Here is a 57,671-nt window from a genome sequence, read left to right on the forward strand (position 1 = left end):
TTCTTCTTCTTCTTCTTCTTCTTCTTCTTCTTCTTCTTCTTCTTCTTCTTCTTCTTCTTCTTCTTCTTCTTCTTCTTTTTGTTGAGAATTGAGGGTTTTTTCTACCAACAATCCCACAGTTAAACTTTGTTCGGGAACGTAATGTCGGGCAGCATTTTTGAGACTGTCTTCTAGTCGAAATTGCAAATTGTCGATCGGCACAACTTCCCAAACATAGCGATTCACCAGTTTATCTTCCCAAATCTGGGGATTTGGTTTGCTTTTAGCTTGATTTACCGGACAGCCCAACAATTCTAGGGCTGCTTCGTTGATAGTCACCACTCGCCCCTTCAAATCCGTGGAAATCACTGCATCAGAAAGACTTTGCAGCATATCTTTCTGATACTGCTTTTCCACCATCACGTTCTGAAACAGTTGAGAATTTTGCAACGCCATTCCCGCTTGGGAATTAAACGCTCGCAAAAACTCTTCGTCGGAAGGGGTGAAAGTACCTTGGTTCTTATTAATTAGCTGAGTTACCCCGATCAGCTCACCTTTAGCATTATGCACCGGCATACACAAGACAGTCCGAGTGCGGTATCCCGTTTGCTGGTCTGTAGATGGGTCAAAGCGGGGATCGTCGTAAGCATCTGTAATATTTAGAGGTTGACCAGTCGAAGCCACGTAGCCAGCAATTCCCCTATTCGCAGGAATACGGATTTCCATCATCGTTTTGCCGTCGGCCTTAGCTAATTTTGTCCAGAGTTCGTTGGTTTCCCGATTTAACAAAAATAGCGTGCTGCGATCGGCTTGCATCAAGTCGCGAGCTTGATCCATGACAGAGCGCAAAGTTGTTTCCAAGTCAAGACTTTGACCCAAAGTCGTGGTGGCTCTCAAAAGTGCGGCAACCCCTCGCTGGTTGCGGGCCACGACGTAGAAAGACTGACAGCTTTCGAGAATAATCCCGATCGAATCTGCAAAAGCCTGGAACTGCTGTTCGTCTTCCTCGCTAAAGGAGACTTTGCCAGCTTTATTTAACAGTCTGACCACCGCCACGGGTTCCTGTTGGCTCTTGCTGCTAAAAATTGGCATACACAGCATGGTCTCGATGTGGTAGCCCGGTGGTTCGTCTACTTCGGAATTAAAATACTCGTGCGATCTCGCTTGGGCGACATTGATTGATTTTCCGGTTGTTGCTACGTAGCCTAAAATGCCTGCATCCATAGGCAAGCGTACTTCTACCTCCTCGCCCGTCAGTGGCTCGAGTGTTTTGTGCCATAGTTGATTTTTGTTGGAGTCAACCAAAAAAATTGTTGTCCGGTCTGCTTGCAAAATTTGGCCAATTTTGACAGTGAAGGCATCTAAAAGTTGCTCTAAGAGACTTTCGAGTGCTTCATTGTTAATCAGGTCCATCGCCCGGATAAATTGCTGAAATTCAGCCGTGATAAAGTCCAGCAGGCACACTAATTCAGGAACTGGCAGGCTCTTAACACGGGAGGTCAATGCCCCCATAAAATTGACTTGAGTCAGTGTAGCCAGAACGCTACCAGTATTGGAGAATGTCATGATTAACTGCTTGCTCAGAGGGGTAGACTGACCGCAGGTCGATCGGCGCGAGATTCGGCGGTGCAAACTTTTGAATTTGTTTGCCAGCGCATCGGCACTCGCTTGTCGCTTTGATGAATCGTGAGTTCAAAAGTGGGGCAGGCAACTTCAGTTTGCTTGTGATGTATGCTCGATCGATCTTTTTTCCAACCTCGATGATACTGATGAGGGTTCGTTCATTCAAGCTGAACTTGAGTTCGCAAAACAGAAGACCTGAAAATTAGGTGACAGGCTTTAGTTCGATCGAGAGTGCAATGTGGATTGGACGCCCTGTGCTCGGCCCCAGCGCGCCGTGTGACTGTTTTAGCGCACTCGGCGACCGTATCCAGTCAGGTAAATGGCGCTATGAAAGCAGCGCGCAAGGCATTCCTACAGAGCTACTCATAGTTTAATGGTAAACGCAACAGCAGGATAGCGACGGTAATTTATGCAGCAAAAAAGTTCGATCTGTCTTTGAAAACATCCCTGTTCACTACCAACTGACGATCGAACAGCCAAGCTAAGCTGGCGGTGATGTTTAAAGGTGCTACAGATCCGGACATTTAGGCCGCTGTGGGCACAGACTCGGCAAACACCACTGATTGATAGTAGCGCTGGAGTTGTGCGGCGGCGGCGGCCCAACCCCAGCGTTCGGCTTCTCGGCGAGCGTTATGGCGCAAGGTTTCCCGTTCTTGGGGATTCGCAAACAGACGCTTGGTGGCGGCGAGTGCTCCTTCTTCGTCGGCGGGGTCAAATAAATATCCGTTAACACCGTCGGTGACGATATCGGGAATTCCGCCGCTGCGCGCCGCCACTACAGGCGTTCCCGCAGCCATTGCTTCTAGGAGCACTAAGCCCAGGGTTTCGGTGCGGGAGGGAAAAATGAAGGCGTCAGCCGATGCGTAAGCTGTTGCGAGTTCTTGCCCCTTGAGGTAGCCGACAAAATTGGTGGGTGTACCGGCAAAATATTGTTCGAGGGTTTGCCGATGCGGGCCGTCTCCCACTAAGGCGAGGCGGGCATCGGGAATCGCTGCGAGGACTGGTTTAATGCGTTCGATTTCTTTTTCTGCACCGAGGCGGCCGACGTACAGCAGCAGGGGGCTGTCTGGGTTATTTGCAGAAAGGCGCGATCGCATTTCTCGACTTGCCAATTCCGGGACAAACATTTCAGTATCTACGCCCCGCTGCCACAAATCTACCCGATCGATCCCGTGGCTTCTGAGTTCCTCCACCATTGCTGTAGAAGTACACAAATTCAGTTCTGCTTGGTTGTGGGCACCTTTGAGCAATTCCCACAATAAAGGTTCGAGGACTCCGAAACCGTAGTGGTGCAAATATTTGGGCAAATGCGTGTGATAAGAAGCCAAAATTGGAATGTTCAACTTTTTGCCGTAATATATACCGCCCAATCCCAAAATAGCGGGATTGACAACATGAATAATATCCGGTTTAAACTGCTCTAATTGGCGACCGACAGCCGGAGAAGGAAGTGCCATTTTCAATTCCGGGTACATCGGCAAAGGCAAACCCTCCACACCGTAAACTCGGGCGCCTTTGTATTCTTTAATCCCGTAATCTGGAGAAAATATCAGAACTTGTTCGCCCGATCGCTGCAAGTGATCTACAGTGTGAATCAGGCGCGTCACAATGCCGTCTATTTTCGGCAAAAATGTTTCAGTGAAAAGAGCAATTTTCATAGTAAGTTACTTAGGGAGCCGATAATCCTAGCCTCTGGAAGATGTCGGGGTCGATGACAGGATACACTGCCTCACAAGGAGTCAGTAATTGCGTGCTATCGCCTCCGTTATATTGACGCTGTTGCTGCACGAATTGGGAAAGATCCTCAATTTCAACAATCCATTCTCGCGCGTAACGAGCTAAAATACTGCCGCGCAAACCGAGTTGAATTGCCCGCCGATCCATTTTCGATCCATTTGGGTGATGATCTGGGTCCCATTGCAGCCGTACAGCCGAATTTTTAACAGCTTGTTGCCATTCTTTTTCGCTTCCATACACTGCAGGAACGAAATTAGAATGGACAGCAGATGCTAAAATTTCGTCAAAAGCCGAGCGCTTCAGCCAAATAGCCAGAATTACTTCTTGTCCGGGTTTTGTTCCCCATTCCGAGCGATACATCATCCATAGAAAATTGGGCTTAATCCAACTCATGCGATTCAGACTAAATTCCCCACCGAAATAACCTTGTTCCGCTGCAAAAAGACCGATAGCCGGACGGTAGGCTTGGTACACTACGACCGTATGTTCATCAAATTGTGCCAGAATGTGACGACCTGTTTTCGGCCATTTACTTGCCTGGTTTAAGTAGGGTTCTGTTAGCAGCTTCACCACAACTAATTACTCTCCTGATGTTTCTGGGGGCCAACATACAAACTCCGTGAATTCCCATCGATACAATTATCCCACCTAAAAGCCATCCCCCACTTTCGGCAAAGCAATTAATTCTGTGAATTTCCTGTGCTGTTGAGGCAATTTATATTGCTTTCTAAGTGGCTGATAAGCCTTCGCTAACTCGCCACTAATTTAGATCGCTCGGCGTTACAGCCGCCCATTCCCCTATTAAATAATAAGCCAAAACTGCCCTCGCTGAAAATCCAGGCAGAACCACCAAAAGCAACAGAATGAGAATTCGACTTTTCACGGAATTTCTTCCCTAACAAGCCAGCGGTAAAAACCTGATGCCATTTTTTAATTAACCGCAGAGGACACAGAGGACACAGAGAAAGAGATAAAAAAGATAGATTATCGTAATATACAGCCAAATCCATTCAGAACTTGCGAACCCTTCTCCTCTCTTCCCTTCTTTTCTCTTACTTCGCGCCCTTCGCGCCTTCGCGGTTCGTTAAAAAGCTCTTTCCCCGCAGATAGAGGCCCGAACTTACTTCCAAGAAACCTTCGGCAAAATTTGGTTTTTATCGACACGGTGCTGATATTTTGTAGCAAAATTCAGCAGAGAATCGAGCAGGGAATCTGAGAGATAGTGCGGTTGCAAACCGAGGTCTAGCAAATTGGTGTTTTTGGCATTGAAATAATGTTCTTCTTTCTCAACTCTGGGATTTTCGAGGTGGTTGATTTCTACTTTTAATCCCATTGCCATGCCTGCTTTTTGCACCAAGGAGGCTAAGTCGCCGACGCTGAATTGTTCGGTGAATTGGTTGAAGACGCGGAATTGTCCGGCTTCGGCGGGGTTGGCGATCGCCAATTCCACGCACCGCACGGTATCCCGAATGTCTAAGAAGCTGCGGGTTTGTCCGCCACTGCCATAAACCGTCAAAGGATGACCGATCGCAGCTTGGATGCAAAATCTGTTCAATGCTGTACCGAATACTCCGTCGTAGTCCAAACGGTTGATCAACAGTTCATCCATGCCGGTTTCATCTGTGAGCACGCCGTAGACTACGCCCTGATTTAAGTCGGTGGCTCTTAAACCCCAAATTTTGCAAGCAAAATGGATGTTGTGAGAGTCGTGGACTTTGGAAAGATGATAAAAACTTCCAGGCTGTTTGGGATAGGGTAGTGTATCCTTGCGGCCGTTGTGTTCGATCGTGATGTAGCCTTCTTCAATGTCAATATTCGGCGTGCCGTATTCGCCCATTGTCCCCAATTTCACTAGGTGACAGTCGGGGAAGTCTTCGCGGATGGCGTACAGCAGGTTGAGTGTCCCGACGACGTTATTGACTTGGGTAAGGACTGCGTGTTCGCGATCGATCATTGAGAAAGGTGCCGACCGCTGTTCGCCGAAATGGACGATCGCCTCTGGTGCAAATTTTCTCATGCTTTTGCTGAGAAAATCGTAGTTGGTGATGTCACCGACGAACAAGTCGATCGACTTGCCCGTTAAATCTTGCCATCGCTGGAGTCTTTGCTGAATCGGTGCGATGGGAGTGAGGGTGTCGCTGCACAGTTCCAGATCCCAGTGCCGCCGCACGAAGCTGTCGAGGATGCCAACTTCGTAACCCTTGTTAGAAAGGTAGAGTGCGGTTGCCCAACCGCAATAGCCATCGCCACCAATAACCAGGACTTTCATAAATCAACGGTGAATCTTGCTTGCCAATACTGGGTTAATGTATCAGGTATTGGTGCATTCTGAACCTTTAATCAACCGTGTTCGCCTAGGAAGGAGTCTGTTTTTTTTGATTAAACCTGAATTTCGTCGGCGAAACTGGCCCGGCGGGTGAATTCAAAGGGGCCGGCCTGGGCTCCCCAGACATGGGCGTCGGTTTCTGGGTCACGTCCGCGATCGTGGCTAATAAATTTGTCTTGGTCAATCTCGAATTCGCTGTCTAGATAGGTTTTTTTGCCCTTTCTGACCACCATGCAGCCTTTTCCGGGTTCGACAGACCCTTTGAAGCTGTTGCCCGTCCACTGCGTAATAAAGGTGCAGCCGGGAAGCAGTGTCAGTTGTTCTTTTTTGATTTCTTGCAGCCGTTGCGGGTCGCGGGCAGCGCCGTAGAATTGTTCTTCGTTTTCTATGGCATAATTTTCGATGTCGATTCGATCGCCCACCGGGACTAATTTCAAAACTCGGACTCGGTACGGTACATTCAGTTCAATATCGTAGGCTTGTTCTAGGTACAAGCTGAGCCCATCCAGAACTTCGACGGGCAAAGGTCTCATGCACACGCGGATGTGGGCGAAGAAGGGCGGGTTTTCAAAGGCTTGGGCTTGGTTGCTGAAGTCGGCGGCCATCCAGCGGGCGAGGGTGACGATATCGGTGGAATGAGACATATCGATTTTAGATTTTAGATTTTCGATTTTAGATTGGGGGTCTGGTAAAAGTTATTTTAGGGTATCTAATGCGCGATCGCGCGCTACATCCCGGACTTCTGCGAAGTCGAGGATCTGAGTATTCTGTTTTTTTAGGCGGGCTAACTTAAATTGCAGGGCGATCGGCTATAAATAGTTACAGAAAAGCATCGCCGAATTACCATGAAACTAGAACCTGTTGAATCTAGCATGATCCAATCTGCGGGTTATGACGAGGAAAGCTACACCCTCGAAGTTGTTTTCAATAGTGGCAAAACATATCGATACTTTGAAGTCCCCAAGACTGTCTACTTGGAACTGATGGAATCAGATTCCAAAGGTAGTTATATGCTATCTGACGTTATTGATTGTTTCCCCTACGAACAAGTAAAGAAACGGCGGCGATAAGTACGGCATTAATCAACGTATCCCATTAGCGCGATCGCGCCCTTTTCTTCTACTAGCGCTCGAATTTTTAGTGGAACTCGCCCCATTGGTGCGCCCTCAATCTTCCAAAATCTCGACCAAATCTTCCATTGTCACGTCGAAGGCGCGGGCAATTTTGTAGACAGCAGAAAGATCGACTGTATTCAAAGCATCGCGCTGAACGTAGCTTCTGACAGTGTTGTAATTAACTCCGGATCGATCGGCAACTTGCTTTAGTGTCCAACCCTTTTGCTCAGCTAGTTCTCGAATCCGCAGTCTAACGTATCCCATGTTTTAACTTGACATTGATGCGTATGCAACATATGATACCTATGTACACTGAAAACGATCGCCCTCAGAGCCTGGAAAACTTAAGGGCGATCGCCTTTTCTATCACACCCCACGAACGTGGGGAAGGATTACCCTATGATACCAACATCCAAGCCCAAATTAAACACTCATCCCTGGTGTATCGTCCGGCAATTGCCAAATATGCAGCGATTGGTGGTTGCTCGGTTCCACCGCCGGGGCGATGCGGAGGGATACATACAGATTTTACAGCGGTTGTTGCCGACGGCTGAACACGCGATCGTTTTTGATACGACTGGGGCTGAGAAATTGGCACAAGTGCGATCGACTCAATTAGAACGAATGTTGTAATCCATGAAGAGCGATCGTGTTTTATAGCAAGTGCGATCGCTCTTTCCTTAAATTACTTAGGAGCGCGAATTAAATAATTTACACAAGTTTGTGGGGTGTCCCGCCCGCCATTGCTGGACGGGCGGGACGCCCATCCCACAAGAACCATCACGCATTGTAAGTTATTTAATTCTCATTCCTTAACAACGGATAAGCTACAATATTCCAAGAGTATCTGAGATCTGTTATTCCTATGAAGAGGATTCGATTCGGCGATCGCGCAGGTTTTGGGTAGAAGGTGGTTGGCATCCACCTGCTGAAGATGCTCGTCAATTAGACTAAGCACGATCGTTCAAGCCAAAAGTTTTATGAAATGAATCACTTGCGCGATCGATCTACAGATAAAACTAGAGATTTTTCGCGCAAATACTTCGCCCAAACGATACTTTTACCAGAGGTTTTAAACCTCTGGTAAAAGTATCTAAATGAGCAAATTAGATGAGTTTGACAGCCCGCAGACCAAACATCAGCACTGTCGCCAAGCCGATCATGCCACCAAAAAGCCCGAAATAAGTTATTGCTCCGCTAAGAGTCATTGCCATTTCTCCAAAACAATGAATAAAAAGACATTTGACACTCCCCAGCCTTAATGGGTGGGGATTCTTGGTTCACTGATACACCTTAAAACTCTCTATCCTTTCGGCACTACTTAAACCAAAAACCCGTTCAATAGAACTAAGTTTCGAGTCTAATTTAGAGGAGTCCCAGCGGGCTTATCTCCGCAAGCTTTAGAGGATTGCTCCCCTTGTTTCCGTATGCCCTACGGTACAACTTGAATATCAAGTATTTGATTTTGCTGGTTCACGGGTGATCGTTGGCTACCCTAGCTCTGTTTATCGTGGTTATCGCCATCCACTACGCATTACTACTTCCTATCCTGTCAAGTGGGGACACCCCAGATTTATATTGTCTTGTGATAGCGGTTTTTCAGCCTGTGCTATCTCTAGTATGCCATACTAGAGCGACACTATATCGACATTAATCCGTCGAAGTGACGGGGTTTTCAACCCAATTTTCTGATAATCTAAAATCTAATATCTAAATTAGATAAATATGCAATCCATAATTAAAGTTGACTTGGGGCCACAATCTTACAATGTTTGCGTGCGATCGGGCGGTTTAGACGAACTCGGCAGTCTGATGGGCGATCTAAGCTTGGGCAAAAAAGTGCTGCTGGTGTCGAATCAGTCGATTTTTCGGCAGTACGGCGAAAGAGCAACAGCAGCCCTCGAATCCGCCGGGCTGGAAGTCAGTAGCTGCATTTTACCACCGGGAGAACAGTACAAAACTTTAAATTCGGTGCAGAAAATTTACGGTGCGGCTTTGGAAAACCGTTTAGAACGTTCCTCGACAATGGTGGCTTTGGGCGGCGGGGTGGTTGGCGATATGACGGGTTTTGCGGCCGCGACTTGGCTGCGGGGAATTAATGTCGTGCAGGTTCCGACTTCGCTGCTGGCGATGGTTGATGCTTCTATTGGTGGCAAAACGGGGGTAAATCATCCTTTAGGGAAGAATTTAATCGGGGCTTTTCACCAGCCACGCTTGGTGTTAATTGACCCGGATGTACTCAAAACTCTGCCGGCGAGAGAGTTTCGTTCGGCGATGGCGGAAGTCATCAAGTACGGGGTGATTTGGGATGCTGAACTTTTTGGGAAGTTGGAGAATTGCAAGCGCTTGGATCAAATGCGCTATGTGAAGGCGGATTTGTTGGCAGAAATTTTGAGCAGGTCTTGCCAAGCTAAGGCTGATGTGGTAAGCCAAGACGAGAAGGAATCGGGTTTGCGGGCGATTTTGAATTACGGACACACCATCGGTCATGCTGTGGAAAGTTTGACCAATTACAAGGTGATCAATCACGGGGAAGGAGTGGCTATCGGCATGGCTGCGTCAAGCCGGTTGGCTGTGGAGTTGGGAATGTGGGATGCTGAGTGCGATCGCCGCCAGTCTGCTTTGCTTGAAAAAGCGGGTTTACCTGCCAAATTGCCGGCGGGTGTGGATGTTGAGGAAATTTTGCATACTTTGCAACTCGATAAGAAGGTGCAGGATGGCAAGGTGCGGTTTGTGCTGCCGGTGCGCTTGGGTGAGGCTGCTGTGAGCGATCGGGTGGATGGGGATTTGATTATACAAGTTTTGAAGGAAATGCTTTAGGAAGTCAGTAGTCAGTAGTCAGTAGTCAGTAGTCAGTAGTCAGTAGTCAGTAGTCAGTAGTCAGTAGTCAGTAGTTAGTAGTTAGTAGTTAGTAGTTATTTGTTTGTTCTAATAACCAATAACTAATAACCAATAACCAATGCAGCTTAAGAGCCGCTCGACCGCGAATTAATTTCCTCCAAGATTTTATCTACTCTGTTAGCGGCTTGAGTTCGGCCTTGCTTGATAAATAACTCTTTAGCTTTTGTGAGGCTGGCTACTGCCTCCGCTTGGCTTTCCTTGTCTCCTTGCTGGTACAAACCGACTCCTAAATTGTTTAAAGCATCGGGATATCGATCGTTAATTTTAATGGCTTGTCTCCACTGAACAATTGCCTCTGGCAACTGCCCCTGACTTGCCATCGCCACGCCTAAATCGTTGTGAGCTTTGGCGTGCTGCGGGTTGACTTCAATTGCTTTTTGGAATAGAGCGATCGCATCGCTCATTTTACCTTGCCCCGACAGCATAGTTCCCAACTTGTAATAAGCATCCGCTTCTTTGGGATAGCGAGCGATGAGTTGGCGGTACAAAGCTTCGGCATTGACAGCATTTCCTTGACCGTAAAGGTCGTTGGCAGTTCTCAAACCCACCGTGTAGCCTTTACCTACAACTTGGCACTTCTTCTCGGAGTTGCCTTCCTGCTTGCAAATCCTGAGTTCGTCTCCCTTCATCTCGTAGGACATAACTTCCCGAACAGCAGGGCCTCGGCGCGGTGGTTGCAAGTTCTGCGACTGCAAGTTTTGCGAGAGTTGCAGGGCGATTGTCTCAGCCCCGGCCGGTGGGGCCACTGCGGCATTGCAGATTCCTGCACCCACCAAAATGCTTGGGGCAATCCACCTCAAAGGTTTGAACCAGGGAAACTCTCGATCGTTGTTCATGTCTTTTGTGGAAACGTGTTGTTGATATCCTGGGTTTCACTAGCGCCGTAAGAGTCGGAGCCGATGGGGCCCACCCGATGAAATAGTTAGTTATTAACAGTCGAGATATTTTAGCACTGCAGGGCCGAGTTTGAGTTAAATTAGAGTAGAATTCCGATCGATTCTCAGTCAACCTTAGCAGGAAAATAGAAATGGGGCAGTCTATTCTTACCATGCTCTTTGCGCTCATCCTCGGCTACGCTGTTAACTCAAGCGTCAAAATAGTCAGCGGTGGCGACGAAGCTCTAGTGGAACGCTTGGGTCAATACAAGCGCACCCTCAAGCCAGGATTTCACTTTATCAGTCCCCTGGTCGAAAAAGTCGTCTGCGTGGACACAAGCCGTGAAAGAGTTTTAGACATTAAACCTCAGTCAGCAATCACGGGAGATAATGTGGCTCTCGAAGTCGATGCCGTTGTGTATTGGCGGGTTGTGAATTTACAGAAAGCTTATTATGGAATCGATCAAATTGAAAATGCGATCGCCAACTTAGTGTTAACGACGTTTCGCGCTGAAATTGGTCGATTGCCCATGCAAGACATCTTGGGTTCCCGAGATGACATGAATAAAAAGTTACTCAAGAAGTTGGACGAAGCTACCGAAACTTGGGGTGTCAAAGTAATTCGGGTGGAAATTCAAAGCATTACACCTCCAAAAAGGGTGCAAGAAGCTATGGAATTGGAGCGCGCCACCAAGAGCGAGTGGCAAGCAATGGTCAATAAGGCTATCGGGACTAAGGAGTACATGAGGCTCTTAGTTGAAGCTTTAGACTCCCATCCCAATAGCAAGCAAGTTTTGAATTACTTAGTAACGGAAAAATACTTAGACGCTCAACAAAAATTGGGCGAAAGCGACAATGCCAAAATTCTGTTTATGGATCCGAGAAACATGACAGAAGCCCTCAACGAATTGATGGGTTCTATGCCTGATGTGATGCCTCATTCTGAGGGGGGGGAAATTAAAGTTATTGATACTCACACTTCTCAAGACTGATTCCTGAAGATAGCGTCGGCAACCAGACAAACATCGTACATTTCTCTGACATCGTGAACTCGCAAGATATCTGCCAAATTTGCGATCGCACCTGTACAAGCCGCCGCTGTCCCCCAAACTCTTTGTTTCGCTTCTGGCTGATTCAAAATGTGACCGATGAAGCTTTTTCGCGATACTCCGACTAAAATCGGACAGTTTAAAACACGGAATTTTCGCAACTCTCGCAGAATTTCTAAGTTTTGACTGTAAGTCTTGGCAAAGCCAATACCAGGGTCGATAATTATTTGAGATTTGTCAATCCCCGCAGCAACTGCTGCCGCAATTCGACTCTCGAAAAATTCCCCAATTTCCCCCATTAAATCCCGATAATCTGTCAGTTGTTGCATCGTCTGGGGAGTTCCCCGAATGTGCATCAAAATTATGGACACTTTTAACTTAGCAACGGTTGACAGCATTTCCGAGTCAAAAGTTGCTCCCGAAATATCGTTAATGATATCAGCTCCCGCCTCTACCGCAGCTTTCGCAACCTGCGCTCTGGTAGTATCGACCGAAATAGGAACTGAGCCAAAAATATCGGCTTTTTGTCGCAGTATTTGTACTACAGGTATAACGCGATCGATCTCCTCTCCTAATGATATTTCCACTGCACCAGGCCGAGTAGATTGACCGCCAATATCAATAATATCTACCCCCGATCTTACCATATTTTCCGCTTGTGCTAAAGCAGATTCTATGGTAGTGAAATCTCCGCCGTCGCTAAAACTGTCGGGGGTTACGTTCAAAACGCCCATTAAATAAGTGCGTTTTCCCCACTCGAAAGCTTTATTTCTAATGGTAATTTTTTCGGGGTTATTTGTCATGGCGATCGTGGGATTTGATATCATTTTTGGTTACACCGGAATGATGTTGACTGTTGACGGTTCACTGTTCACGGCGTCAACAGTCAACCGTCAACAGTGAACCGTGAACTCGAATTTACTATTCCGATGCTAACGGATTTGATATGATATCTGACTGAACGCACGGGTAGCCAGAAACCGGGTTTTTCACAACAATATTTCGTTGCAAGCCACAGATTCTGTAAAAAACCCGGTTTCTTTGAGTCTTAATTCGTCCAGCACTGTTCAACCAAAACTTAACCAGCTAAAAACAGTGTTAACTGTCAATTCTAATTCAATTTTATCAATTATGGGCAACCGATCTGCACCTTTGTACAGTTCTACTTTTTGTCCGCAAAATACCGCCAAAATACTCTCTTCTTCTGGATCTAGTAACCACCCCAACTCACTGCCGTTTCGCGAACAGTGGAGCAAGTTACTCAGCACTTTTGTTTGGCTTTGGTTGGGAGAGAGAGTTTCTATCGACCAGTCGGGATTAATGTCAAAGCGGTTAGCAATTCTACCAGACGCCAAAAAAGGAATTCTTTCCCATCGGAATACTGCTACATCTGGCACGATTGATGCCCCGCCAAAAGTGCAGCGCAACTCGGAAAAAGCATTGGCAATTTTCCGAGTTTTCGCTACTTGATTGATAGTCTTGCAGAGTTCACCTTGAAGTACGCTGTGTTCACCTTGAAGCATGGGCTTCTGAATGATTTGTCCCTCAAGAAATTCTGATGCCGGTTCAGTTTCAGGAAGTTTGAGGAACTCGTCTAAGGCGGGTTTCGGTTTAACGATCGCAGTCATAGGTTAATTCTCCCGCTCCAAGAAACACTGAACGGCACATCACAATTGTAGGCGATCGCTGTTTAATTCCCGCTGCCCTTGTTCAACTTACCTATTAGCAATTACCTATTACTGATAATTGACAATTCGATCGAAGCTAGCAGCTTCCAAACTCGCACCGCCTACCAGAACCCCGTCAATCTCAGGCATCGCCATAACTTCATCAATATTCTCCGGTTTGACGGAGCCGCCGTACTGAATTGGCACGTCAGGATTAGTCAATTTACTGCGAATCAAACCAATAACTCGGTTAGCTTCCTTAGCTTCGCAAGTATCGCCAGTGCCTATCGCCCAAATAGGCTCGTAAGCAATGACCAACTTATTTTGGTCAACATCAACCAAATCTTTTGCCAACTGAGAAAAAATGTGAGCTTCTGTTTCGCCTGCATCTCGCTGCTGCTTGGTTTCCCCAACGCACAGAATCGGAATTAAATCGTATTTCTGAGCCGCTTTCAGCCGCAAATTCACCGTTTCGTCAGTTTCCCCAAAATATTGGCGCCGCTCGCTGTGCCCTACGATGACATAACGGACACCAAGTTCACTCAGCATTGGCCCGGAAATTTCCCCAGTAAAAGCTCCCGACTCTTGCCAGTGAACGTTCTGAGCACCGAGTCTGATCCGGCTGCCGTGCAAATTTTTCGAGAGGACAGCCAAGGAAGTGAAGGGAACGCAAAGCACGACTTCCCGTTCCTCTGGGGTTTCCGTCAGGCAGGACATGAATCCTTGAAGAAACTCTAGGGATTCAGTCCTAGTTTTGTACATTTTCCAGTTGCCAGCAATAACTATTTTCCGCACGGGTGACTCAGTAGCTCTGTGAACATCAAAATCAGGCAACTTATAGTTTAAAGCTTTAGGGTACATTTCGAGTCCTTATTGCCCAAACTCGATGCGAGCTTGCTCAACTAAGTCAACGGTGACGACTTCGGTTTCGGCTTCGCGGGCCAACTGCTCGATGCGGACGCGAGCTTGTCCCCGGACAAAGTAGGGAATATTTTTCAGCTTCGCCTTGGCTTCTGGCGTCCATTTTAAATCATCGGAAAATTCGGAATCGGGCATGGCGTTTTGAGCGATCGACTACAAGCCTTCATGGATCTGGCTTTGATGGAAAGCCTGGATGTATTAAATTTACCACGAGTTGCGATCGCCCCACACCTTCTCACTCTGCCTTAAATTTGTTGCCTAAAATCGCCGACGCTTCTTGTAAAAGCTGATTCTGCTCTTCTCGAATTGCCTCCAACCTGGCCAAAATATTAGCAAGTCGTTCCTGAGACTCCAAGCTGTTTGATTCAACTCCCCTCAATTGTAAAGCTGAATTATTTTTGTATTCGGGATTCTGTGAAAATAATGAGTTTACAGCCACTCCACCGAAATTACTTACAGATTTAGAGCCGCCACTCAAAACCCCTGGCATAAATTTTCTAGGGCTTTGCAGAATAAATAACCAGCCTTCTGCAAACAACCTACCTAAAGCCTGTAATAAACCCAATATAATGAATATAAATATCAGCAATATTGCTAAAGATATCAGCGGGTGACTCACCAACCAGAAGACTACAGGGTGAGAATCAATCCAATTTTTAACAGTACCATTGATAGCACTTTGAAGGGCATTAGAATTGGCACCGCTCCTATTTCCCGCCTTGTTAAGGCTATCTACTACTGAAGCCTTAGCCTTTTCTGTAGCTGGATTTACCCGAATTTATATCTCCGAAAAAAAGCGATAACTTTTAAGTAGACTGTGGCTGTTGGTTTAACAAACCCGACGCTGCCTAAAATGTTGTGGCGGAAGCTTAGATGGTGTATAATTTATGACATACTTGCCAAATTTTCACTTTCCATCCCAACCTCAAAATATGCTAGGGTAGAATGTTTCCAGAGCTTAAGATACACCATGACGTATGTATCAATCATTAGAAGACTCAGCCATTTCGACTAACCCATCTATGGAACCGTCCTCTCTAATTCTGATTGTGGATGACGATGCCTTGATTCGTTTGCAACTGCGACTGTATTTACAGAAGGAAAAATACCGAGTGGCCGAAGCTACTGATGGGTTGACAGGGCTAGCAGCTTATGAGGAAGTACATCCAGACCTCATCCTGCTAGATGCAGTGATGCCCACTATGGATGGTTTTGCTTGTTGTCAAAAATTATCTGAAATGCCTGAGAGCGATCGCCCACCTATTTTGATGATTACTAGCTTAGAAGACAAAGAATCTGTCGATCGAGCCTTTGCAGCGGGAGCGGCTGACTATATCACGAAGCCGATTCACTGGGCTGTTCTGCGACAGAGAGTGCGACGGTTGATTAAGCAATTCCACTTGCAACAGCAACAAACCCTACTTTACAACCAGCTAGAGGCCGCCAATCGACAATTAAAATACCTCGCGTCAATTGACGGTTTGACTCAGATTGCCAATCGCCGTCAGTTTGACCAACAGCTAGAGGAGGAGTGGCGACGCATGACGAGGCAGCAAACTCCTTTGTCACTAATTTTGTGTGATATCGATTTCTTCAAGCCTTACAACGATACTTATGGACACCAAGCAGGGGATGTATGTTTACAGCAAGTTGCGACAGCTCTCAATCGCAGTATTAATCGAGCGGGAGATTTAGTAGCACGTTATGGAGGTGAAGAATTTGTAGTGATTTTATCGGACACCGAGCTTGAGGGAGCCGTCCAAATCGTTAAGCAAATGCAGGCCCGCATCCAAGATTTAGCAATAGTTCATAAGACTTCTCCGCATCATTGCATTACGCTCAGTTTCGGTATTACCAGTGTGATTCCTAACCAAGAAAGCTTACCAGAAAATTTAATTACTGCTGCCGATGCAGCACTTTATCAAGCCAAAGACCAAGGTCGGAATACTTTTTGTACCAACATTCATACAGTTAATGAATTCACCCGTTAACTCATAAGGCTAAAAACTATGGTTCTCGTCATTTGGAATGATTCGTTAAGTATTGGTATTCCCGAAATTGACCGCCAGCATAAACAATTGATAGATCAACTCAATACCTTAGTGGATGCCATGTTGTCAAACCGTGGAAAGGAAGAAATAAAAGGTATTGTAGATTTTTTAGACTTGTATGTAGCACAACATTTCGGATTTGAAGAAAATTGTATGCAAAGATACAAATGCGCCGTTGCATCTAACAATGCAGCGGCGCATACCAAATTTATTAAAACACTGAGTGAAGTTAAACAAGAGCTACAAACCAAAGGATCGAGCCTTTCCTTAGCCATTAAGCTTAATGAACAATTGCTAGATTGGTTCGTGAACCATATTAAAAAAGTCGATCGAAAAATCAAGTCCTGCATAAGTAAGCCTTAATTTTAGTTTTAAAGCCTAAATCATCGGTGGTGCGATATTCATGGAAACTGTCAGGTAAATAACAGATCGGCTCTATGGCGCTTTTTTATTGGAATCAGGTCATATTCAACAACTAGCGATTATAAAAGTTTATGGGAGAGGCTAGCTCAGTGCGTAATAAAAGATGGTTAGGTGCGATCGCCCTTCTCACGGGTGCGGGTGTTCTGGGCAACTATTTCAGTTTGTCTCTTTTCTTTGGGGTTGATTTCCTGTTTGGCAGTATTCCCATACTGATTATTACTTACTACTTCGGCTTGGGCTGGGGAGGCTGGGCTGGTCTAATTGCAGGCAGCTATACTTATATCCTTTGGCATCATCCATACGCCACGATTATTTTGGTAATCGAGGCTCTGTTTGTAGGGTTTCTTTGCAAGAAGCGCCAACAGCCAAATATCCTTTTATTCGATGGGATTTACTGGTTCTTAATTGGAATGCCTCTCGTTTGGCTTTTCTACGGTCAAATGATGCACATGGAGGCGAATCAGACCATCCTCGTTATGTGCAAGCAAGCAGTCAACGGCATTTTTAATGCCTTAGTTGCCAGCTTAATTATTTCGTATGCGCCGATTTATCGGTGGATTAGTGCTTCAAAGCATCTCGCCCTTTCTTTACAACAAACTATTTTTCATCTGTTGGTAGCTTTTGTCTTTCTTCCAGGACTGCTCCTATTAGTTTGTGATGGTAGATACTTGGTTGGTCAAATCCAAGCGACGGTGCAAACGGAGTTACAAGCAAACGCAAAAACTATGACGAGTGCAATATCTCGATGGCATCAGCGACATCTCTTAGGTTTGAATACATTAGCTGAAAAATCGCTCAGGCCTGAAGCCGGCACGGCGGCTAATAGAGCGATTCAATCATCCGAGCAGCTACAACAAGATATTAGCCTGATCGAGCAGGTGTTGCCAGATTTCGACAAAATTTATGTAGCCGATTCATCGGGAACAATTTTAGCTACTTCTTCTCATTTAGATCAAACCCGTCTGCGGTCGATCGAACAAAGCACGGAACATAAATCTCTCATTACCCTGGCTCAAGAGCGGTCGAGACCTTGGATGACTTCTATCCAACAAGAGCTATTAATGGACAAACCTCATGTAGGATTGAATGTGCCCCTGCAAGTTCAAGGTCGTTTTCTTGGGCTGATCCACGGTTCATTAGGATTGAGCCAGATCAAAGCTCTCTACATTTTCCAGACAAACAATCAGCAACTACGCATTACATTGCTAGATCAAAACAACCGAGTCATTGCTAGTAATCAATCCGACCAACAGCTTTTGACCAGTGTTCAGGGGTCAAAGGACGGCAGCACTCGCATTTTAGAGGGAACCTTGCAGCAGTGGCTTCCTAGCAATGGCAAGAATCCGATGATCCGTTGGAAAAATTCTCTGTATATACAGGAATTTACCATTAGCCCCGCTCTGGACTGGAAATTACGCTTAGAAATTCCAGCCGCTCCCTATGTAGAAAATTTACAAAATCGCTACAAGGCTGACTTGAGTATTCTACTCCTCGTCACAATGTTGGCATTTTTGTTTGCAACGCTGGTTAGCGAACGACTGGTCCAGCCATTATCCTATTTAGCTCGTGCGACTACTGACTTACCCAACAAGCTTTCAGAAGAAACATTTGAATGGAAACATACCTCTGTTACGGAAATCAATGAGCTTGCCAGAAATTTTAAATGGATGGCGATCGTGCTTAATCAAAAATTTAGGGAGATTAAACAAGTCAACGCTACATTAGAACAGCGAGTTCAAGAACGAACGCATAAATTATCCAGAATCAATCGCTCTCTGAAAGCTGAAATTAAGAGACGTAAACAAGCCGAATCGGAACTAAGAACAAGAGAAGGGGCGATACGAGCTTTATATGAAGTCACTGCTACCCAAAATCTCAATTTTGAGCAGCGCATCCAAGCTTTGATTGAGATGGGATGTCAGAATTTGGGGCTTGAAAGTGGCGTCTTGGGTCGTGTGCAAGATAATCTTTATGAGGTGATCGTTGCGCGATCGCCCGATCGAGTCCTTAAACCGGGTGATGTCTTTGATATTAAGCAAACTTTGTGCTGTGAAGCTTTAGACACAAATGAACCCCTAACCATCCAACATACAGCCACCTCAAAATGGCGTCACCATCCTGCCTATCTTGCCTTTGGCATGGAAGCTTATATTGGAGCACGAGTTTTAGTTGCAGGCAAAGTCTACAGTACCCTCAGCTTTTCTAGTAAATATCCCCGTGCACAGAGGTTTAAATCGGCCCATGTGGAATTACTGAAGCTGATGGCTCAGTGGATTGGTAGTGAAATTGAACGGCATCAGGCAGAAATCGCTCTGCAAGCTAGTGAAGAGCGGTGGGAACTCGCCCTACGTGGTAGTAATGAAGGGGTATGGGATTGGAACGTCAACACCAATGAAGTATTCTTCTCGGCTCGCTGGAAAGAAATGTTGGGCTACGAGGATCATGAAATTCCCCATCACCTGGACGAATGGAGCAAGCGGGTGCATCCCGATGATCTCGGTTGCGTCATGCAAATAATTCAAGATCACTTTGATGGCAAAACTTCCTTTTATATTACAGAACATCGAGTTCTTTGTAAGGATGGGAGCTACAAGTGGATTCTAGCTAGAGGGCAGGCGCTTTCGGATGAAGCGGGCAGAGTTGTCCGTATGACTGGTTCTCAGAGCGATATTACCGAGCGCAAAAACTTAGAGCAGGAAATTCAAGCCAGAGAGCAATTATTGAATGCTTTCTTTAAAGGAGCTTCCCTAGCAGGGGTGGGGCTGTGTATCCACGATCGGCAGTTTCGATTTTTACAAATCAATGAGGCACTAGCTCAAATTAATGGCCACTCTGTGGAGGCTCACTTAGGTAAGACAAGCGATGATATTTTGGGGGAATTTGCTCCTGGTGTAAATGCACTGTTACAACAGGTTTTAACGACAGGAAAACCTTCCATCAACTTGGAAATGAGCACAGCACTATCCAGTCAAACGGGTGTCAAGCGCCACTGGCTCGTTTCTCACTTTCCCATTTTCAAGGATGCAGAGCAGGCTATAGCAGTGGGTTGCATTCTAATTGAAATTAGCGATCGCAAACGAGCCGAAGCGGAACTGCAACAAATGAGTGCGGCCCTAGAAAATGCCGTGGCAGGCATTTCTCGGCTTGACCCTCAAGGACGCTATATCTCTGTCAATGTGACTTATGCTGCCATCTGCGGATATCAGCCCGAGGAACTGCTAGGGATGGAGTGGCCAACAACCGTTCATCCTGAAGATGTTGAGAAGATGGGGGCTGCTTATGAGCAAATGTTGAGAGACGGCAGAGTCGAAGCGGAAGCTAGGGGAATGCGAAAAGATGGCTCCAGCTTCTATAAACAATTGGTGATGGTTTCTGCTTATGACGAGCAAAATGTGTTTGTCGGGCATCACTGCTTCATGAAGGATATTAGCGATCGCAAGCAGGCAGAAGAAGCACTACAACGACAGTTGCAAAAAGCCCTACTGCTGAAGCAAATTACCCAAGAAATTCGTCAAAGCCTCAATGCTCAGCAGATATTTGCAACGGCTGCTATCCAGATTGGGCAAACTTTTGGGGTCAGTCGCTGCTTAATTAGCACATACCAGGACAATCCACTGGCTCAGTTTCCTGTCGTTGCAGAGTATCTAGGAGTGGGATCTGGGCCCAGCGGCGAGCATAACCTTCTGGCGGCGAGTCCTGCTTATACAAAACGGTTGATGGCTCAAGATGAAGCGATCGCCTCCCCGGATGTCTACTGCGATTCATTGCTCACCTGTACACATTCTATTTGTACCCGTCTCAAATTGAGATCGACATTAGCAGTGCGAACCTCTTACCAAGGAGAACCGAATGGTGCCATTTGTTTGCACCAGTGCGATCGTTACCGTCATTGGACTGCAGATCAAGTGGAGTTGCTAGAATCAGTCGCGGCTCAAGTAGGAATTGCCCTAGCTCAAGCCAAGTTACTAGAGCAAGAAACTCAACAACGAGAAGAATTAACTCTGAAAAACTGTGCCCTGGAGCAAACTAGACGGGAAGCAGAAGCTGCGAACCGAGCCAAAAGTGAGTTTCTGGCGATGATGAGCCATGAAATTCGCACTCCCATGAATGCGGTTATTGGCATGACAGGACTACTGCTGGATACAGAACTCAAGGCTCAACAGCGAGACTTTATCGAGACGATTCGCAATAGTGGGGATACCCTCCTGAGTATCATCAACGACATCCTGGACTTCTCCAAAATTGAGTCGGGCAAGCTGGAGCTAGAAATGCATCCCTTGAGCTTGAGAGATTGCATAGAAGGTGCGATCGACCAACTTGCAGTTAAAGCAGATGAGAAGGATATTGAGTTGGGCTACCTCATCCAGCCTCAGACTCCTAAGTGGATTTTGGGTGATGTCACCCGTCTCCGTCAGATTCTAGTTAACTTGCTCAACAATGCGATTAAGTTTACTGAAACTGGGGAAGTTACCATTTCCGTAGAAGCCTCTCTAGTTGATTCGGACAAAAGAATTTCTGAACGAGGGAACTTGTCAGAAAGCTGGTATGAAATCCAGTTTGCCATTCAAGACACAGGCATTGGTATTCCAGCCAACCGGCTCGATCGACTGTTCAAGTCTTTTAGTCAAGTAGATGCTTCGACGACTCGGCAGTATGGAGGGACTGGTTTAGGTTTGGCGATTAGTAAGCGACTTAGTGAAACGATGAACGGCACGATCTGGGTTGAGAGCGGAGGCCACGTCGGAGGAACCCCTTCACCAAAATGGCAAGCCGCTAAGCTTAATCGAGTCACAATGGGTTCCACCTTCTACTTCACGATTGTGGCATCCTCTGTTGCTACTGAGTTAGCGGAACCGATGGAAATGTTACCAGAACTATCTGGCAAGCGTTTATTAATCGTGGATGACCAGCCCACTAACCGACAAATTCTGACGTTGCAAGCAGAGAGTTGGGGGATGCAGAGTCTGGCTGCCCAATCGGCTGCGGAAGCGCTCAACTGGCTTGAGAGTGGAGAAGCGTTTGATCTCGCTATTTTAGATATGCAAATGCCACAAATGGACGGCCTCACACTCGCCTCAGCCATCCACCACCATCCTAAGTGCCACCGTTTACCCCTAGTGCTGCTGACTTCAATGGGCTACCCAGAAGCTAGTTCTTCAGCGCTCTCCACCCACTTTGCGGCTTTTTTAAGCAAACCCATCAAACAATCCCAGCTCTATCAAATACTGATCCATGTGCTACAAGCTCAACCGAAAAAAGTTCAACAACAGGTCCCTATATCTGTCGAGGATGATATGAAACTTGCCGAGAGACTCCCACTGCGAATTCTTTTAGCAGAAGATCATCTGGTAAATCAGAAGGTGGCACTGCTGCTGTTAGAGCGTTTGGGATACCGGGCCGATATTGCTGCCAATGGATTGGAAGTTTTGGAAGCCCTGAATCGCCAGCCTTATGATGTGGTGCTGATGGATGTACAAATGCCAGAGATGGATGGACTTGAAGCCAGCCGTCGTATTTGCCAGGAGTGGCCGGCTCATACTCGTCCCTGGATTATTGCAATGACGGCAAATGCCATGCAGGGCGATCGCCAGGTTTGTCTTGATGCTGGCATGAATGACTATATCAGTAAACCAATTCGACTAGAGGCTCTCAACCAAGCGCTGAGTCAGTGTCCACCCCACCCGGAACCGCAGCAGGCCCAAAAGGAGGAATCCGATAGCAAGAAGCCAGAAATTGATGTGCCAGCGGTTAACCTCACTGAACTGCAAGCCTTCTGTAGCAGCATCGATCAAGATTCAAGCGAGATTTTGAGCTTGCTAGCTAATTGCTACTTGGAGGAAGCCGTAAAGTTGCTAGAAGCTATGAAATTAGCGATCGCCCAAGGGGATACTCAAACCCTAAACCGAGCGGCTCATACCCTCAAAGGCAGTAGTGCGAACCTAAGCGCGGCTCCTCTGGCCCACCTTTGTGCCACGCTAGAAGTTATGAGTACCTCTGGTGAACTAGATCGAGCCTCATCCTTATTTGCTCAAATCGAGAGTGAGTACGATCGTGTCAAGAATACTCTCCAACAAGAACTACAAGCATAGCGAAACTAATGTGTGAAACTCAATTAAAATAATTACTAATGAGTAATGACTAATGACTGCTGTCGGAGCGGAATCTCGATCGCAAACTCAGTACCTTTCCCCAATTCCGAATTGCATTTTAAAACGCCGCCGTGTTTCTCTACCACAATTTGGTAACTAATTGACAGTCCCAATCCAGTACCTTTTCCCACTGCCTTAGTCGTGAAAAAAGGGTCAAATATGCGTTGTCTCATAGATTCCGAAATTCCCGTACCGTTATCAGAAATCCGAATCACCGCGCTAGGAATAGTACCATTAAGTTCACCGACAGCAGTAGAGATTTTAATTTGAGGAGCTACAGATTGACCAGCGAGCAACTTGTGCGATTCCAAAGCATCGATCGCATTCCCGATTACATTCATAAATACTTGATTCAACTGTCCAGCATAACACTCAACTCGAGGCAAGATGCCGTATTCTTTCACTAGCACAATGTTTGCACCGTCCGCATTAGATTTCAGTCTGTGCTGTAAAATTAACAGGGTGCTGTCAATGCCCTCGTGAATATCAACCGCCTTCATTTGACTTTCGTCAAGACGAGAGAAATTCCTTAAAGACAGAACTATTTGACGGATGCGATCGGCTCCCACCTTCATTGACGATAGCAATTTTGGCAAATCTTCTAGCAGAAATTCTAAGTCAATATCTTCACTCAATTTTTCTATTTCAGGACTATAATCGGGATATTGCTGCTGGTAAAGTTCCAGCAAACTCAGTAAGCTAGCAGTATATTCACTAGCGTGATTGAGATTGCCGTAAATAAAATTAACTGGATTGTTAATTTCGTGAGCAATCCCGGCTACCAGTTGCCCCAAACCAGACATTTTTTCAGTTTGAATCAATTGAGCTTGAGTGTGCTGCAAATCTTTTAAACTTTGAGCGATTTGTTCTGCTTGGCGTCTGGTTTGAGCCAGCAAATCGGCTTGTTGGATAGCAACGCCTAATTGATTGGCAATCTGAGCTAAAAAGTTAACTTCTGAACTTTCCCAACAGCGGGGCCCAGAATGTTGATACGCTGTCAGCAAACCCCAAAGTTCTTTTCCTACAAAAATCGGCGCGCTCGCATAAGCCTTCACCTGAAATTGCTCTAAAATACCAAGGTCACACTCCGAATGGCAAACTTGATAAATATCGTCAACGGCTAGAGTTTCATTATTGGCATATCTGCCGCCTCGGTTTGACTGCAAATAAGTATCTTGCCAAACCGTACTGATACCTTTCCCTACCAATTTTATCCAGCCATCTTTCACAAACTCTGCCACATAATGGCCGCTCCAATCAGGATTAAATTGATAGACAGCAATTCTATCAACTTGCATAAACTGACACACTTCTTGGGTTGCAGTCTTAAAAATCGCGTTGATATCGAGAGATTCTCGAATCTTAGCCACCACTTCAAACAGTATCCGCTGTTGCTCGGCGGCCCACTGCAAATCAACTGATTGCTGCCGCGTTTTAGCCAACAAATCTGCTTGTTCTAATCCTACACTCAACTGAATTCCCACTTGCGTAGCAAACTGAATTTCCGAAGTGTTCCAATGGCGCAAACCGCTGCACTGGTGCACGCACAGCAAGCCCCAAAGTTCGCTGCCATTCATCAGCGGCATAATCACCTGAGCTCTAATTTGAAATTGAGCTAAAAGAGCAACATGGCAGTCTGAAAGTCCAGCATTTTCGACATCTTGTAGCACTTGAATCTGTCCCTGACTATATTTTTTGGCATAGTTTTCGCTAAAAAAATTATCGCGAACTTTTACATCCATTGCCGAAGAAAAACCAGGCAAAACATCTTCTGTAATAAATTCGCCTTCATTAAAATTTAAACTAGGATCGAAGCGATAGATGCCAACTCTATCGGCCTTTAATATCCGCCGCAATTCTGTAGTTGTAGTACGAAAAATTGTATCTAAATCGAGAGATTGTCGAACCTTAGCAACTACCTCAAACAGTATTCGCTCCTGCTCTGCTACCTGCTGCAACTCAACTGCTTGCTGCTGAGTTTGAGCGAGCAAATCTGCTTGTTCTAGGGCGATACTGAGCTGAGCCGAAATTTGGGTAGCAAACTTAATTTCGGAAGATTCCCAGTTGCGGGGAGCCGAACATTGGTGTACGCACAGCAACCCCCAAAGGTCGTTGCCTTTCATAATCGGTGCAACTAAAGTAGCTTTGACCTGAAATTGCTCCAAGACTTGCTCATAGCAATCTTCCAGTCCGGCTTGTCTGATGTCAGACATGGCGTGAACTCGCCCTTGAGAGTAGAGATTGGCGTAGTTTTCTCCAAAGCAGCGATCGTGCACTTTGACTGCCATTGCTGACCGAAAATCTGGCAAAACATCTTCGGCCACGAATTCGCCGTCCTTAAATTCTGATGCGGAATCGAAGCGGTAAACCGCAACTCTATCGGCATTTAAAGCCCGCCGCACTTCCTGGGACATCGTGCTAAATATCTTGTTTAAGTCGAGGGATTGCCGCATTTTTGCCACCACTTCAAACAGGACTCGCTGCTGTTGGGTCAACTGCTGTAGTTGAGCTGTACGCTTTTGAACTTGATTTTCTAAATTTGTGTTAAGTTCCTCTATTTGTTGATCGAGTTGGTAGTGGTTAATAGCATTAGAAAAGTGGTTGCCCAAAATTTGGAGCAATTCAATTTCTTCAGCCTTCCATTCGCGAATTTGGGCAGTTTTTGACTCTTTCCACGCTTCAAAAGATATCCGAGATTGGGCGAGCCGCGCGTCGCTATCAAACTGTCTAGCCCAGAGAGTTTCGGTGTCAAATTCTTCTCGAAAAATGGTCAAGTAACCGAATATTTGCTGACGGGTTCTGAGCGGTACGATTAAAATGCTGCGAATTTTGGTCGATCGAAATGCAGGTTGCAGGCTTCTCAAACTGCTAATTTGGTACAAGTCGGGAATTGCCCAAACCTGTTGCTCGCCGGATTTAAAATATTCGTGCCAGACGCTGTATTGCTCAACCTGCGGGTATTTGGCCGAAATTGGCATCTTCGGCCCTGAGCCGCAAGTGTAGACTGTGAGTTCCCGATTCGAGTTATCCGAATAGGGAACTAGATTCGTAACTTTGCTGCTGTCGCAAACGAATGGCGTGGCGAAAATGCACAGCCTGCCGCCGGCTGCATCTAGTGCTGCTACCGATTCTGCCAAAGCTGTTTGGAGTTCCATCGTCGGCGGGGAGTTAAGGGCTGCGGCGACGCGGTTGACGGCAGCTTCCCGTTGGGCTTTCGCCCTTGCTTGGGCGAGGAGGCTTGATTGGGCTATGGCGACGCCGAGCTGATCTGCCACCATCTGAACACCTTGGAGTTCGTTTTCTGCCACACTCCGCGACTCGGAGTGGTGAGATACCAACAACCCCCAGAATTCTTCGCCGTGAAAAATTGGTACTACCAAGCAAGCCTTGACGCCCAGTGCAGTCAAGTATTCAGCGTGGCAGGGGTCAACCGCACGAAAGCGCATTTCGTCGTCGGGCAGCAGTTGGCCGGAAACCGCCTCGCGACGCGGACTTTGGCCTAGCAGCCCGGAATCTATATCGACGATCGATCGCACCTGTAGTTGCGCGAACATTTCGCGGGCGTGAGGGGGAATATCGTCTGCTGGAAAATGCAGCCCCAAGAGGGATGGCAAGCGGTTGCCGTTAATTGATTCGGCAATCACTTCACCGCTACCGTCGCTATGAAATTTGTAGATTTTTACTCTGTCTGTTCCCAAGAACGATTGAACTTCGGCTGCTGTTGCGCTCAGAATTTCGGGTAGTTCTAGAGAGTGGCGAATGCGCTTGGCGATGCGTTCGAGCAAATTTGCTCGATCGAACCTCACCTTGAGATTTTCGATCTTTAATGAGTCCATTATTAATTTTTTGCTTTCCTAGCAATAACAGTAAGCGGCCCAAAAGTTTTGTGCCTGTTAAAAAATTCGGCAAGCACAGCCATTTAATAAAATATAAATATCCTGATGCCCGATCGTCGATTAGTTTTGCACCTGTAGCGATCTGCCCTAAAATTGCAACTTTCCATTGCAACTTTCAATTGTGTGGGATTACAACTTTTGTACTTTAAATATAAACTTTGTACAGCCTGCCTTGCAAGCTCTTTACCCCAACGGATTAAAATTGTCAAGTTTCAAGAGTGGCAGAGTCATTCACCGCCACCGATGAAGGTCGCACCGAAATATCTCAGTCCTGGATGCAAAAGCTGGGGGAGGAACGAGCTTACGGAAAGAAACAGCATGGAATTCAAAAGGTTAACTCAGAAATCGGGTTTCTACCTCTAGGATTGTATCTGCTGCTAGTGGGTTCCGAGAATGGTCGATCGACAATCTGCAGCTTGTTCCAGATATGGAGCAAAAAAAAGCTCCTGCCGTTAAGCAGGAGCCTTTTTTGATTAGACAATCAAATCAGAAATAAATTCGATCGATTAGTCTAAGTCTGGCATAGCCAGCACTGGTTCATTTTCGCGATCGATACCCTTCTCAAAGCCAGCGACAGCCGCGCGAGCGCGACCAGCGTGCCACAAGTGGCCGACCAAGAAGAAGAAACCCATCACAAAGTGGAAACAGGACAGCCAAGAACGAGGAGAAGTGAAGTTAAACGAGTTAACTTCAGTCGCCACACCGCCCACAGAGTTCAAAGAACCCAAAGGAGCGTGAGTCATGTACTCAGCCGCGCGGCGAGCTTGCCAAGGCTGAATGTCATTCTTGATTTTGTTCAAGTCTAAACCGTTAGTACCGCGCAAGGGTTCCAACCAAGGGCCTTGGAAATCCCAGAAACGCATCGTTTCACCGCCGAAAATGATTTCGCCAGTAGGAGAGCGCATCAGGTATTTGCCCAGACCGGTGGGGCCTTGTGCAGAACCGACGTTAGCACCCAAGCGTTGGTCGCGGATCAGGAAGGTCAAAGCTTGCGCTTGAGAAGCTTCCGGGCCCGTCGGGCCGTAGAATTCGCTGGGGTAAGCAGTGTTGTTGAACCAGACAAAGCAGCAAGCGATGAAGCCCATCAGGGACAAAGCGCCCAAGCTGTAAGACAGGTAAGCTTCGCCAGACCAGATTAAGGCGCGGCGAGCCCAGCCGAAAGGCTTGGTCAAAATGTGCCAAACACCGCCAGCGATACAAATCAGGCCCAGCCAGATGTGACCGCCGATGATGTCTTCCATGTTGTTGACGCTGACAATCCAGCCTTCGCCACCAAAAGGAGAGCGCACCAAGTAGCCAAAAATCACAGCCGGATTCAGAGTTGGGTTCGTGATAATACGCACGTCGCCGCCGCCCGGAGCCCAAGTGTCATAGACACCGCCGAAGAACATGGCCTTAGCTACCAACAGCAAGCAACCGCCACCCAACAAAATTAGGTGATAGCCGATGATATTGGTCATCTGGTTCTTATCTTTCCAGTCGTAGCCGAAGAAAGAAGAGTATTCTTCGAGAACTTCCGGGCCGCGAACGGCGTGATAAATGCCGCCCAAACCGAGAACAGCAGATGAAATCAAGTGAAGAACGCCGACTACGAAGAACGGGAAGATATCAGTGACTTCACCGCCGGGGCCTACACCCCAACCCAAAGTAGCGACGTGGGGCATCAAAATTAAGCCCTGTTCGTACATGGGCTTTTCTGGGATAAAGTGAGCGACTTCAAACAAAGTCATTGCACCCGCCCAGAACACGATCAAGCCAGCGTGAGCGACGTGTGCGCCCAGCAGTTTGCCGGAGAGATTGATTAAACGAGCGTTGCCAGACCACCAAGCGAACCCGGAGGATTCTTGGTCGCGACCGCTTGCGTAGGAATTAGAGAGCGTTACCACCCGGTAGAACCTCCAACGATTTTAGATTTTGGATTTTGGGTTTTTTTGTTCCCCAGTAGGACACGGGAGTACCGCACCTGCGCCGGGGAATTGGGATTTGGATTTCAGATTAAGTTAAAAAAATAAAATTAATCTGAAATCCAAATCCTGATTTTTTTAAAGTGCGTTACCGCGAGGCAGAACTTCTTCAGGGAAGATGAAGTTTTCGTGAGGTTGGTCTGTCGGAGCCATCCAAGCACGAATGCCTTCGTTAAGCAGAATGTTCTTAGTGTAGAACGTTTCAAACTCAGGATCTTCTGCAGCGCGTAATTCTTGTGATACGAAGTCATAGGCGCGCAGGTTTAATGCTAAACCGACGATGCCAATGGAGCTCATCCACAAGCCTGTGACAGGTACGAACAGCATGAAGAAGTGCAACCAGCGCTTGTTGGAGAAGGCAATTCCGAAGATTTGCGACCAAAAGCGGTTAGCTGTAACCATCGAGTAGGTTTCTTCTGACTGAGTTGGGTTGAAGGCGCGGAAGGTGTTTGAGCCTTCGCCGTCTTCAAACAAGGTGTTTTCTACGGTTGCACCGTGGATGGCGCACAACAGCGCGCCGCCCAAGATGCCTGCAACGCCCATCATGTGGAAGGGGTTGAGCGTCCAGTTGTGGAAGCCTTGCAGGAATAGCAAAAAGCGGAAAATTGCTGCGACGCCGAAACTGGGGGCGAAGAACCAGCCTGATTGACCCAAGGGGTAAAGCAGGAACACCGAAACAAACACGGCGATGGGGCCGGTGAATGCTAGGGCGTTGTAGGGACGGATGCCGACTAAACGGGCGATTTCAATCTGACGCAGGCAAAAGCCGATCAGTGCGAAGGCGCCGTGGAGGGCGACGAATGTCCACAGTCCACCGAGTTGGAACCAGCGGGTGAAGTCCCACTGTGCTTCGGGGCCCCACAGAAACAGCAGGGAGTGTCCGAGGCTGTTAGCTGGGGTTGATACGGCTACGGTGAGGAAGTTGGCTCCTTCGAGGTAGGAGCTTGCCAAACCGTGGGTGTACCAGGATGTGACGAAGGTGGTGCCTGTTAACCAGCCACCGATGGCTAGGTAGGCGCAGGGGAATAGCAGGATGCCAGACCAGCCTACGAAGACGAAGCGATCGCGTTTGAGCCAGTCGTCGAGGACATCAAAGATGCCTCTTTCGTTCTGGGCGCGTCCGACTGCGATTGTCATTGGGGTAAAATCCTTTTGCTTGTTAAAAGACCAAGGTTTCTAATTAAAGTTAACATAACTATATATTAGAAGTTCATAATTTTTCAACTAGAACAGTAGAGTTCCCCCACTAGAGGCGTAGTCGATGAAAGCGTGGTTGAGAGGAAGGCCATCTTGGTTGACGATGCTCAGCAACAATCCAACTGACCCTTCGTCGCCAAGCGGCGAGGTGGCGGTGGTTGAGGAGTTGATACACAATCCCGATCAGTCGATCGCGATCGCCTCAGCGAAGCGTGACACTCGGTGGGCTAATTGAATTAAGATTTGGCTTTAAGGCTGTTTAATTTTATGACTGCAAAAACAATGACCTCGATCGATCCTGTCCTGCGCTACCCGGTTTTGGGCTCCCGCCGCTTCAGCAATTACTGGTGGGCGACGGTGGTCAGCATTGGAGGGACTGGTTTCCTGCTGTCGGGCATTTCCAGCTACTTGCACGTTAACCTGCTGCCTTTTGCTGACCCGACTCAGCTTGTTTTCATCCCCCAAGGCATTGCGATGGGTTTCTACGGTGTCTGTGGCGTGCTGTTGGCGCTTTACCTGTGGCTGACTATTCTCTGGGATGTCGGTGGCGGTTACAACGAGTTCGATCGACAAACTGGTAACATTCGGATCTTTCGCTGGGGTTTTCCCGGCAAAAACCGCAAAGTTGATTTTAATTGCAAGACATCGGAGGTGCAATCTGTGCGGGTGGACATTAAAGAAGGTCTCAATCCCCGCCGCAGTATTTATCTTAAGCTCAAAGACCGCCGTCAGTTTCCCCTGACTAGAGTCGGACAGCCGATTGCTTTGTCTGAAGTGGAAAATCAAGCGGCCGAATTGGCTCGATTTTTGCAAGTTCCCCTAGAAGGACTATAGGGATTTTCGATTTTCGATTTTCGATTTTCGATTGGTAATGTCTCGTAGGGTGCGCCGGGGCGCGCACCTTACCTACCTGGTCAGTGAAAAACGTCAATCTGCGAGTAAGCCCGTTACCAATTTTTGAATCTGTCAATTAACAATACTTGGGATAGTTTTTGATTGCCAACCGTAGAATAAGGATTTCAAGGCGATTAGGCAAGTTCGCTATCCAAGGAAAATCGCGGGTTCCAGACTACGAACTAAAAACAGTTCGGACTATTGAATTAAAATCTTTAGTTGCAAAGTCCGTAATTGACTCAAAGTGAAAATACAAATGCAAATGCAAATCAAAATTCAGCGGTGGTTGTTCTCACTTTTAATAATTGGCGCGCTGTTTGTTGGGGGATGCGGTAATTCCCCCGTTGCAAACTCGACTCCGACATCGAATCCGGCGTCGGGTGAAAATATTTCTTTGTCTCCGTCTCCGTCTCCTGCTGCTGTAGCGACGAGTTCGCAATTTAGCAATTTGCCACGCTTGGAAGGAAAAGCAACGGTGGTGATGACCGTTAAAGGTGCTCCAATTACGATCGAACTCGACGGCACAAATGCACCAATTACTGCAGGCAATTTTGTGGATTTGGTTCAGAAAGAAGTCTACGACGGGCTGGTATTTCACCGAGTCGTGCGGGAACCTCAGCCTTTTGTAGTTCAGGGCGGCGACCCCCAGGGCAAAGACCCTAAATTCCCTAAAGCGCGACTGGGAACTGGCGGTTTTATTGACCCAAAAACTACTACCGAACGCAGGATTCCTCTGGAAATTAAAGCTAAAGGTGCGGCCAATCCGACTTACAGCGCGACGCTAGAAGAAGCTGGGGTTAAGGAGAAACCCGTGTTGATGCACAGTCGCGGGGCTGTTGCTATGGCTCGATCGCAGAGTCCTGATTCGGCTTCTTCTCAGTTTTACATTACTTTGACCGATGTACCGTTTTTGGACGGTAGCTATGCGGTTTTTGGGTACGTCAAGCAAGGCATGGATGTTGTTGATAAGATTGAAGCGGGCGATCGCATTGATAAGGCTACTGTTACTCAGGGTTTGGAAAATTTTAAGCCTGTTCAGTAGTCAGTAGTCAGTAGTCAGTCGTCATATCAATTCCGGTTGCACAATGGAGATGATTGTTGACGGTTGACTGTTGACTGTTGACTGTTGAGTCGGAGTAGAAAAACTGACTGATTGTTGACGGTTGATGGTTGACTCGATTTTATGATTCCGATGCAACCGGAAACGATATCAGTCGTTGGTCGTTGGTTAGTAGTTAATAATTTGTTCCAATCATAAACAACTAATAACTAATGACTAATGACTAATGACTAAAAAATTGGGAATCTGAGGGCTGATGTGGATGTTGTTATTACGGGAATTGGCCTGGTTTCTGCTTTAGGCCCTCTGGATTGTAGCTGGAAAAGATTGTTGTCTGGGGAATCAGGAATTCGGCAACATCAACCTTTTATAGAACTTGAACGGCGACCTTTGGCTTTAATTGGCACTAAACCGGTCGATTTAATAACTTTAATTCGGCAGGTTTTAGCAGATGCTTTGCAAGATGCTAATTTGACTTTGCCTTTGCCCGATTGCGGGATTGTTATTGGCTCTAGCCGAGGTTTTCAGGCAAATTTGGAACAGTTGGCGAGGGAAGGAAGTTCGGCAACGGATTCTGTAACGGATGTAACGGATGTCAGGAAGAAGGAAGAAGGAAGAAGGAAGAGGGAAGAAGGAAGAGGGGAGAAGGAAGACGAAAGAGAATTCTCAATTACCGATTCCCAATTCCCTATGCCCCATGCCCTATGCCCCATGCCCCATGCCCTATGCCCGATTCCCAATTCTCAATTTGTGAATTTTTTGCCTCACATGGGGGCGATCGCAGCGGCGAGGGCAATTGGCTCGATGGGGCCGGTGCTGGCGCCGATGGCTGCTTGTGCGACGGGCTTACAGTCGATCGCCCGCGCTGTTGATTTAATCCGCACTGGTGAGTGTCAGCGGGCGATCGCAGGTGCTGTGGAAGCGCCTATCACACCGCTTACTCTGGCTGGATTTAGCCGGATGGGTGCTTTGGCAAACAATGGGTGCTATCCCTTTGATGAAAATCGGGAAGGCTTTGTGATCGGTGAAGGCGGGGCTTTATTTGTATTAGAATCGGCCGAGTTGGCAAGGCGTCGTGGTGCTAAAATTTACGGTCGAGTTTCCGGTTTGGGCTTGACAAATGATGCTTGTCATGCTAATGCCCCGGAGCTGGGGGGGGAAAGTGCGATCGCGGCGGTAAATCAATGTTTGAAACGCAGCAATTTAGCGGCGATTGATATAGATTTTATTCATGCTCACGGTACTGCAACTGAGTTAAATGACCGACACGAAGCACTGTTAATTGAGAAGTTATTTCACCCAGGAGTTGCTGTTAGTTCGACTAAGGGGGCGACGGGGCATACTTTGGGAGCTTCGGGAGCTTTGGGCGTGGCTTTTTGTTTGATGAGTATTAAATATCAGATGTTACCGCCTTGCGTGGGAATGAAAAAACCGGGGTTTGAATTAGATTTTGTTCGCTGTGCGCGATCGGCTATTGTCAGAAATGCGGTTTGTTTAAGTTTTGGCTTTGGCGGGCAGAATGCTGCGATCGTTTTATCTGGCGAGCGTTAATTTTTGTAAACTCGGTCGATCGGCATTTAAATTACACGCTCTCTCTACAGTTAAAATCTTCTGAGGTGGCCGGAGAACCCCCGCACATCCAATTTAAATCTCAAAAATACTACAATACTTATGTATTTTAGTCAATTAACTGAGAATTTTGGTGAGATTGCTGGTGCTGCTATGCTAGTCTGGCTCTGCATCCCGACGCTAATCCTTGCGTCAAAGCCTAGGAGGCTAGAAAAGAGAGCCAGATTAAAGCAGTATTGTATTTTATTAACGCACCGATGGCGATCGGCGAAAATAGAAGAAAGAAACTGTTTAAATTAAGTCTCAGGTATTTTCACATGGATCTGGCCTCTCATCGATTTATGTCTTATTTTGAACCAGAGCAAGCTGCTCACCTTTGCCAAATAGCTGTTTTGGAGAGTTTTGCTGAGGAAACGCTGGTTTTTGAAGAAGGAGAAACAGCGGATTTTTTATATCTAGTTTTAGAAGGTAAAGTCGAGTTTAGCAAGCGGATCGAAAATCATAAATATCAAACTGTTGCTGTCGCTAACCCAGACGATTATTTTGGCGAACTCGGAGTTTTAGACGGAGAGCCTCGCAGTGCTAGAGCTGTGGCAGTTGCAGGCTCGACTTTGGCCAAAATAGACCGTGAAGAACTAATAACAACTCTCCAGTTTGCTAAAGGCAGTTCGGTACTGCAAATGTTTAGTTTCATTACTAAAAATTTACGGGATACCACGGATCAATATGTTAGCCAGTTGGTACATAAACAAAAAATGGTATTGGTAGGAGAAATGGTGAGTACAATTATTCACGATTTCAAAAGCCCTTTTACCGGAATTAAACTCTCCAGTGAAGTGCTCAAAGAAATGCACCCGGATGAGGAAACTCAGGAGTGGTGCGAACTTATTCAATTGCAGGTTCAGCGAATGTTGGGGATGGCTGAAGAAGTGTTAGAATTTTCGCGCGGCAATTCTGTATTAAATAAAAAACCAGTTAATCTAATTCAGACGTTGCAGCAGTTTCAAAAGTTGAACCGAGTTTATTTTGAAGCAGCAAAAGTAGATTTGGTAGTACGGGTGACAGAAGTGATAGTGGAAGCGGATGAAAATAAGATTTTGCGCGTTTTACAAAATTTAGTTGGGAATGCTGTTGAGGCTTTTGGCGGACGAGGGGGGCGGGTGGAGATTGCTGCGTGGCAAAGTGAGGATTGGGCAGAAATTAGCATTTACGATAACGGCCCCGGCATTCCACCGGCAATTAAGGAAAAGTTATTTGAACCGTTTGTGACCTATGGTAAACGGACTGGTACTGGGTTGGGAACGGCAATTGTTAAGTCGATGGTTGAGGCTCACAAAGGGCAAATTACTTATGAGTCGGAGGATGGAAAAGGGACAACTTTTTACATCCGCTTGCCGAAAACCGAGGCTTTAGCAGATAATATCTAAGTAGGTAGGAAGATATATACTTAGGACTTTCTCACTAAGCCTCATATCGATTCCGGTTGCACCGGAATAATTGTTGACTGTTGACTGTAGAAGGATGTGTCAAAAAAATGAAAAGTGCGCGAATTATTTGTTGGCAGATTGATTCGACTGTACGCCCGACTTTCGCAGCGCGGATTTGATATCATTCCGGCACAGCAGGAATTGATATCAGAGACTTGGTTGATGAGTAGATATCTTGTTATCAAACAATGTTTTTATAATAAACCGGGTTTAAGAGCGTAAGTCCTAATACTGTGTAGCGACTTGCAGAATAAAGTAGAATTGAATTAACGAAATGCTAAAAATCTGATGCCAGTTACTATTCAAACCTTACCCACAGAAGTTATCAATTTAATTGCCGCCGGCGAAGTGATTGACTCGATCGCCGCTGCGGTACGAGAATTAGTTGAAAATTCTCTGGATGCTGGCGCAACTCGCATCGTTGTTTCTGTCTGGCCCGAACAGTGGCGGGTGCAAGTTGCAGATAATGGTACAGGAATGGATCTGGAAAATTTGCGGCAGGCGGCTTCGCCTCACAGTACGAGCAAAATTACCACAGAAGCAGACCTTTACAAAATTGATACTTTGGGATTTCGTGGGGAAGCTTTGCACAGTTTAGCTCAGTTGGGCTGTTTGGAGGTTTTGAGCCGATCGAATGATTTGGGATTGGGGGATTTTTCGGAAAATCCAGAGTCGGCGTCAAACCCCGCCAAATCATCCTTTAACAAGGGGGGAATTGAAAATGCTCGATCGGGCTGGCGGGTGGTTTACAATAACGCGGGCGTTGCTGTAGAGGTGGAAACAGCGGCGATCGCTCCGGGTACGGTGGTGACTGTTGATAATTTGTTTGGCAATTGGCCTGTGCGCCGCAGTTTTTTGTCGCCGGCACAGCAAATGCGATCGATCCAATTAACCCTTCAGCAAATTGCTATTTGTCACCCGCACGTTAATTGGCAGTTGCGTCAAGGAAATACGCCTTGTTTGCACGTAACTCCTGGTAGCACAGCGGAACAACTTTTACCTCAATTCGTGCGGGGAATTCGCTTGAATGATTTGCAGTATTTAAAAGTAAATTTGCCTTCAGTTCCTGAAAGGAATAAATCGCCAGATTATTTCGCACACACGCAATTGTTTTTGTCAAAAACACAGCCGAGTTACCAATTCCCAATTCCCGATGCCCAATGCCCAATGCCCCATGCCCAATTCCCAATTCCCAATTCCCAGTTTTTAGAATTAGTAATTGGTTTGCCAGATCGCTGTCACCGCAGACGGCCGGATTGGGTGAAAGTTGGGGTAAATCGGCGAGTTGTGCGATCGCCCGAATTAGAGCAAACTATTCTCAGCGCCTTTGCCCGCACTTGTCCGCGCGATCGCTATCCCGTGTGTTTTGTTCACCTGCAAATCTCCCCTTCGGAAATCGACTGGAACCGCCACCCGGCTAAGGTTGAAATTTATCTGCACGATCCGAGTTTTTGGCAAGAACAAGTTAGCGCGGCAATTGCTCGTGCTTTGCACCTGAACGATGAAGTTTTGCCGTCTGCCCCAATTCCCGATCGAGTGGGAAAATTGCTGAAGGCATCGGAACAAAAAACTGCTTACAGTGTCGGGATTTCGGCTATACAGAATGAGGAAGGCGACGAACAGGAAAAAGCTAATAAAATAGGATTGATGGAATTGAGGGCGATCGCTCAAGTTCACAATACTTACATTGTTGCCGAACATTCCAGCGGAATGTGGTTGGTGGAACAACACATCGCTCACGAGCGCGTTTTATACGAGCAATTATGCGTGGATTGGCAGCTAAAATGTCTAGAAAAACCAGTTATTCTCAGTCAATTATCGGCGCTGCAAATTGAGAATTTATCCCGCTTGGGTTTGGAAGTAGAAAGTTTTGGCGAACAGCTATGGGCGGCCCGCGAAGTTCCTGAATTGTTAGCCGATCGAGATGACTGTGCGGATGCGCTGTTTGAACTCAGTAAAGTCGCAGATTTACAAGCGGCTCAAGTTGCGACTGCTTGCCGTAGCGCTATGCGAAACGGTACTCCTTTGAGTCTTTCCCAAATGCAAAATTTGTTGGATGAATGGCAGCAAACTCGTAATCCGCGCACTTGTCCTCACGGCCGCCCCATCTATTTTGCTTTGGAAGAATCGACTCTGGCTCGGATTTTTCGCCGCAGTTGGGTGATTGGTAAAAGTCACGGGATTTGAAAGTTGATTGGACATCCGAGGGCGTTCACCTCAATCTGGCTCGCTCGCCAAAAATATCGTGAAGCTTTATTAAAAATAGGGGCTGATTTAGATAAAACAACTTAGAATATATTAAAATTTAAATAATGCAGTGTTTTTAATATCTTTTGGGCAACAGGCAAGATGCCTGTTCCACAAGAAAAAATGCCTGTCTTACCATAAAAGATTTAATTACACTACAAAAAGCTGCAACAGGCAAGATGCCTGTTCCACAATAAAAAGTATCTATTTTACCATAAAAAAGGTTAATTATACTACAAAAAATGCCGATTTACCCGAATAATCTTTGTTGTGGAACAGGCATCTTGCCTGTTCATGATATTAGTCCAATAAGTACATTAAAAATAAATCAATAATAAATATGGATTTTCCGATCGCCCGACAACTCTTTTATCGAGAAATAAATCAGCCTGATGGCTCGATTGACCTGGCGAAAGCTGCTCTTTATATGGCTTTGGAAGAATACCCCAATTTAGAGCCAGAGGAGTATCTCAACGCTCTCGACACGATCGCCGATGAAGTGCGCGATCGCCTGCCGGCACAGAATTATCCGCTGCGGATTATTCAAACTATTAACGGCTATTTATACGGAGAGTTGCAGTTTGCTGGCAATGATGTTGATTATTACGACCCCCGCAATAGCTTTTTGAATGAAGTGATCGATCGGCGTACTGGCATTCCCATCTCTTTATCTTTGGTTTATTTGGAGGTTGCTAAGCGGATTGATTTTCCGATGGTGGGAATTGGGATGCCAGGACATTTTTTAATTAGACCGGATTTTGAAGATGCTGGTATTTTTGTTGATGCGTTTAACGGCGGCGAAATCTTGTTTCCTGAAGATTGTCAAGCCAGACTTTCTCAAATTTATGGGCAACCTATGGAGTTGCAGCCGACTTTTCTCGCCCCGGTAAGTCGCCGGCATTTGTTGGGGCGAATGCTGGGAAATCTCAAGGCGATTTACTTGCAACAGGGAGATGCTGTGAGGGTACTCTGGGCGATCGAACGGATTTTGCTGCTGTTTCCCGAGGCGCTGGGGGAACGGCGCGATCGCGGAATTCTCTATTATCAACTGGGACGCTTGGTCGAAGCGCGCCACGATTTGGAACTATACCTGAGAAATGCTCCGAATGCTCCTGATGCTGCTAGAATTCGCCAATTGGTCGATCGGCTCGATCGGGATATTTAAATTTGGTATCGATCGCACACTATAGCCATCCTCGCATCATTTGTGAATTTCTTACTCCCTCCCCTTGATAAGGGGAGGGTTGGGGTGGGGTCAATCGATTTGAGATTTGAGATTTGAGATTTTAGATTTTAGAGGCGACCCCACGGATAAATGCGGGGGCTTGAGGATTTTCGATTTTAGATTTTGGATTGATTCCACAGATAAATCACGTGGCGGGTACCACCTTTGAAATTCGTGGTCAAAAATTTACGACTCCTGCAAGGATTGCTATATAAGAGGTGAAAGCGACACTCAATAAACTGCTGCCCGACGACCCAATTTCGCTTTTATACTTTTTGCCAAGGCATCTAAAATTGTCAAACAGCTAGTTATAACATATTCATGGTCAATTAATACCTATCTTTTGATAGGTTAAATTTGCTTGACATGACTGTAAAATCATAGGTCATTTACCGAACTTCCGAGTCCACTTTCCCGACTGATACCCGCACTGATACCCGCACTGATACCCGCACAGACGAGCGATCTAAAAAGTATTTTGACGTAAAGAGGCACAAACTCATGAACTTTCAGTTTCAACAAGGTTATCTCAACGGAATGCAACCGCTGTCAGCCCATTTAACCAAAAGAATGTCAAAGTCTTTATCATTAGGTTTGGCGCTTTTGCTGGGAACAAGTGCAGTATTCCTAAGCAGCGGCAAAGCCTTTGCATTAGATAATGTCACCGTAAAATACGGTGCTGTTGACGTAACATTACCGATGAGCGACTTACAAAGCTTTGCACAAACCGGCAAAGCATCATCTCAACTGCAAAGCGTTCTGAGTCTTGCGAAACAAACTCCCGAGTCGGTGCGCCAAATATTAACGCAAGAAGTCCCTTTAGATTCCCAATTAGTAGCGGGGCTGGCAAATACTTATTTTGGGGAAATTGTTTTCAAACAATTGGGCGAGGTTGCTTATACGCCGGCCACTCGTCTTCAAAGCGCGCCCGCACTGCGCGATGCTTTAGTCGCAGCTTCCAAAGATGGCAAAATATCGCTGATTGAAGTGATGCAAAATTACAGCCCTGCTGCCTTAGAAGTTGACGGGAATCAAGCTATGGCTATTTACCAACGAGTGATTAAAGACTTGCAAAATTTGCAAGCTATGTATCAGAATTCCCCGGCTTTGCAAAATACCGCCGGCCAAGCGGTGAATTCGGCCCGACAAATGATTTGTCAGCCCAGTCCATCGGGAAGTGCGAAATAAATATATAGCCTTTCGAGCGCAAGATGAGGTACTCATGGGCATAGGGCATAGGGCATAGGGCATAGGCCTCCCTGGGCACAGGGCATAGGGCATAGGGCATACCTCACCACGCTTGAGAACCGCTATAGCAATCCTTGCAGGAGTCGTAAATTTTTTACCCCACCCCAACCCTCCCCGAACTCGCGGGGAGGGAGTAAGAAATTCACAAATGATGCGAGGATTGCTATAACTGAAGTTTGAGGGAAGGGGGAATTGGGAATTGGGAATTGGTGCTTTTTTTCCTATTAGCCCTAGCTTTCAGCTATTAGCAATTACTTATGACCCATTACCAATTCTTCGGCTACGCGAGCCAACAAGTTCCCAATTACCCATTATCCATTACCCCTTACCCATTCTTTGAGATAGTTGCTCGGCTACCCGCTTGAGTCGGCGGAGTTGGTCTTTCATATCTTTCTGCGTCCAAGGGGCTGCAAAGCGATTGAAACCAAATCTAATTAAACGATTGGGAATTTGAAATTCAAAGCGGTTAATCAAGAGAGTTCCTTGGATTTGCGGCTGGCATTCCCAACGATCGCATCCTTTGAAAAATCCGTCAAACCCCCAAACAATTAAACCTGGTTGTCGCTCCAACACAACACTCTCTAAAGAGGGTTGCAAAACAGGAATTTTTATGATAAACAAGCTGCGACTTCCTACGGCAGTATCCCATTCCCCCTGGGGATCGCAGCGTAGCAAGGGATTGAGCCACTTGTGCATTAAAGTGCGATCGACTATACATTGCTCCACCAGAGTAGCAGCAGCGCGAATTTCAATGGATTGCTCGAAAACTTGACGAATTGACATGAGAACCTGCAACAAGGAGGGTATTACAAAACTTTGCTTACTTGATAGTCCTTTATTTACTTGTAACGTCAATTCTTCCAGAAATAAAAAGATTGACACACTCATAAATACAGTGTATCATCTTGAATTAAAGTATATATACCGATTATGCAGTTAGTCGAAAGGCACATCATTAAACCAAATCATAGGTTTTATCGAGAAGGCGATCGACTGTGTTGGCTGTGCAAAAATCTTTACAATAGCCCTAACTACATCTACCGGCAAAAGTTTTTGGCCAGCAAACAAACAAACTTTCTGGCTGTTTATCGCGCTCTCAAAACAAGTCCTGACTACAAACCACTGCCCGCAAAGGTAGCACAAAGCACGATCGGCTTAGCGATCAAAGCATGGACGAGCTACTATCTGGGGGTGCGAAACTATCAGGAAGACCCAACTAAATTTAAAGCCGCCCCGAAAATCCCTCAATACAAAGGTTCAAGAGAGCCAAAAAGAGAGGACGGGCGCTATGTAGTTGTATTTAATTGTCAAGCAGTCAGCAAAAAAGCCTTAAAAAAAGGATATGCTCGTCCCTCTGGGACTAATATTTGGTTCCCCTCAAAAGTCACCTCGATTCTGGAAATCCGGATTGTTCCCAAAGTAGGTTGTTATGTTGTCGAGGTGGTCTATGAAAAGTTAGAACAGCCTTTACAAGTTAATCAGACAGTAGCGGCCATAGATTTAGGATTAAACAATCGGGCAACATTAACCTACAATGTTCCTGGGTTAGTACCGACAATCTACGAGGGACGGGGTGTTAAGTCAAGAAACCAATACTGCAATCAAGTTTCATCGGCATTGAAATCATTGCTGCCCGCAGCGCAAAAAAACAGTAAAAAACTTGCCCCATTGTGGCACAAGCCTAACTGTAAAGTGGATTACTACCTCCACACGACGAGTTCCGCAATTATTAAAGAACTCCTTAATCATCAAAGGGGCTTGCTAGCGATAGGCTGGAACCATGATTTTCAAGAGGGGATTAATACTGGTAAGGTTAATAATCAAAATTTTGCCTGTATTCCCCATCGCCGATTCGTGCAAATGTTGCAGTACAAAGGACAACTTGCGGGAATTAAAGTTGTGTTAGTTGAGGAGAGTTACACATCCAAATGTTCAGCTTGGGATTTGGAACCAATTCAACAACATTCCGACTACATTGGCAGTAGGGTAAAAAGAGGATTGTTCAGAACCCAAACTGGACGCTTCATAAATGCCGATGTCAAGGGTTATTTGAATATTGGCACAAAAGCAGTCGGAGATGGGTTGATCCCAAATTCGATAGAGGGTTTTGTAGTTAACCCCGTACATTAAAAGTGTAGAAACATTAAATTTAGGCGATGTCTAGATTTTTTGGAACTATTATTAAAGTTTCGTCTTCTCCTTGTCAAATGTGACGTTAACCTGAGAAAAAAATGAATGAAACTTGGCAAGAAATAACTCAACCGATATCGGGCCCCATAGCGGCTTTGTCCGATCGCCTTTTGGCACAGGCCCAGCCCGCAAATCCGCTGGCACAGGCCGAACGCGGAATTAACAATCTCTTTCAGGGCTCAAACATTGAAAATCTCCTCTGGGCCGTCGGTATCCTGCTAGTTGGCTTGATAGTATCAGCCGTCGTCTCATCTATAGTCGGGGGATTGCTCAAGAAGACTACGATCGACAATCGGCTGGCGGCTTGGATTACCGGCCGCCCGGAAGGATCTCAAACCCCGCAAGTGGAAAAATGGATTTCCACAGCGGTGTTCTGGATCATTTTTATCTTTTTCCTAATTGCCTTTTTCGATCGCCTGAATCTAACGGCTGTCTCGCAACCGCTCAATACTTTTCTCAATCAAATTACCGGCTTCTTGCCGAAGTTAGCCGGCGCGCTAATTTGGTTGGGGATTGCTTGGGTGTTGGCGACAGTCGCCAAAATGGCCGTATCGCGCGTGATGCGGACTTTTAGCGTAGACGAGCGCTTGAATCAGGAGGTGGGCGCAGCGCCCACTGAGCGCCCTTTGCTGCTGAGCGATACTGTGGCGAATGCGCTGTACTGGTTCATTTTTCTGCTGTTTTTGCCGCTGATTCTCGACTCACTGGAAATGCAGCAGGCTCTGCTGCCGGTTAATAATTTACTCAACCAAATTCTGGCGGCAATTCCGAAAATTCTGGAAGCTGTGCTGATTGGGTTTGTGGGCTGGCTGCTGGCTATGGTGGTGCGGCGGATTGTCACGAATCTGTTGGCCGCTGCTGGGGCGGACGGTTTGGGCGCTCGGTTTGGAATTTCGCGGACTTCTGGCGGACAATCGCTGTCGTGGATTGCCGGGACGATCGTCTATGTTTTGATTTTGATTCCAACCGCGATCGCAGCTCTCAACGCTTTGGACATTCAAGCGATTTCGCAGCCTGCAGTCGCGATGCTCAACGACATTTTGGGCGCGGTTCCCAAAATCTTCACCGCAGCCCTGATTCTGGCGCTTGCTTACATTTTGGGGCGCTGGGTAGGCGATTTGGTTACTAATATCCTGACCGGAATTGGCTTTAACAATGTCTTTTCTTGGTTGGGCGTGCAGCCACCGAAACAGTCGCTGAGGCTACCGCCAAGTTCGATCGATCCGGAGGCAACGATTCTTCAGGAACCGGAACTTCCGGCCCGCACACCTTCTGAGTTTGTCGGTATTGTGGTGCAGGTGGGCATCATCCTGTTTGCTGTGGTGGCAGCTACCGACGTGCTGCAAATTCCCGCGCTGACGGCGATTGTTAGCGGTATTGTCCTGGTTGCAGGTCGGGTGCTCGCCGGTTTGGTGGTATTTGCGATCGGCTTGTATTTGGCGAATCTGGCGTTTAGTTTGATTGCCAGTTCTGGAACTCGTCAAGCGCGGCTTTTGGGCCAAGCGGCTCGGATTGCTATTATTGCCTTTGTTTCGGCCTTGGCGCTGCAACAGATGGGCATTGGCAGCGATATTGTGAATTTGGCTTTCGGGCTGCTGCTTGGGGCGATCGCAGTTGGCATTGCTCTAGCTTTTGGTTTGGGCGGGCGCGAGATTGCGGCCGACCAAATTCGCGAATTGTTAGCGTCGTTTAAACAAGATAAGACGCCGCGTTCGTAACTCTATAAAATGGCGTTTGTCAAGTACAAACGCCATTTTTTTATGATTAATTTCATTGTAAGGGTCGCGAACCAATCGCAAAGCCTTTGAATTTGAGGATACAGCTATAGCAATCCTCGCATCATTTGCATAATTATTGTAGGGGCAATCCCACGCCCGGTTGCCCGATAGATAGGGGGTAGGCACTCTTAGCACTACCCGTACAAATTTATCTGAATCATTTAGGATTGCTATAGCGCGTCGCGTGAGAACCCCGGTCTTTCCCGCAGGGTATGAAACGCAGTTGCAGCCTTTAGGCTGCGAGTAATCTGTGTTATAATCTAACAATGCGGAACAAGTAGGCGTATCAACTACGTGTTGAACCATTCCTAGAACGGTGAAATTCCGGGCAGTAAGACACCCTCAGCATTTTTGACCGAAGAACGAGCCCGCCGGGCCCCTGGCTTTAGACACGGGGATAAGTCGGTAGGGGTTTCAACCGCCTTCAGTTTTTGATATAATTCAAACAGCAAGTAAGAATAACCATCTACGCGAAGAATCATCAAGCGTGCGGAGAAATCCCGGCAACGGAGACATCCGCCTTTGATGCGGAATACTTAAAGGGCGAATAATGGCAGGGTGAGGAGCGTACCTATCTGGCTCGTGCGATGGACTCTGAAAGTAAGAAAAACTCTAAAAGTAAGCGCAATTGCAATATCTTTGATACGGGTATTGTTTTGAGCGTCTAGGGGGACTTTTGCCTGTCCCTTCCAAGTTTAGCTTGGAGAATCCCCAGGCTTCAGCCGTGGGGAGTGTCAAATCACCATAATCAGTGGTTTTTATTAGCCCGTTTGGAGCGAGCCTTTGGGAGGGTTGGGTAATTTTTGATTTTAGATTGACCAGCGCAAAAGTTGAGGTAGAGCAACTCAACCATTCTTAGGCCGCTTTTTGACAATTTTTTCAACTTTCAGGTCCATCAAATTAAGGAAAGTATTTATTACGTTCAAATAAATTTAATTCAATCCTCACAAATCACTTTTCTGTAAAACTCCAAACACCATTCCAGTTATCAGGCACACCCTCCCTCATCAATTGCTCAATTCTCTCCAAATAAAGGAGAGCAGTTTTATCAGAAGGATGTACAGCAATCACCTTCTCAAAACTTTCTCTCGCAGCTTCCAGCCGATCTTTATGCCGATATAATTCCAATCCTTCCTCAAAATCCAGTTTTGTTTTCAACTTGAGAAACCTGACATCCTCATGTTCTGCATCCAGCACCTCATAAACCGCGATCGCCTCATTTCGACCCTTCACAATCGCCCGGTCTAAAAAGCGCAATTGGTATTCATCGGCATTAGTTGAATCGTCTAGCGCTTGCTGAGAGATCAGCAGAGAAACGCCGTAAAACTTCGTTAACCCTTCCAACCGTGCCGTTAAATTAACATTGTCAGAAAAAGCATCACCCTGCATCCGGTTCTCTTCGCCTACCATGCCCAGCATCATGTGACCCACATGAATACCAATCCCAATCTTAATAGGTTGCTCACCTGCCTGAAGTCGCCCCTCGTTGAATTGCTCAACGACTCTAAACATAGCAACGCCCGCCGCCAAAGCATCATTGCCTCCATCTGGAAAAACAGCCATCATACCGTCCCCCAGAAACTTGACAATCAAACCATGATTGGTACGAATTTCTGGACTAACTTTCTGCAAATAAGTATTGACAAAAGCAAAATTTTCCTTGGGAGTCATTTTTTCAGACAGCGTAGTAAAGGAGCGAATGTCAGAAAACATCACTGCCATAACTTTGCTGACGTGATCTCCTAATTGCACATCAGTAATACTTTTCTTCCGCAGAAAACGCAGATAATCATGAGGAACAAAGCGACCATAAGCTGTCAGCAGCTCTTCCAAATTTTGATTTGCCCTGGTCAATTCCTTCTCTCGTGCTTTGACAGTATTGACCATGTGAGTAAAGACTCGTGCCAGTTGTCCTAGTTCGTCGCTGCGTTTAGCAACCTCTGTTAATGCGTCGGGTTGAAAGGCATCTCGTTCCACCTCAGAAGCAGCACTTGTCACCTTACCCACCTGCTCAATGTATGCTGCTTGACGCAAAATTTCAGCTTTGAAAAGTCCTTCAGCTTCCTGTCGCTTGAGGAAATTCAAATAGGCATTTGAGTGATAGCGAATGCGAGCGATCAGTTCCATGCGATCTGGCAGTTTCACTAGGTAGTCATTGGCGCCCAGTCCAAAGGCCTTAGCTTTGATAGTAGGGTCTTCTTTACTGGACAGCACAATTAGCGGAATATTACAGGTAAAACTGTCTTTGGATCGTAGAAATCGAACTAACAGCAAGCCATCCATTTGGGGCATAACCAGGTCTTGCAGTATGACAGTTGGCTGGCACTCCTCCGCAATGTCAAAAGCTTGAGTTGGATCGCTACAGTAGTGAAATACGATGTCCGGTTCGGAAGCCAACATTCGACGAATGGCTTCACTAATGATGGGTTGATCGTCAATTAATAAAACTGTTATTTGCTCGTGTATCAAAGTTGTCATAAGTGGTAAAAAGAATAAAGTCGGTATAGAGAGCCAGCTTTTAACTAATCCGTGTTTGACGTTTTATTAGATGTATTTACTTAATTAGCGGTTTAGTATGAGATTTTGGCGGAGGGTAGTGCCGATCGCATCTGGTGATAAAACCTCTACAGCAGCATTCAACTCAACCGCTGCTTTAGGCATTCCATATACCACACAACTGTCCTTATTTTGAGCAATCGTGTGCCAACCTTGAAGCTTCAATACGCTTAATCCCTCCGCCCCATCTCTACCCATTCCTGTTAGCAGAATCGCAGTTCCCTTGCGCGTCCAATGTTGAGCAACACTCTTGAAAAATACGTCAACTGATGGACGATAGGGATAATTGATCGGCTCTTTGGTGTAGCCGAGAGTCAAGTCCGGTTTTAAATACAAATGATCGTTAGTACCTGCCACTAAAATAGTTCCCTTTTCCAATCGATCGCCCGCAACCGCAATTCTTATGGGCAATACTGTTTGTTGTCTCAACCAATCAACCAATCCACTAGAAAACTGATCGTCTATGTGTTGGACGATCGCGATCGCGGCACCAAAACTAGCAGGTAGCTGCGAAAGGATGGTTGCTAATGCTTTCGGGCCACCTGTAGACGATCCAATCGCCACTAACGGGACAGTAGATACAGTAGATGAAAGTCCACTTCGTCGATCCAATTCCAGCGACGAAGTGGACTTTTTTGCTTGTATCTTTGTTGAAGAAGGCTGTTTTAGCAGTTTGCGAATTGTGCCAACTTTAGCGAGTAGCGCGTTTGCTGTATTAGCGGTATCTGTGCCACTCAAAACAGGTGTATCAACTGCATCTAAAGCGCCGTATCCCATCGCTTCATAAACTTTTGCAAGATTTTTATCAGCACTGGCTGTAACAATCAGAATACGGCAGGGAGAGTGTTTCATAATCTGACGGGTTGCTTCTACTCCATCCATGACAGGCATCAACAAATCCATTAAGATCATGTCTGGCGTATCTTGAGCGCACTTAGCAACTGCTTCGGCTCCATCCCGTGCAGTCCAAATCACCTGGTAGTCAGAAACTGTCTGCAAAACCCGTCGGAGTGCAGCAGTTGCGATCGCCAAATCATTAACAATTGCAATTCTCATCAGCAAATCCCCCTAAATTAAACGTAAAACACGGATGAGTCAGTCGATTTTAGATTTTAGATTTTAGATTTTAGATTTACCCCACAGATAAATCAGGAATCTTGAACTTTGGTCTAAAATTTTTATCTTTCCACGTACTTATAGCCTTTCTCAAAAAAGTGAGGTATGCCCTATGCCCTATGCCCTATGCCCTATGCCCTATGCCCTATGCCCTATGCCCATGAGTACCTCATCTTTCTGAGAAAGGCTATAAGTACGTGGCACGGTATCCGTTTTTGGGATGGGTCATCAGTCGATTTTAGATTTTAGATTTTAGATTTTAGATTTACCCCACAGATAAATCAGGGATCTTGAACTTGGGTCTAAATTTTTTATCTTTCCACGACAGGAGTACGTGGCACGGTATCCGTTTTTGGGATGGGTCAAAAGCTTGGTGTCTATGCCTTCTTCCTTCTGCCTTCTTCATTCTACTTATCAACGCCCAATTAAATTCACGACGGCATCAATCAGGGTGGCATCATGAAAACTACTTTTAGTTAGGTAGTAATCTGCACCCGCTTCTAAGCCCTGAATCCGATCCTCCTCGCGATCGCGATAAGACACAATAATCACAGGAATGGAATACAAACGGGAATGGTTCTTCATTTGCTTCACCAGTTCAATCCCATTCATGCGTGGCATATCAATATCACTGATCACTAAATCGTAGTGGTTAGTCCGAACAGCATTCCATCCCTCCATCCCATTGACAGCAATATCCACGCTATAGCCGCGATTTTCTAGCAGCTTACGTTCCATTTCCCGCACCGTAATCGAGTCATCCACTACCAAAACTTTCTTGCGTTTGTCTTTAACGACATCCGTTACCTCGCCTCCCACCTTTGCTAATCGTCCGGCGTTGAGGATAGCATCGATCGATCGCACCAGATCCGATACATCAACAATTAGAATCGGCGAGCCATCTCCCATTATAGATGTGGCACTAATATCAGGTACTTTGCCCAAACGCGGATCGAGTGGTCGAACCACTAAATCGCGCTCACCTAAAAACTTGTCCACCACCAAACCATAGGGATTAGATTGATCGCTGATCACCACCACAGACAGCGAACCTGGATTAGAGGATGGTTCAGGTAATTCTAGAACTTGATGGGCAGCGATTAAACCAATATTTTGTTGATTCATCGTAAAGTATTGGCGATTTTCCACCTCCGAAATGTGCGATCGCTCCACCGTGACGATCTGATCGATGCGAGCCAGCGGCACCGCATACGGTTTGCCAGAAATTTCCACCAACAGCGTGCGAACCACCGACAGCGTTAGTGGAAGTTGAAAGTGGAAACTCGTTCCTTTGCCAGATTGAGACATGGCACGTACCGTCCCGCCCACTTCCTGTGCCATACTTTTAGCAATATCCAGACCCACACCTCTTCCAGAGATTTCCGTTACCTGTTTAGCGGTGGAGAATCCAGGTAAAAACAGAAACTCCATCAATTCAGCATCAGTAAGCTGGGCTGCCATTTCCGAAGTTGCCAGGTTTTTGTTAATCACCTTTTGGCGCAACTGCTCTGGATTGATACCTCGCCCATCGTCGGAAATGGTAATAGCTAGCATTCCACCCCGATGAAATGCTTCCAGTCGAATCATACCCACCGCCGATTTTCCAACAGCAGTCCGTTCATCTGGTAGTTCAATTCCGTGATCCGTTGCATTTCGCAAGATATGAGTCAGAGGAGCTTCCAGCTTTTTGAGAATGTCGCGATCGACCGGCGTTGCCTTACCTACAATTTCTAACCTAACTTGCTTATTCAACTTGCGTCCCAAGTCGCGGATCATGCGCGGAAAGCCTTGTACGCCATCCACAAACGGACGCATATGCGAGGTAATAACTTCCCGGTAGAGGCGATCGGACAGATTAGCAGTCCGTTGGGCATATAGCTCCAGTTCCCCCAAGCGATCGCCCAGAAAGTCAAGACACTCTTGTTCTTGGTTTCTTGCCTCTTCTAGGTACTCCTTTCCTTCTTGCTGATAGGCACCGTGTTCAAGGCTATCCTGCAACTGTTCTAGCGTTCTGGAAATTTCGACCATCCGCCGTTTCAGGGACATCATGGAGTCTGCGTAGGGTTGCAGCCAGTTGGCTTCAATCAGTGACTCACCTGCGAGCCCCATAATTCGATTTAAGTTCTCAGCACTGACTCGCACTACGCGATCTTGAGTAGCCGCGTGTTCTGATGCTGAAGAGGAAGATTTACCCCGATCTGGACTTTCCTGCACCATCACGCCTGATGGCGATGATTCAGCTCGATCGATCGCGATCGCGGTAGATGAAGATGTGGACTGAATGCTAGATTGGTTGGAAATTTCTAGGGATGATTCGGAAACTGTAGAAGCGACTGAAACACGAGACTGAGAAACTATATTTTCCTCTTCTCCATCTCTAACTCTCGCGCGAGCGAGTTTGGGTGCAGCTTCTGGGGTCAAAATAGCAGCGATCGCCCCTCTTGTTATTTCAAATTCGGCATTATGTTCTGCTAACCAACTCGCTAATTCTACATCGCTTACTTGACCTATACCTTCGAGCAAATCCACACCTTGAAGCAGCACATCGACACAATCGGGATTCAGTACCACTGTCTTGTTCTGTGCAGCCACAAAACAGTCCTCCATCACATGAGCTATATTGACTAACGCATCGAGTCCAACAATGCGAGCAGCCCCCTTAATCGAGTGGGCTGCTCGCATTAATGTTTCCAATGCCTGCGTCGATTGAGAATTGCTTTCCAATGCCAGCAATCCCTGATTCAAGATAGCAACCTGTGCTTCTGCTTCCAGGCGAAATAAGTCCATCATGGAGTCATCGCCAGTCAGCGTCGTTGTTACATCTGGGGGTGCTGTCGGCGTTGTTTTTGTAGTATCCAGTGCTGCTGTTACACCTGCGGGTGCTGTCGGCGTTTTTGTAGTATCCAGTGCCGCTGTTACATTTGGGGGTACAGTAGGCGTTGTTGTGATAGTTGGGTTGGAGGAAAGGGCGATCGCCCTTTCTTCGTGTCCTGCGTTATCAGAAGGGATAAGTTCAGAAGGGATAACTTTAGTTGTCTTCGGTACCGACTCAGAAGATGTCGTCTGCTCAGTTGTCTCCTGACTAAATGAAGACACATCAGTACCCACTTCGTTCGCCTGAACTGAAGGAACAGCCATCATGTTAACTTCAGAGGACAAGACGATCGAAATAGCTTTTTGGGTCGTTGCCAAATCCCAGGAATGCTCCCTCATCCACCGCTCCTGCTCCTCCTCTGTCACTTTGCTCATACCCAAAAGCAAATCGCCCGCATGAAGTAAGACATCAATTTGCTCATCACCTAGGGTAACAGTCTTGTTCTGAGCGGTAATCAAACACTCCTTAATGAGTTGTGCCAGATGGGAAATCGCCTCCATCTTTACAATTCGAGCAGTTCCCCATACCGAGTGGGCTGCCTGAATTGCTTGCCCAAGTTCGAGCATAGAGAATGGTTGCGTTTTGAGTATAGGAAGCACTTCCTTGAGGGTGATGACCTGAGTTTCAACTTCCTGACGAAATAGCTCCAACTTCGAGTGATTGCTCATAATCCGCTCCGTGTTCTGCTACAAAATTTTGTGATTGAGGGTGTAGAACAACAATTCAGAATCGAGATAATTGACTTGATTGCCATGCCAATGAATAATTCCCTGGGTGTAAGCCTCAGTGGCTTTAGTAATCACAATAGGGGCATCTCGTAATTCATTTAGGTGGAAGCGGTAAACTCCATGAACTTCATCAACCGGAAATACCCACTTATCGTTTCCCTGCCCTGCCATCATCATTCGTTTGGCATTCACGGATGTGACAGTGGAGGAAGTCTCCTTAGCCGGTTCTAAATTCAACAAATGACTCAGGGAAGCACAAAGCAACGTTTCCCCGCGAATATTCACCAGTCCCAAAAATAACTCGTTGCTGCGATGGGGCAGGGGTTGAATGACACAAGGAGGGGTCACTTCTTGCAGAATTCGGACTGGAAGAGCTAATCGCTCATTCCCCAGTCGAAAGATCATGACCGAAATAGCATCCGCTGTGTGGATGACTATTTCATCGCCTTCTACATCCTCGTGGTCTACGGGTGTTTCTGCCAGAATATTGAGCCACTCATCTAAGTAATTCAGTGGTGGTTCGCGTTCTAGCAAACTATCGCCAGCTTCTGCATAAACTGGGCATTCATAGCAATGTATCACAGTTGCTAATTGACCGCATGAGCGATCGCCCATGACCCCAATTTGATTCCAGCAGTCATTCAGGGAGCTTTCTACAGTCAATGGTTCACTCCAAGGGTTAGTCATAACTAATTTGGTTGTTAAGTAAATCCACCTAATTAAACGTAATGTCGGGCTAAATGTCGGGCTAAAAAGTTTGCTGTATAAGCATTCTTCACCTCGATATTCTTCCTTATTCCTTCTATAGCGGTTCTCAAGCGTTGTGATGTATGGCGGCGAGTCCAATGCCCATGCCCCATACCCAATGCCCCATGCCCGATGCCCCATGCCCAATGCCCAATGCCCCATGCCCCATTCCCCATGCCCCATGCCCCATACCCAATGCCCCATGCCCCATACCCAATGCCCCATGCCCAATGCCCCATGCCCCATGCCCCATGCCCAATGAGCACCTCATATTACTGAGAAAGGCTATAGTTAATCGTCTTTACCGATAAGTCTTAGAGCGGGATATCTCTTTCCGTAATCCTTGGGCTGCATCATCCAGTTGTTCCAGGGCACTATTGGTTTCACGTAAAGCATCCACTGTTTGATGAGAAGCTTGACCGAGTTGCTCCATTGCCTCGCTAATTTGCTGCGCCCCCTCCGATTGGTCTTCAATGCTTTGACTGACTTGTTCAAATCGAGGTGGCAAACTCTGTACTTGAGTGATGACTTTCGCAACTTGGTCGCTAATCTTGCTGACTCGATCTACACTATTGTTCACCGAGTTGTTGAATTTATCCATTTCCATCACACCAACCGTAACCGCCGATTGCATATCTTTTACGATTTGCTCAATTTCGAGCGTAGCGACTGCCGTCTGATTGGCAAGTCGTCGAATTTCTCGCGCAACAACCGCAAAGCCCGCACCATATTCTCCCGCTTTTTCTGCTTCGATAGCTGCATTCAGTGACAGGAGGCTGGTTTGGTCTGAAACCTTTGTGATTGTGGTCACAACATTGCTGATGTTTCCGGCTTTTTTATTCATGACTCCTAGTTTGGAGGAGATAGAAGTCGTTGCATCCGCCAGTTGCCTCATGACATTTTCCATCTCGGCGAGTTCATCCTGACTGTCGTTTGCAGAGATGGCGGTTGTTTGAGCCATCCCAGCAACTTGTTCCATTGTCTTTACCAAAGTTCTGGAGGTTGCAGCAATTTCCTGTGCAGTGGCGGTGACTTCATTGGTGGAAGCAAGTTGTTCAGCAACAGTGGCCTCTAATTCTTTACCAGATGCTGCAATTTGAGTTGCAGAGGTTGTAATTTGCACCACTGACTGTTGCAAGCTCTGAATCAGCGCATTACTGAGAAATCTTCCTAAAAGAATTGCTACCCCAGGGCCGAGCAGCATAGCAACAATTGTCCAAAACTGTGATTGGCTAATAGCTTGAGTTGCATTTTTTTCAGCTAGAGTAGCAGTGTCTTCATTAATTTTCAGTGCTTCTATAAGTGATGCTGTGGCAGTATCAAAAGAGGTACGATTTGCCTTAGCCCGATCGCGTAGCTGCTCGAAAACACTAGCGGCGTTTCGAGCCTTTGCTATTTCTATAGAGTTATTTGGATTTTGACCCACCAACTCCACTTGTCTGGCATAGGGATGCAGAATTCCTAAACTTTCAAATTGCTGGTTGAATTTTAGAAAATCTTCATGGCCGCTCTTCCATCTATCCCAGTTACTCTGGAGGTTTTTATAGTTTCTATTTTCTTCTTCTGTTCGAGGAGTTGCTTCATACTGCTTAAACCCTTCATCGATCTGATTCCAAGCTTTTTTGATTCGCTCTAACTCAGCTTGTCGTTCCTGGGCGGTTAGTCCAGCAATCAATAAAGCTCGTTCTGACGATTCAATCTGGGTTTGGCCTTCGTTGACTTTCCACAATCCAACCAGGCTCGGCAAACTATTATTGCTTAATGTATCGATGTTACCACTTAAGCGCAACGTAGAGATTAATCCCACTAGCGCTACGATCAGAACCAATGCTCCCATGAAATTGAAAGCGGTCTTAATGCGACCTTGTAAAGATTGATCTTTGAACACGTTATTCACCATAAATACTGCCTCACTGTTATCCGCATAATTGGGTATTTTGCTGTATCTTCTGAACTCGCTGCTTAATAATTTCTGCACCCACAATATCGCCCCGATGTTCTTTCAAAAGAGAGAGATGTATCAGGGCTTCGTAGCAGTTAGGATTAAGGTAAAGTGCTTTCTGAAAACATCGCTCAGCTTGAGCATTTTCAGTTTTTGCTTGATACAATGTACCCAGTAAAGTATACGCTTCAACATTAGTAGAGTTAGCAGCCAAATATTCTTGGCAATGATTAATTGCCTTTTCTACTTGCCCGACATCCGCTAATTGTCTAGCCAGTTCCAGCCCCGAAGGAGTTTTTGTGCTGCTGACTTTATCTGTTGATTGGATTGCTTTAGAAGGCAATTGAGAAGTAGAATGACGGGTAACGATCGCGGTAGATGAGGTATTGCCTGCTAGAGTTCGGGGCTGTTCTATCTGGGTTATGTGACTTTTGTTCAACGGTAAGCTTTGCTTTAATTCAGTAGATGCTGAAGTCTCTCTCAATGGCGACTGCAATTGAATGATATCAGATTTCCGGTACGCAAATGTAAAGGATTGTCGAATTGAAATAAAGGGATGGCTGGGAACTTTTCCGGTTTCAGCCGATCCGACGCAAAGTAATCCGTTTGGAAGTAACAAACGATCTAGGGTATTGAAGACTTGAGTACAGGCAGTGGGTTCCAAATAAATTAATAGATTGCGACAGAAGATAATGTTATACTTGGTTTCGGCATCAGAAAACACATCTAAAAGGTTGCCCTGGCGAAACTTAACTATATTCCGAACGGGTGCAATAATTTCATAGCCTGCTACTGTTTGTTGAAAATAACGCTCGCGCTCAATCCAGTCTTCGCCCCGAAATGAGTTTTTCCCATAAATGCCTCGCTGCGCTTTGGCGATCGCCTGTTTGCTAATATCGATCGCATCAATGCTGAACCGATTTACAGACAAGCCAGCCTCCAGTAGCGCGATCGCCATTGAATAAGGTTCTTCGCCACTGGAGCATGGTACGCTTAACAGACGCAGTTTGGTCGCACCTGATTTGTTTAACCATTCAGAGCGGACGTAGTTGATCAGGAAATCAAAGGGTTTGCGATCGCGAAAAAACCAGGTTTCTGGAACTACAATTTTTTCAATGAGTTCTTCTAATTCTTGGCGTGAGGTTTGTAAAACTTTGAAATAGGTATCTAAATCGGGTAAACCACAAGCTGTTTGACGAGTTTGGACGGCTTTGGCAATTTTGTGAGAGCCGATGATATTAGCTGCAATTCCAATTTTTTGACTTAACAAGGTTTCAATTTTTGCTAGGCTCATCAGTATTTGGCTCTCCTGCTGCTAAATAAAGGTGTCGTGCGTCAGTGAATAGTTGCTCCAGGTGAATCCGCTGAATCATGCCGTTTTGATCGAGAATCATTCCGCCTAAGTAAGGTGCTACGTTCATGCGAGCATCGGAATTTACTAATTCAGTTTCTGGCTTATCCAATGTCTTGATTACCCGTTCCGCCATCAATCCCAGGTATTGCAGCCTATTATCATTAGTGGAAGAGCTGACCATAATAATCCGCGTACTTAATTTAAAGCCGCTTGGTTTCCCCTGAATCAGATGGCAAAGGTCAATAACAGGTGCGATTTTACCTCGGTAGTTAAATAATCCTGCGACATACTCCGGTACATGATTCATCTTCCTGAGAGGAACTCTAGGTATTACTTCTACCACGCGAGAACTCTCGATGGCATAGGAATCTTTTCCAATATAGAAGAGTAACATTAACATGGTAAGACCCCTTGCTTCCTCAAATAGTAGGTAAAAATACAGAAGTTTTGAAGTTAAAAATTACACATAAAACTGTTTAAACTCGGCTAAGTTTTTGACTGTAGTCGGGAGCGTATCACTTGTGCAGCCCAGCTAGAAATTGGAGTTTGGAGACACGAGACAGGAGGCAAGAGTCAGAAAGAAGGAGCCCGAAGAAGTGTTTTTACAAATATGAGATGCTCCTTGTAGTACCCAATATAGTCAATATTAATTGTGACACTCATTCCCTAGGAATGTCAAGGATATTCTGGACATTTTGACCACAAATAATGGTGAGCTCGTTCTCAGCACCTGTCTTTTCAATTATACTACTTATGTAATGCTCCAACTTGAAGAATGTAATCAATACTTCAAGTGGTGTATCTTCGGCGGTAGGAGTCCTTGAATCAATCTCTTGAATCGTTGTCGGATTTAAATATTGAAAGACCTGATAAGTCAGAACTTGAATTGCGTCTGCTGGTAAATGTTCAATCTCACGGGCATATCGAGTCAGCCGTGACTTGGCAAAGCTGATTTGGAAGCGAGCACGCCTCAGAAGGCGCTGCCGGATGTTCTCATAAAGTTCTGAATTTTCCGAAGCCAAAGTTTTATGATTTAATAAGATGGGAATGACATCGGGATTTTCTTCTAAGAACAAAAGACTACCTTCTCGCTCATAGGCTGCTACTCCTTCCATTCCCAATGCTCCAACATCGGCTAAGGCAATAATTATCGCTAGAGGTGAGAGAGGTTTACTGGAGTCATAAAGAGCAGGTTGATAAATCGCTTGCTCGGATGGCTCGTATACGCAAATTGTGGCTTCGATTGCGTCTCTAATAATCAATAAATCTGCATCAAAAAACCGTGCAAGACTATTCCGATTTTGTTCGTCTTGCTGTTGATTTAGGATGTTAATGTATTCAAACAACTTCTCAATTGTTGCCGCCTCACTTACACCCATCTCACGTCGTCTGGACTTGTGAGGTTGGGTTTCAGGAACAAAAAGTTGCAGCATATCATGGGCAGTTGCACAAATATCTAGTAAAAGTTGCATTCGTGCTATATAATCTGGCGCAGCATCGTCTTTTAGGGAAATTTCCCAATAAGGACGGATTGCTTGAAAAATAATGTTCGCTCGGCGCTGTACGTTATTAATATGCTCGCGGGTGTGATAGTAAAGCTGCTTTTGAGCAATTTCTCGATCGAACTCCTGAAGAACAAAGTTTTTGAGTCGAGCAATCGCTTCTGCAAACGTAGTCGGCACCCCTTCTAAGTTTTCCTCAGAGTGGTCTGGCGATTTGAAATTTTGAGAATTTAAGGAACTCATGTCAGGTCAACTCCAAAACTACGTTGGCAAAAATAAATTTATTAGCAACTATCCTCTATTGAATTCCGGTCCAATCGCGTAAGAACGGTAACAAAAAAGTAATCGGCGCTTGTTCTTCCACCTTCACCCGCAGCGCTGTCGTAGTTCCCGGTGTTAACTTCATATCTGGTCCCTTCGACGATGACCACTGGTAGCCGCTGACATTACTGGGTTCTGATATTAACTCTGCAATCACCTCCACCTTGGCGGTTTTTTCGGTAAGCCTATCTGCCAGTTCAGCATTACCCAATTTTGAAGCAGCTCCGGTTGATGTAACAGGATAGGCAGACACGGATTTCACCATTGCGACAATACCTCCAAATCGCTCCCGCTTGACCGTATCCGGTGTAATTTGAATTTTCATTCCGGGCTTGATCCGCTTACCATTTTTCACATCAAAGTAGGCGATGCTAGTCAGATGAACTTTCCCTTGCTCTTGAGTTTGCAGAGCACCGAAGCGCATACCCGGACTGACCACTTGTCCAACTACAATACTGACTTCTAGAATGCAACCTTCTTGGGGACTTTGAATTAAGCTACGCTCCTTAATTTGCTGTTCTAGTTGGGCAACAGCGCGAGAGCTCTCCGCAATTTCGTTTTCTCGATCGTTAGATGCTTTTAAATTGTCTTGTTCTAAGCGTTTGCTGCGGGTGTTTAACTCTTGTAGCTGAGATTGAATTTCTGAGATTTGACTGCGATTTTCTCTAAAAGACTTTTCTACCATAATCTCCTGGCTATTAAGTTGCTGCAATTGAGCTTGAATGTCAGAAATTTGGTTGAGATTCTCTCGAAAAGATTTATCAATCCCTACTTCTTTACTGCTTAATTCTTTTAACTGAGTTTGAATACTAGAAATTTGAGTACGGTTTTCTCGATAATCATTTTCCGCCTCCAAAACTGTATCCTGTGAGAGCGCGCCTTCAGTTAGAAGAGCCTTTCGAGCGTCTAACCTCTTTTTGAGCACTGGATTTATCTTAGAAACATCCTGAAGACTTTGC

45 protein-coding genes (1 of these 45 cut by a window edge) are annotated in these 57,671 nt (G+C 46.2%); 18 read left to right on the forward strand and 27 right to left on the reverse strand.

The window, feature by feature from the left end:
- The 5 genes from QUA16_RS07555 to QUA16_RS07575 form a co-directional block, all read right to left on the reverse strand.
- Positions 1 to 1,545, reverse strand: a 1,545-nt coding sequence (locus QUA16_RS07555) for a GAF domain-containing protein (protein ID WP_333102558.1), incomplete at its 3' end; no start/stop codon positions are given.
- A gap of 581 nt (positions 1,546 to 2,126) precedes the next feature.
- A complete protein-coding gene (locus QUA16_RS07560) occupies positions 2,127 to 3,260 on the reverse strand; it encodes a glycosyltransferase family 1 protein (RefSeq protein WP_333102557.1) in 1,134 nt (377 codons plus the stop codon).
- A 10-nt stretch (positions 3,261 to 3,270) separates the two neighbouring features.
- Complete coding sequence (locus tag QUA16_RS07565) at positions 3,271 to 3,912, reverse strand: DUF4291 domain-containing protein (RefSeq protein WP_333102556.1); 642 nt, start codon at positions 3,910 to 3,912, stop codon at positions 3,271 to 3,273.
- A 547-nt stretch (positions 3,913 to 4,459) separates the two neighbouring features.
- Positions 4,460 to 5,608, reverse strand: coding sequence for an NAD-dependent epimerase/dehydratase family protein (locus tag QUA16_RS07570; RefSeq protein WP_333102555.1), 1,149 nt, complete (start codon positions 5,606 to 5,608; stop codon positions 4,460 to 4,462).
- 110 nt (positions 5,609 to 5,718) lie between these two features.
- Positions 5,719 to 6,309 carry a chromophore lyase CpcT/CpeT gene (locus QUA16_RS07575; protein WP_333102553.1) on the reverse strand — a complete coding sequence of 197 codons (591 nt, stop codon included), beginning with the start codon at positions 6,307 to 6,309 and terminating at the stop codon, positions 5,719 to 5,721.
- Positions 6,310 to 6,510: 201 nt separating this feature from the next.
- Between QUA16_RS07575 and QUA16_RS07580 the strand changes: the two genes are divergently transcribed.
- On the forward strand, positions 6,511 to 6,735 hold the full coding sequence (locus QUA16_RS07580) for a KTSC domain-containing protein (RefSeq protein WP_333102552.1): 225 nt from the start codon (positions 6,511 to 6,513) through the stop codon (positions 6,733 to 6,735).
- A gap of 96 nt (positions 6,736 to 6,831) precedes the next feature.
- On the opposite strand, the gene QUA16_RS07585 is transcribed toward QUA16_RS07580, so the two are convergent.
- The gene (locus tag QUA16_RS07585; RefSeq protein WP_106148990.1) at positions 6,832 to 7,044 is read right to left on the reverse strand and encodes a helix-turn-helix domain-containing protein; all 213 of its coding nucleotides are present in this window, start codon (positions 7,042 to 7,044) and stop codon (positions 6,832 to 6,834) included.
- 135 nt (positions 7,045 to 7,179) lie between these two features.
- Here QUA16_RS07585 and QUA16_RS07590 point away from each other — a divergent pair, with 135 nt between their 5' ends.
- A complete protein-coding gene (locus tag QUA16_RS07590) occupies positions 7,180 to 7,413 on the forward strand; it encodes a hypothetical protein (protein ID WP_333102551.1) in 234 nt (77 codons plus the stop codon).
- 473 nt (positions 7,414 to 7,886) lie between these two features.
- On the opposite strand, the gene petL is transcribed toward QUA16_RS07590, so the two are convergent.
- A complete protein-coding gene (gene petL / locus QUA16_RS07595) occupies positions 7,887 to 7,988 on the reverse strand; it encodes a cytochrome b6-f complex subunit PetL (RefSeq protein ID WP_333102550.1) in 102 nt (33 codons plus the stop codon).
- Positions 7,989 to 8,505: 517 nt separating this feature from the next.
- On the opposite strand from petL, the gene aroB reads away from it, so the two are divergent.
- Entirely contained in the window at positions 8,506 to 9,600 is a 1,095-nt protein-coding gene (gene aroB, locus QUA16_RS07600) for a 3-dehydroquinate synthase (RefSeq protein WP_333102548.1), read from the forward strand.
- Positions 9,601 to 9,746: 146 nt separating this feature from the next.
- Here aroB and QUA16_RS07605 read toward each other — a convergent pair whose 3' ends face one another.
- Positions 9,747 to 10,517 (reverse strand): tetratricopeptide repeat protein, encoded by a 771-nt coding sequence (locus QUA16_RS07605; protein WP_333102547.1) that lies wholly within the window; start codon positions 10,515 to 10,517, stop codon positions 9,747 to 9,749.
- A 191-nt stretch (positions 10,518 to 10,708) separates the two neighbouring features.
- Between QUA16_RS07605 and QUA16_RS07610 the strand changes: the two genes are divergently transcribed.
- On the forward strand, positions 10,709 to 11,548 hold the full coding sequence (locus QUA16_RS07610; protein WP_333102546.1) for a stomatin-like protein: 840 nt from the start codon (positions 10,709 to 10,711) through the stop codon (positions 11,546 to 11,548).
- Here the strand turns inward: QUA16_RS07610 and folP are convergent.
- The 5 genes from folP to QUA16_RS07635 all read right to left on the reverse strand — a co-directional run bounded on the left by folP (position 11,539) and on the right by QUA16_RS07635 (position 14,758).
- Complete coding sequence (gene folP / locus QUA16_RS07615) at positions 11,539 to 12,408, reverse strand: dihydropteroate synthase (protein WP_333102563.1); 870 nt, start codon at positions 12,406 to 12,408, stop codon at positions 11,539 to 11,541. The two genes, QUA16_RS07610 and folP, sit on opposite strands and share 10 nt — an antisense overlap.
- 264 nt (positions 12,409 to 12,672) lie before the next feature.
- The gene (locus QUA16_RS07620; protein ID WP_333102545.1) at positions 12,673 to 13,233 is read right to left on the reverse strand and encodes a Uma2 family endonuclease; all 561 of its coding nucleotides are present in this window, start codon (positions 13,231 to 13,233) and stop codon (positions 12,673 to 12,675) included.
- Positions 13,234 to 13,341: 108 nt separating this feature from the next.
- Positions 13,342 to 14,067, reverse strand: a complete 726-nt coding sequence (tpiA, locus tag QUA16_RS07625) for a triose-phosphate isomerase (protein WP_333102562.1) — start codon at positions 14,065 to 14,067, stop codon at positions 13,342 to 13,344.
- A gap of 75 nt (positions 14,068 to 14,142) precedes the next feature.
- Positions 14,143 to 14,328 (reverse strand): PCP reductase family protein, encoded by a 186-nt coding sequence (locus tag QUA16_RS07630; RefSeq protein WP_006633749.1) that lies wholly within the window; start codon positions 14,326 to 14,328, stop codon positions 14,143 to 14,145.
- Between the two features lie 100 nt (positions 14,329 to 14,428).
- Positions 14,429 to 14,758 (reverse strand): hypothetical protein, encoded by a 330-nt coding sequence (locus QUA16_RS07635; protein WP_333181084.1) that lies wholly within the window; start codon positions 14,756 to 14,758, stop codon positions 14,429 to 14,431.
- 412 nt (positions 14,759 to 15,170) lie between these two features.
- Here QUA16_RS07635 and QUA16_RS07640 point away from each other — a divergent pair, with 412 nt between their 5' ends.
- The 3 genes from QUA16_RS07640 (at position 15,171) to QUA16_RS07650 (ending at position 22,756) form a co-directional block, all read left to right on the forward strand.
- Positions 15,171 to 16,184 carry a PleD family two-component system response regulator gene (locus tag QUA16_RS07640; RefSeq protein ID WP_333102543.1) on the forward strand — a complete coding sequence of 338 codons (1,014 nt, stop codon included), beginning with the start codon at positions 15,171 to 15,173 and terminating at the stop codon, positions 16,182 to 16,184.
- An 18-nt stretch (positions 16,185 to 16,202) separates the two neighbouring features.
- Positions 16,203 to 16,607 carry a hemerythrin family protein gene (locus QUA16_RS07645; RefSeq protein WP_333102542.1) on the forward strand — a complete coding sequence of 135 codons (405 nt, stop codon included), beginning with the start codon at positions 16,203 to 16,205 and terminating at the stop codon, positions 16,605 to 16,607.
- A gap of 149 nt (positions 16,608 to 16,756) precedes the next feature.
- Positions 16,757 to 22,756, forward strand: coding sequence for a response regulator (locus QUA16_RS07650; protein WP_333102541.1), 6,000 nt, complete (start codon positions 16,757 to 16,759; stop codon positions 22,754 to 22,756).
- Between the two features lie 35 nt (positions 22,757 to 22,791).
- On the opposite strand, the gene QUA16_RS07655 is transcribed toward QUA16_RS07650, so the two are convergent.
- The gene (locus QUA16_RS07655) at positions 22,792 to 26,652 is read right to left on the reverse strand and encodes a GAF domain-containing protein (RefSeq protein ID WP_333102540.1); all 3,861 of its coding nucleotides are present in this window, start codon (positions 26,650 to 26,652) and stop codon (positions 22,792 to 22,794) included.
- 278 nt (positions 26,653 to 26,930) lie between these two features.
- Between QUA16_RS07655 and QUA16_RS07660 the strand changes: the two genes are divergently transcribed.
- Positions 26,931 to 27,185, forward strand: coding sequence for a hypothetical protein (locus QUA16_RS07660; RefSeq protein ID WP_333102539.1), 255 nt, complete (start codon positions 26,931 to 26,933; stop codon positions 27,183 to 27,185).
- A 33-nt stretch (positions 27,186 to 27,218) separates the two neighbouring features.
- Here the strand turns inward: QUA16_RS07660 and psbC are convergent, their stop codons facing one another.
- Complete coding sequence (gene psbC, locus QUA16_RS07665) at positions 27,219 to 28,598, reverse strand: photosystem II reaction center protein CP43 (protein ID WP_333102538.1); 1,380 nt, start codon at positions 28,596 to 28,598, stop codon at positions 27,219 to 27,221.
- Positions 28,599 to 28,754: 156 nt separating this feature from the next.
- Complete coding sequence (psbD, locus tag QUA16_RS07670; RefSeq protein ID WP_333080069.1) at positions 28,755 to 29,813, reverse strand: photosystem II D2 protein (photosystem q(a) protein); 1,059 nt, start codon at positions 29,811 to 29,813, stop codon at positions 28,755 to 28,757.
- A gap of 124 nt (positions 29,814 to 29,937) precedes the next feature.
- Between psbD and QUA16_RS07675 the strand changes: the two genes are divergently transcribed.
- The 8 genes from QUA16_RS07675 to QUA16_RS07710 all read left to right on the forward strand — a co-directional run bounded on the left by QUA16_RS07675 (position 29,938) and on the right by QUA16_RS07710 (position 39,543).
- The gene (locus QUA16_RS07675) at positions 29,938 to 30,108 is read left to right on the forward strand and encodes a hypothetical protein (protein WP_333102536.1); all 171 of its coding nucleotides are present in this window, start codon (positions 29,938 to 29,940) and stop codon (positions 30,106 to 30,108) included.
- A gap of 32 nt (positions 30,109 to 30,140) precedes the next feature.
- Positions 30,141 to 30,707 (forward strand): photosystem I assembly protein Ycf4, encoded by a 567-nt coding sequence (locus QUA16_RS07680; protein WP_333102535.1) that lies wholly within the window; start codon positions 30,141 to 30,143, stop codon positions 30,705 to 30,707.
- Positions 30,708 to 31,023: 316 nt separating this feature from the next.
- Positions 31,024 to 31,809 carry a peptidylprolyl isomerase gene (locus QUA16_RS07685; RefSeq protein WP_333181085.1) on the forward strand — a complete coding sequence of 262 codons (786 nt, stop codon included), beginning with the start codon at positions 31,024 to 31,026 and terminating at the stop codon, positions 31,807 to 31,809.
- Positions 31,810 to 32,085: 276 nt separating this feature from the next.
- The gene (locus tag QUA16_RS07690) at positions 32,086 to 33,378 is read left to right on the forward strand and encodes a beta-ketoacyl synthase N-terminal-like domain-containing protein (RefSeq protein ID WP_333102533.1); all 1,293 of its coding nucleotides are present in this window, start codon (positions 32,086 to 32,088) and stop codon (positions 33,376 to 33,378) included.
- A gap of 335 nt (positions 33,379 to 33,713) precedes the next feature.
- Complete coding sequence (locus QUA16_RS07695; RefSeq protein ID WP_333102532.1) at positions 33,714 to 34,823, forward strand: ATP-binding protein; 1,110 nt, start codon at positions 33,714 to 33,716, stop codon at positions 34,821 to 34,823.
- A 348-nt stretch (positions 34,824 to 35,171) separates the two neighbouring features.
- Complete coding sequence (gene mutL / locus QUA16_RS07700) at positions 35,172 to 37,070, forward strand: DNA mismatch repair endonuclease MutL (RefSeq protein ID WP_333102531.1); 1,899 nt, start codon at positions 35,172 to 35,174, stop codon at positions 37,068 to 37,070.
- A 400-nt stretch (positions 37,071 to 37,470) separates the two neighbouring features.
- Positions 37,471 to 38,295, forward strand: coding sequence for a transglutaminase family protein (locus QUA16_RS07705; RefSeq protein ID WP_333102530.1), 825 nt, complete (start codon positions 37,471 to 37,473; stop codon positions 38,293 to 38,295).
- A 561-nt stretch (positions 38,296 to 38,856) separates the two neighbouring features.
- Positions 38,857 to 39,543, forward strand: a complete 687-nt coding sequence (locus QUA16_RS07710) for an alpha/beta hydrolase (protein ID WP_333102529.1) — start codon at positions 38,857 to 38,859, stop codon at positions 39,541 to 39,543.
- A gap of 378 nt (positions 39,544 to 39,921) precedes the next feature.
- Here the strand turns inward: QUA16_RS07710 and QUA16_RS07715 are convergent, their stop codons facing one another.
- Entirely contained in the window at positions 39,922 to 40,386 is a 465-nt protein-coding gene (locus QUA16_RS07715) for an SRPBCC family protein (protein ID WP_333102528.1), read from the reverse strand.
- Positions 40,387 to 40,533: 147 nt separating this feature from the next.
- Between QUA16_RS07715 and QUA16_RS07720 the strand changes: the two genes are divergently transcribed.
- Both QUA16_RS07720 and QUA16_RS07725 read left to right on the forward strand, forming a co-directional pair.
- The gene (locus QUA16_RS07720) at positions 40,534 to 41,733 is read left to right on the forward strand and encodes a transposase (protein WP_333102527.1); all 1,200 of its coding nucleotides are present in this window, start codon (positions 40,534 to 40,536) and stop codon (positions 41,731 to 41,733) included.
- 101 nt (positions 41,734 to 41,834) lie between these two features.
- Positions 41,835 to 43,511, forward strand: coding sequence for a mechanosensitive ion channel (locus tag QUA16_RS07725; protein ID WP_333102526.1), 1,677 nt, complete (start codon positions 41,835 to 41,837; stop codon positions 43,509 to 43,511).
- 1,011 nt (positions 43,512 to 44,522) lie between these two features.
- Here QUA16_RS07725 and QUA16_RS07730 read toward each other — a convergent pair.
- The 10 genes from QUA16_RS07730 to QUA16_RS07775 all read right to left on the reverse strand — a co-directional run.
- Positions 44,523 to 46,049 carry a response regulator gene (locus tag QUA16_RS07730; protein WP_333102525.1) on the reverse strand — a complete coding sequence of 509 codons (1,527 nt, stop codon included), beginning with the start codon at positions 46,047 to 46,049 and terminating at the stop codon, positions 44,523 to 44,525.
- Between the two features lie 84 nt (positions 46,050 to 46,133).
- Positions 46,134 to 47,183, reverse strand: coding sequence for a chemotaxis response regulator protein-glutamate methylesterase (locus QUA16_RS07735; protein WP_333102524.1), 1,050 nt, complete (start codon positions 47,181 to 47,183; stop codon positions 46,134 to 46,136).
- Between the two features lie 474 nt (positions 47,184 to 47,657).
- Entirely contained in the window at positions 47,658 to 50,786 is a 3,129-nt protein-coding gene (locus QUA16_RS07740; protein ID WP_333102523.1) for a hybrid sensor histidine kinase/response regulator, read from the reverse strand.
- Between the two features lie 18 nt (positions 50,787 to 50,804).
- The gene (locus QUA16_RS07745) at positions 50,805 to 51,755 is read right to left on the reverse strand and encodes a chemotaxis protein CheW (RefSeq protein ID WP_333102522.1); all 951 of its coding nucleotides are present in this window, start codon (positions 51,753 to 51,755) and stop codon (positions 50,805 to 50,807) included.
- Positions 51,661 to 51,864, reverse strand: coding sequence for a hypothetical protein (locus QUA16_RS07750; protein ID WP_333102521.1), 204 nt, complete (start codon positions 51,862 to 51,864; stop codon positions 51,661 to 51,663). Before QUA16_RS07750 ends, QUA16_RS07745 begins: the two co-directional genes overlap by 95 nt.
- A gap of 30 nt (positions 51,865 to 51,894) precedes the next feature.
- Positions 51,895 to 53,493: a methyl-accepting chemotaxis protein gene (locus QUA16_RS07755; protein WP_333102520.1), complete on the reverse strand. Its 1,599-nt coding sequence runs from the start codon at positions 53,491 to 53,493 to the stop codon at positions 51,895 to 51,897.
- A gap of 16 nt (positions 53,494 to 53,509) precedes the next feature.
- Entirely contained in the window at positions 53,510 to 54,829 is a 1,320-nt protein-coding gene (locus QUA16_RS07760; RefSeq protein WP_333102519.1) for a CheR family methyltransferase, read from the reverse strand.
- Positions 54,810 to 55,289, reverse strand: a complete 480-nt coding sequence (locus QUA16_RS07765; RefSeq protein ID WP_333102518.1) for a chemotaxis protein CheW — start codon at positions 55,287 to 55,289, stop codon at positions 54,810 to 54,812. The genes QUA16_RS07760 and QUA16_RS07765 overlap by 20 nt, the downstream gene beginning before the upstream one ends.
- A 259-nt stretch (positions 55,290 to 55,548) precedes the next feature.
- The gene (locus tag QUA16_RS07770; RefSeq protein WP_333102517.1) at positions 55,549 to 56,634 is read right to left on the reverse strand and encodes a hypothetical protein; all 1,086 of its coding nucleotides are present in this window, start codon (positions 56,632 to 56,634) and stop codon (positions 55,549 to 55,551) included.
- A 55-nt stretch (positions 56,635 to 56,689) separates the two neighbouring features.
- On the reverse strand, positions 56,690 to 57,671 hold the 3' portion of the coding sequence (locus tag QUA16_RS07775) for an NHLP bacteriocin system secretion protein (RefSeq protein ID WP_333102516.1). The gene runs 638 nt beyond the window's last position; only the last 982 of its 1,620 coding nucleotides appear in the window; its start codon lies off the right edge, out of view; its stop codon occupies positions 56,690 to 56,692.

This window comes from Microcoleus sp. S13_C3 (assembly GCF_036700905.1).
Lineage (GTDB): Bacteria > Cyanobacteriota > Cyanobacteriia > Cyanobacteriales > Microcoleaceae > Microcoleus.

Excerpts from the sequence above, each read along its gene's own strand:
- QUA16_RS07590 (WP_333102551.1), top strand. The coding sequence starts at position 7,180 with ATGATACCAACATCCAAGCCCAAATTAAACACTCATCCCTGGTGTATC.
- QUA16_RS07560 (WP_333102557.1), bottom strand. The coding sequence starts at position 3,260 with ATGAAAATTGCTCTTTTCACTGAAACATTTTTGCCGAAAATAGACGGC.
- QUA16_RS07585 (WP_106148990.1), bottom strand. The coding sequence starts at position 7,044 with ATGGGATACGTTAGACTGCGGATTCGAGAACTAGCTGAGCAAAAGGGT.
- QUA16_RS07740 (WP_333102523.1), bottom strand. The coding sequence starts at position 50,786 with ATGAGCAATCACTCGAAGTTGGAGCTATTTCGTCAGGAAGTTGAAACT.
- QUA16_RS07640 (WP_333102543.1), top strand. The coding sequence starts at position 15,171 with ATGTATCAATCATTAGAAGACTCAGCCATTTCGACTAACCCATCTATG.
- QUA16_RS07630 (WP_006633749.1), bottom strand. The coding sequence starts at position 14,328 with ATGCCCGATTCCGAATTTTCCGATGATTTAAAATGGACGCCAGAAGCC.
- QUA16_RS07760 (WP_333102519.1), bottom strand. The coding sequence starts at position 54,829 with ATGAGCCTAGCAAAAATTGAAACCTTGTTAAGTCAAAAAATTGGAATT.
- QUA16_RS07770 (WP_333102517.1), bottom strand. The coding sequence starts at position 56,634 with ATGAGTTCCTTAAATTCTCAAAATTTCAAATCGCCAGACCACTCTGAG.
- QUA16_RS07715 (WP_333102528.1), bottom strand. The coding sequence starts at position 40,386 with ATGTCAATTCGTCAAGTTTTCGAGCAATCCATTGAAATTCGCGCTGCT.
- QUA16_RS07680 (WP_333102535.1), top strand. The coding sequence starts at position 30,141 with ATGACTGCAAAAACAATGACCTCGATCGATCCTGTCCTGCGCTACCCG.
- QUA16_RS07580 (WP_333102552.1), top strand. The coding sequence starts at position 6,511 with ATGAAACTAGAACCTGTTGAATCTAGCATGATCCAATCTGCGGGTTAT.
- aroB (WP_333102548.1), top strand. The coding sequence starts at position 8,506 with ATGCAATCCATAATTAAAGTTGACTTGGGGCCACAATCTTACAATGTT.
- QUA16_RS07685 (WP_333181085.1), top strand. The coding sequence starts at position 31,024 with ATGCAAATGCAAATCAAAATTCAGCGGTGGTTGTTCTCACTTTTAATA.
- QUA16_RS07730 (WP_333102525.1), bottom strand. The coding sequence starts at position 46,049 with ATGACAACTTTGATACACGAGCAAATAACAGTTTTATTAATTGACGAT.
- QUA16_RS07710 (WP_333102529.1), top strand. The coding sequence starts at position 38,857 with ATGAACTTTCAGTTTCAACAAGGTTATCTCAACGGAATGCAACCGCTG.
- QUA16_RS07695 (WP_333102532.1), top strand. The coding sequence starts at position 33,714 with ATGGATCTGGCCTCTCATCGATTTATGTCTTATTTTGAACCAGAGCAA.
- folP (WP_333102563.1), bottom strand. The coding sequence starts at position 12,408 with ATGACAAATAACCCCGAAAAAATTACCATTAGAAATAAAGCTTTCGAG.
- QUA16_RS07745 (WP_333102522.1), bottom strand. The coding sequence starts at position 51,755 with ATGGGGCATTGGGCATTGGGCATGGGGCATCGGGCATGGGGCATTGGG.
- QUA16_RS07570 (WP_333102555.1), bottom strand. The coding sequence starts at position 5,608 with ATGAAAGTCCTGGTTATTGGTGGCGATGGCTATTGCGGTTGGGCAACC.
- QUA16_RS07675 (WP_333102536.1), top strand. The coding sequence starts at position 29,938 with ATGAAAGCGTGGTTGAGAGGAAGGCCATCTTGGTTGACGATGCTCAGC.
- psbD (WP_333080069.1), bottom strand. The coding sequence starts at position 29,813 with ATGACAATCGCAGTCGGACGCGCCCAGAACGAAAGAGGCATCTTTGAT.
- QUA16_RS07765 (WP_333102518.1), bottom strand. The coding sequence starts at position 55,289 with ATGTTAATGTTACTCTTCTATATTGGAAAAGATTCCTATGCCATCGAG.
- QUA16_RS07750 (WP_333102521.1), bottom strand. The coding sequence starts at position 51,864 with ATGAGGTGCTCATTGGGCATGGGGCATGGGGCATGGGGCATTGGGCAT.
- QUA16_RS07720 (WP_333102527.1), top strand. The coding sequence starts at position 40,534 with ATGCAGTTAGTCGAAAGGCACATCATTAAACCAAATCATAGGTTTTAT.
- QUA16_RS07725 (WP_333102526.1), top strand. The coding sequence starts at position 41,835 with ATGAATGAAACTTGGCAAGAAATAACTCAACCGATATCGGGCCCCATA.
- QUA16_RS07610 (WP_333102546.1), top strand. The coding sequence starts at position 10,709 with ATGGGGCAGTCTATTCTTACCATGCTCTTTGCGCTCATCCTCGGCTAC.
- mutL (WP_333102531.1), top strand. The coding sequence starts at position 35,172 with ATGCCAGTTACTATTCAAACCTTACCCACAGAAGTTATCAATTTAATT.
- QUA16_RS07575 (WP_333102553.1), bottom strand. The coding sequence starts at position 6,309 with ATGTCTCATTCCACCGATATCGTCACCCTCGCCCGCTGGATGGCCGCC.
- petL (WP_333102550.1), bottom strand. The coding sequence starts at position 7,988 with ATGACTCTTAGCGGAGCAATAACTTATTTCGGGCTTTTTGGTGGCATG.
- QUA16_RS07605 (WP_333102547.1), bottom strand. The coding sequence starts at position 10,517 with ATGAACAACGATCGAGAGTTTCCCTGGTTCAAACCTTTGAGGTGGATT.
- QUA16_RS07705 (WP_333102530.1), top strand. The coding sequence starts at position 37,471 with ATGGATTTTCCGATCGCCCGACAACTCTTTTATCGAGAAATAAATCAG.
- QUA16_RS07735 (WP_333102524.1), bottom strand. The coding sequence starts at position 47,183 with ATGAGAATTGCAATTGTTAATGATTTGGCGATCGCAACTGCTGCACTC.
- QUA16_RS07645 (WP_333102542.1), top strand. The coding sequence starts at position 16,203 with ATGGTTCTCGTCATTTGGAATGATTCGTTAAGTATTGGTATTCCCGAA.
- QUA16_RS07755 (WP_333102520.1), bottom strand. The coding sequence starts at position 53,493 with ATGGTGAATAACGTGTTCAAAGATCAATCTTTACAAGGTCGCATTAAG.
- QUA16_RS07620 (WP_333102545.1), bottom strand. The coding sequence starts at position 13,233 with ATGACTGCGATCGTTAAACCGAAACCCGCCTTAGACGAGTTCCTCAAA.
- QUA16_RS07655 (WP_333102540.1), bottom strand. The coding sequence starts at position 26,652 with ATGGACTCATTAAAGATCGAAAATCTCAAGGTGAGGTTCGATCGAGCA.